We start from the raw sequence: 57,671 nt of genomic DNA, 5'->3' as shown, positions 1-57,671 counted from the left end.
TGTGATTGCTACCGAAAAATCGAACGACAAAGGAATCGTAAGTTACAAAGTGGATTGCAACAAATCGTATGCGATTATGGCAGCCAAAGACGGTTTTGAAAGCAATACGTTTGAAGTTGCGAAAAGCAAAGGTGGAACGAGCAGCATCACAGCCGCATTACAACCAATAGATGTAATTGTTACGGAAACCGAAATCATCCTGAACCCGATTTATTTTGAATACAACAAAAGCAACATCACTCAGGAAGGCGCTAATGAATTGGATAAATTGGTGCAGGTTTTAAAGAGCAATCAGAAACTGGTTATCTTGGCAAAATCGCATACCGATAACCGTGGAAGCGATGCCTACAATCTGAGTTTATCCGACCGAAGAGCCAAAGCTACAGCGCAATACGTCATTTCCAAAGGTATTGCCGAATATAGGATTTCAGGAAAAGGAATGGGTGAAACCGAGCCTAAAATTGATTGTAAAGAAAACTGCACCGAAGAACAGCATGCGGCCAACCGACGTTCTGAGTTTTTGATTGTAAAATAAGATTCACTCCATAGCAATTACCCTACTACTAAATATCAATTCAGTAGTAGGGTTTTTCTTTGATATGCTGTTGCTTATTGTTTATTTGTTTATTATTACAATGATTTTCAAGGCATTCTATCAAAAGTTTAAAAAATATTATCTTTCCAAAATTTTGATATTGAGTTAATTAATCTATTTTTACTTCCAATAAAATGAACTAACATCATGAAAAATACATTACTCCTATTTTTTGTTTTTATTTTTTTTAACAGTTTTGGACAAAATGCTTTATGGAATAAGGTTTCTGAAGAAGCCACAAAATCATTAACTAAAATGGATCGTGCTTCGATGCCATCTAAGTATGAATTGTATTCTTTAAATTTAGATTTGCTTAAATCGCGTTTATTGCAAGCCCCTTTAGATACTAGTGCTACTAATTCAAATGTGATCATTGCTTTTCCAAATCCGAAAGGAGCATTGGAAGATTATAAAATTTATGAAGCTCCTATTATGGAGAAAGGATTAGCAGATAAATTTCCAAATTTAAAGACATACATAGGAAAAAACACCAAAAATTCTGCTGAAACCATACGGTTTAGTATTACTGTTTTTGGTTTACATGTCATGTCATTATCGGGTGAAAACGGAACTTTTTATATTGATACCTATACCAAAGATCTAAGCAAATATATTGTATACAAAAGACAAGATATCACTCCAACAAAATCTTTTCATTGTGATGTTATCGACTCCTCTTCCAAAGAGGTTAAATCGATTGAAGGTGCGATTCAAAACAGAGCAAGTGATAGCTTTTTTAGAACCTATCGTTTAGCCATGGCTTGTACTGTTGAATATGCAGCTTTTCATATCACAGCGGCGGGATTAACAGGCGGAACTTTAGCGCAAAAAAAAGCGGCAGTTTTATCGGCTATGATCATTACGATGGCACGTGTTAATGGTGTGTTTGAAAATGATATGTCGTTAAGAATGAATTTAGTAGCCAACAATGATTTGATTATTTTTGTTGATGCAGATAGTTTCGATAATTCGAATTCAACCACATTGATTGATCAAAGTCAATCTGTAATTGACGCGACTATCGGTTCTGCAAATTATGATATTGGTCATACTGTTAGTACTGGAGGCGGAGGTCTTGCTCAGTTGAACGCTCCTTGCGGAAGTGGTAAAGCAAGAGGAATTACAGGGCAAGGTTCGCCCGTTGGAGATCCTTTTGATATTGATTATGTAGCACACGAAATGGGTCACCAGTGGGGCGGAAATCATACACAAAACAATGCGTGTAATCGAAATGCGACTACCGCAGTAGAACCAGGAAGTGCTTCAACCATAATGGGTTATGCAGGAATTTGTGCGCCCAATGTTCAAAGCAATTCAGATGTTTATTTTCATACTGTAAGTATTACCGAAATGTCTGCATTTATTGCCGGAACTGGAGGAACTTGTGCGGTTGCAACTGCTAATGGTAATGCTGCTCCACTCGCAAATGCAGGAATTGATTATACCATACCAAAAGGAACGGCTTTTATTTTAAAGGGAACTGGTTCTGATCCCAACGGAGATGCTTTAACTTATTGTTGGGAGCAAACAAACAATCAAACGAGTACGCAACCACCCACGCAAACGGCCACAACGGGTCCAAATTTTAGATCTATTGCACCATCAACTTCACCAAACAGATACATGCCACCTTTGGCAAGTGTGGTTGCAAATGTTTTAAATCCAACTTGGGAAGTAGTACCAACAGTTGCTCGAACCATGAATTTTGCTTTAACAGTGAGAGACAACAGAACGCCAAATGGTGGTCAAACTAAAAGAGACGATATGCTGCTTACTGTTGCTAATGTGGGCCCTTTTTTAGTGACTAGCCCAAATACCGCAGTGTCTTATATTGGAAATGTGTCGCAAACAATCACATGGGATGTGGCCGGAACTACTGCAAACGGAATTAATTGCGCCAATGTAGACATCCTTTTATCAACCAATGGTGGACTTACTTTTCCTATAACTTTAGTTGCAGGAACTCCGAATGATGGTAGTCAATCGGTTACTATTCCTAATGCTCCGGGCACTACCAATCGTATTATGATTGCGGGTTCTAATCATATTTTTTATGATGTATCTAATACTAACTTTACCATTACCGCCGGAACTGCAGACACTACCGCTCCGACACCTCCTACTCTTGTCGCTTCTAACACTACTTCAAGTTCAACGGTACTGAGTTGGTCTGGAGCAACAGATAACATTGCAATCACCAGTTATTCCATTTTTAGAAATGCCGTACTCATAGGCACGACAACCAGTAATACTTTTACCGTAACTGGCTTGAGTGTCGCAACTGCTTACTCTTTTACAGTGAAAGCAAGTGACGCCGATGGAAATCTTTCTATTAATAGCAATTCCGTGAGCGTGACCACCCTTTCGGTCGACACCACGCCGCCTTCAGCACCTGTCTTGAGCAACAGTTTGACAGGTATTAATTCTACTTTTCTTTCTTGGACAGCCGCTACAGATAATGTTGCAGTTGTGAGTTATGACGTGTACAAAAACGGAGTGTTTTTAGCCAATACAACCACAACATCTTATTTGGTGAATGGATTGTCTGCCGCAACATCATACACTTTTTATGTAAGAGCAAAAGATGCCGCTGGAAATGCCTCTTCGAACAGCAATGTTGTAAATGTTACCACACAAGCGCCTGATGTGACGCCCCCAACACCACCGACATTAACTGCATCTTCAACCGCGTCTACGTCAACCGTGCTTTCGTGGTCTGGTGCTACAGACAATATTGGTGTTTCTGCTTACGATGTATATCGCGGTGCTACACTAATCGGTACCACTGCAGCTACAACATTTAATGTGACGGGATTAACACCACTAACTCCGTATTCCTTTTCAGTAAAAGCAAAAGACGCCTCTGGAAATGTTTCCGTTTCAAGTAATGTAGTTTCCATTACAACAGGCGAATTTACTTATTGTACTTCTCAAGGAAATAGTGTCACCGATGAATTAATCGGGAATGTAACATTAGGAACGATCAACAATACATCCACTGGAGGTTCGGGATATACAGATTTTACCAACATCTCTACAAGTTTAGTCGTAGGAACTGCACAGACTATTACGATCACACCAACATGGACAGGTACTGTTTATCCTGAAGGTTATGCCGTATTTATAGACTACAATCGAGATGGAGATTTTATTGATAGTGGGGAAACAATTTTCACCAGAGCAGCCACAACTTCAACACCAATTAGTGGCACCTTTACAATTCCATCAACGGCGACCATTGGAACAACAAGAATGCGTGTATCCTTAAAATACAATGGTATTCCTACTGCATGTGAAACTTATTCTTACGGACAAGTAGAGGATTACACCGTGGTTCTGGTTGCACCATCAACGGAAACAACATTGAATCTTAAATTATTCATCGAGGGTTTTTATGACAATTCCGTTCATGCCATGAGACCGGTCAAGATGAATCAGGGAATCGGAGCAAACGCTACCGACGTTGACACTATTAGCGTGGAATTGAGAAATGCGGTGACTTATGCATTGGTAGCCACAGCAAACGCCACTTTGCATACCGATGGAACTGTAGTCTGTTCGTTTCCTACTTCCCCTTCCGGATCATTTTATATTGCTGTGAAACACCGAAGTGCCATACAAACCTGGAGCAATGCTCCTGTGACTTTGGGTGCCGTTGCGGCAAGTTACGATTTCACCAATGTTTCGTCCAAAGCTTATGCTTCCAACATGCGTCAGCTGGAGCCAAACGTCTGGGGATTTTACAACGGCGATATTAATCAGGATGAAGTTGTCGATAATTCTGATTCTACGGATTTATTTATCGACATTGAGAATTCTTCCTTTGGATACTTGACCACAGATCTCAACGGAGACGGCGCTATAGACAATTCCGACACGGACGACTTTTTCATCAATATCGAAAATTCTGTGTATTCCAACCATCCATAATCTAGGGTTAGGAAAAGGAATGATTCGTTGTTTTATAATCTTATGTTAATTCTTCTCGAATTGCACCTTGCCTATTTGTTGCCTAAAAAGAGATAGTATACATTTGAGGTCAAATACAAAATTATGGCGCGATTCAAGGAAAACGATTTGCCTAAAGCAAAAATCACAGCGACTTCACTACAAAAAGCAACCCTGATTTTTCAGTTTGCCGGCAATCATCGTTGGAAATTCTATGTCGGTTTGGTGTTTCTTTTGCTGACTGGCGGAACGGCTTTGGCTTTTCCGAAACTCATGGGAATGCTCGTCGATTGTGTCAAAAACAAAGACACGATAATGGCCAATAACATCGCGCTAGGCTTGGTAGCCATTTTATTTTTGCAATCCTTTTTCTCTTTTTTCAGGTTGTCGTTGTTCGTCAATTTCACCGAAAACACTTTAGCAAATCTGCGTCTGAAATTATACAGCAACTTGGTCAAATTACCGATGTCATTCTTTTCTCAAAAACGCGTCGGAGAACTCAACAGCCGCATCAGTTCTGACATTACACAAATTCAGGATACGCTGACTTCAACCATCGCGGAATTTTTAAGGCAATTCATCTTAATCATCGGCGGTGTAATTTTACTCGCAAGTGAAAGTTTCAAACTAACATTATTAATGCTTTCCGTAGTGCCTTTGGTTGCAGTTGCTGCTGTGGTATTTGGACGGTTCATTCGCCGTTATTCCAAAAAAGTACAGGATCAGGTCGCCGAAAGCCAAGTGATTGTAGAGGAAACCATGCAAGGCATCAGTATCGTGAAAGCTTTTGCGAATGAATGGTACGAAATCGCACGCTACAACGGTAAAATCAAAGACGTCGTGAAACTCGCGATCAAAGGCGGACAATACCGTGGCTATTTTGCTTCTTTCATTATTTTCTGCTTGTTCGGATCGATTGTTTCTGTGGTTTGGTATGGCGTGAAACTCAGCATCACGGGCGAAATGAGCGTCGGGCAACTGATTTCCTTTGTCTTGTATTCCACTTTTGTAGGCGCTTCTTTTGGTGGTATTGCCGAATTGTATGCGCAAATCCAGAAAGCGATTGGCGCCACGGAACGCGTTTTTGAATTGCTCGAGGAAACACCCGAAAAAATCAACAGCGAAGAAGCCTTGGTGCATGAAAAAATAAAAGGCAACGTGACGTTCCAAAATGTAGCCTTCAGTTATCCGACAAGAAAAGAAATCAAAGTATTGAAAGACGTAACGTTCACCGCCAGTTTCGGACAAAAAATAGCGATTGTCGGGCCAAGCGGCGTTGGGAAATCGACCATAGCTTCACTTCTGCTTCGCTTTTATGACATCGAAGGTGGAAGCATCGAAATCGACGGAAAAAACATCTACGACTACAATCTCGAAACCTTACGGGGCAATATGAGTATCGTGCCGCAGGATGTGATTCTTTTTGGAGGCACGATCAAGGAAAACATCGCTTACGGAAAACCCGATGCGACCGATGCGGAAATCATGACTGCTGCCAGACAAGCCAATGCGCTCAATTTCATCGAAGGATTTCCCGAAAAAATGGAAACGGTGGTCGGCGAACGCGGCATCAAACTTTCGGGCGGACAACGCCAACGTATTGCTATTGCTCGGGCTTTGTTGAAAAACCCAAGTATTCTGATTCTCGACGAAGCCACTTCTTCACTCGACAGCGAAAGCGAAAAACTCGTGCAGGAAGCTTTAGAAATCTTAATGGAAGGAAGAACGAGCATCATCATCGCCCACCGTTTGTCTACGATCAGAACCGCCGATCAGATTCTAGTACTCGATGATGGAAAAATCACCGAACAAGGCACGCATCAGGAATTACTCGCATTGGAAAACGGTTTGTATAAAAACCTCAGCAATTTGCAGTTTAGCAATTCTTAAGGATTTTTTAAGTCAAAGTCTAGCGTTTTAAACTGAAGTGTGAGCGGAATTGTTTCATTTGGTTTTTCTCAAAATAATCGATCGTAAACCAATAATCTGTTGAGGGTAAGCGGTTTTCGTTGTAAGTTCCGTCCCAACCTGTTCCTAAGGTGCTGATTTGTTTGATCAATTTCCCATAACGGTCATAAATGTAAATCACACCCGGATGATCTTCTGGCAAACCGTCGATATTCCAAGTATCATGATAGCCGTCGTCGTTCGGGGTAAAATAATGCGGATAGCCAATCACATTGACAATTTCAATCAAATTCGTACAACCATCGGGATCGGTAACGGTAACGGTATGTTCGCCTAAACTGACATCATAAAATACGTTCGAAGACTGAACTGGCCCGCGATCTAATTGATAAAGATAATCGCCCGAACCAAAAACAGTCACCACGACCATTGGTGTTTCCGTGAAAGCTTCATAGCCTGAAGTCACCATCGCCTGCGCCGCTAAAGTAGCGGTAACCTGAGCAGAAACCGGAAATGAAACGCAACCCGTGCTGATATTGGTAGCGACCACTTCATAAGTACCAATCTGATCCGCATCATAAAAAGGAGCGTCAGCAGTCGGAAGTAGTGTATTATCTAACGTCCAGACAAAGGAATAACTTGCGTCCAAGCCAGTGTCTAATCTGTAAAGTCTTGACACCAGGTTGGTATTCTGGTTGATGCAAATCACCCCATCATAAAGCTCCGGAACTGGCAAAGGATTGACTTTTACAAGTATGTTTATTGGATTTCCGATACAACTATTGGCTGTCGGTGTTACGGTATACATGCCGTTTCCAACGCGATGTCCTGCAGTGGTTAAGGTCTGTGCAATCGTATTTCCTGTTCCGTCTTGTATGCCTACTACATTCACTTGCGCTGCTGTCCATGAAAAGGTTGTACCCGCAACCGAACTGTTTAAAGTGATGGCTGTCGTATCTCCTGAACACAATACTACGCTTGTATTAGAAGCCGTAACTACAGGTGTCGGTTTAATCGTCACTGGTGTTAAAGTTGTCGTTGAAGCACAACCGCCGCCCGCCGGAATCGTATAAGTGACCGAATAAGTTGCTGCCACGCTATTACTCGGAATGATGGCACCTGTGGTCGAATTGATTGAAAGCCCTGATGGTAAAGCACTAAATAAACCTCCAGTATAAGCATTTGTTCCTGACAGATTCACAATCTGTGCTGATGTTAAGGTGGCACAAAAAGGATCACCAGTATAGCTGATTGCTGCTGTAGGAATTGCGGTGATTTTTACTGTCGTATTGGTCGGTACCGTCGAACAACCTGCACTCGCCGGAACGAGATAAGTAACGGTATAAGTTCCTGCTACACTGGTATCGGGTATTATGGCTCCCGTATTCACATTGATTGAAAGTCCAGTAGGCTCGGCGCTGTAGATTCCTCCGGTATAAGCACTTGTTCCTGTCAAAGTCACCGATTGACCTGTAGTAAGTGATTTACAAAATGGCGTGCCTGCATAACTGATGGAAGCTGTTGGGACTGCAGTAATGATTACTGTATTGGTAACCGGAATTGCAGCACATCCGCCACTTGCCGGGATCAAATAAGTAGCCGTGTAAGTTCCTGCTATACTCGCACTTGGATTGATTGCTCCATTGGTAGCATTTATAGAAAGTCCTGCAGGCGTGGCGCTGAAAACACCTCCGACGTAAGCATTGGTTCCTGTCAAAGCAACCGATTGTCCTGTCGTTAGTGATTTACAAAATGGCGTACCTGAATAACTGATTGAAGCCGTTGGAACTGCTGTAATGATTACCGTAGTCGATGTTGAAACTGTCGCACATCCACCGCTGGCCGGAACGAGATAAGTGATCGTATAAGTTCCTGCTGTACTCGTATCAGGAATAATGGCTCCCGTATTCACATTGATTGAAAGTCCTGTTGGTGTGGCGCTGTAGGTTCCTCCTGTGTAAGCACTGGTTCCTGTTAAAGTCACTGGTTGAGCGGTAGTTAGTGATTTACAAAATGGTGTTCCTGCATAACTGATTGAAGCAGTCGGAACATTCGTTATGATAATAGTTGTGCTGACTTGTCCGCCTGAGCAACCTCCAAGTGCAGGGAAAGTATAAGCAACGTTATAAACACCGCCAAGACTTCCGCTCGGCACAATAACACCAGTACCCGAATTGATGGAAAGTCCACCCGGAGTCGCGCTGAAAGAACCTCCTGTGTAGGCATTCGTCCCTGTTAAAGTAACGGATTGTGCAGTCGTTAAAGATTTACAAAATGGAGTGCCGGAATAACTGATGGCAGCGGTAGGTAAATCTGCAACTCTCACCGTTGTGGTGGCTGGAACTGACGGACATCCACCATTAGAAGGAGCCAGATAAGTAACGGTATAGTTTCCGGCCAAACTTCCGCTCGGAACGATGTTTCCGGTTGAAGCACTAATCGAAAGCCCCGCGGGTGTTGCACTAAAAGCACCTCCGGTATAAGCATTGGTTCCCGTCAAAGTAACAGCTTGTGACGATGTTAAAGTAGAACAGAAAGGCGTTCCTGCATAACTGATCGTTGCCGTTGGAAGGGTCGTAATCGTTACATTGGTAGATGTTGAAAATGTTGAACAGCCAGCGCTGGCAGCAACTAAATAAGTAACGGTGTAAGTTCCTGCTACACTCAAACTTGGTACAATCGCACCCGAAGAAGCATTGATCGAAAGGCCCGCCGGAGTCGCACTAAAAATACCGCCTGTGTAAGCGTTGGTTCCTGTTAAAGCAACAATTTGTGACGATGTTAATGTTGAACAAAAAGGCGTACCCGCATAACTAATCGTAGCCGTTGGAACAGCAGTAATAACCACCGTAGCAGTAGCTGAAACCGTCGAACAGCCACTGCTGGCCGGAACCAGATAAGTGACGGCGTAAGTTCCTGCTGTACTTGCGCTGGGATTAATTGCTCCACTACTTGCGTTTATGGAAAGTCCTGTTGGCAAAGCGCTGAAAGTTCCGCCTGTATATGCATTCGTTCCTGTTAAAGTAACTGATTGGGCTGTAGTTAAGGATTTACAAAATGGTGTTCCTACATAACTGATCGAAGCAGTAGGAAGATTGGTAATCGTAACGGATGTCGTAGCCTGATTCCCTGCACATCCACCAATCGCTGGAAATGTGTAAGTAACTGTATATGTTCCTGCTAAACTTCCACTTGGAACAATCGCTCCGGTTCCCGAATTGATCGAAAGTCCTGCTGGAGTTGCGCTAAAAACACCGCCTGTGTAAGCGTTGGTTCCTGTTAAAGCAACAGTTTGTGACGATGTTAATGTTGAACAAAAAGGCGTACCCGCATAACTAATCGCGGCCGTTGGAACAGCAGTAATCACCACCGTAGCAGTAGCTGAAACCGTCGAACAGCCACCAGTGGCCGGAACCAGATAAGTGACGGCGTACGTTCCAGCTGTGCTCGCGCTAGGATTAATTACTCCACTACTTGCGTTTATAGAAAGTCCTGCCGGCAAAGCACTGAAAGTTCCTCCGGTGTAGGCATTCGTTCCTATTAAAGTAACTGATTGGGCTGCAGTCAAAGATTTACAAAATGGCGTGCCTGAATAACTAATGTTTGCGGTAGGAAGATTAGTAATCATAACTGATGTAGTTGCCTGATTGCCTGCGCATCCACCGACGGCTGGAAATGTATAGGTGACTGTATACGTGCCTGCTAAACTTCCACTGGGCACAATCGCTCCGGTACCCGAATTGATCGAAAGCCCTGCCGGAGTCGCACTAAAAACACCACCTGTATAAGCGTTAGTTCCTGTTAAAGCAACAGTTTGTGACGATGTTAATGTTGAACAAAATGGCGTACCCGCATAACTAATCGTAGCCGTCGGAACAGCAGTAATAACCACCGTAGCAGTAGCTGAAACCGTCGAACAGCCACCAGTGGCCGGAACCAGATAAGTTACTGTGTACGTTCCAGCTGTGCTCGCGCTAGGATTAATTACTCCACTACTTGCGTTTATAGAAAGTCCTGCTGGCAAAGCACTGAAAGTTCCTCCGGTGTAGGCATTCGTTCCTATTAAAGTAACTGATTGGGCTGCAGTCAAAGATTTACAAAATGGCGTCCCTGCATAACTGATTGAAGCGGTAGGAACATTAGTAATCGTAACTGATGTAGTTGCCTGATTGCCCGGACATCCGCCAACCGCTGGAAATGTGTAAGTAACTGTATACGTACCTGCTAGAGTTCCGCTAGGTACAATCGCTCCGGTGCCTGAATTGATTGAAAGCCCACCCGGTGAAGCACTGAAAGAACCTCCGGTATAAGCATTGTTTCCTGTTAAAGTAACTGGTTGTGCTGTGGTTGAGGATTTACAAAAAGGCGATCCTGTATAACTGATAGAAGCTGTAGGAACACTTGTAATTTTTAAGTTGGTTGTTACGGGAACAGCCGCACATCCGCTACTGGCCGGAACCAGATAAGTTACTGTGTACGTTCCAGCTGTGCTCGCGCTAGGATTAATTACTCCACTACTTGCGTTTATAGAAAGTCCTGCCGGCAAAGCACTGAAAGTTCCTCCGGTGTATGCATCGGTTCCTGTCAAAGCCACTGATTGAGATGTAGCAATGGATTTACAAAATGGTGTACCTGCATAACTAATCGACGCAGTAGGAAGCGCAGTAATTTTCACAGTAGTCGTTGTGGTAACCGTTGAGCATCCGCTACTGGCCGGCACTAAATATGAAATCGTGTAGGTTCCTGCCAAACTTCCGCTTGGTACAAACGCTCCTGTTAAGGAATTAATTGAAAGTCCTGCCGGTGTAGCGCTGAATGAACCTCCTGTATAAGCGTTAGTTCCTGTTAGAGTAACATTTTGCGGCGCTGTTAATGTAGTACAAAAAGGCGATCCTGTATAACTGATGATTGCTGTCGGAACGGCAGTGATTACTACCGTAGTAGTAGCTGTAACTGTAGTACATCCTCCGCTGGCCGGAACCAGATAAGTGACCGTATAAGTTCCTGCTGTACTTGCGCTTGGGTTGATGTTTCCACTAATGGCGCTTATGGAAAGTCCTGCTGGCAAAGCACTGAAAGTTCCGCCGGTGTATGCATTGGTTCCTGTTAATGTAACCGATTGCAAAGTATTTAAAGATCTACAAAAAGGTGTTCCTGCATAACTAATCGTGGCCGTTGGCAATAAAGTAACTTTGAGCACTCCGGATAAAGTGACTGCTGGCGTACAACCTCCAACGGTCGAAACAGTATAATTGAAAGTACCGCCTTGTGTCGGCGTTCCGCTTAAAGTATAAGCTCCCGCATTGAATGTTCCCGAAACACCAGTCGGCAAACCTGTTACACTGGCATTAGTGGCATTGGCTACCGTGTAAGCAATGGGCGTTATCACGGAATTGATACACAAAGTCTGATTGGTGTTTGCGACTGGAGAATTGAGCGTTATCGACGGCAATGGAGTAACGACAACCGTTTCAATGTCAGACAATGCCGTATTGCAACCGGACAAGCTAATTACTGTGGTAGTTAGTGTAGTATCAACGGTAATGGCATTGACGGTAACAGTGGCACTGCCCGTAGCGTTTAGCATCACCGTTTGATTTGCGCCACTATTGATATGGTAAGTTACTACGGCATTTGGGGTTCCTGTAATCGTATAAACGGCATTACTGCCATAACAAATAGGCGTTGTAGCCGTGATTCCGGTAAGCACAGGTGGCGTTGCAGAAGTCAAAACCACATTGGATGGTGTGGTGGTGCAACCTGTATAATTCGTCAAGATATTGGTATAATTTCCTGCGTCAAGTCCGGTGATGATGATCTGGCCCGCCGCATTACTTGTTGCAGGCGACGCTACAGGTACACCATCATCAGCATAGGAAACCTGATACAAAGTCAAAGGAGTAAGACCTGAAATGGTAATCTTCCCATTATTCGAGCTGCCGCAAGTAGGATTAGTTCCGGCACCCACCGGACAAACAATAGAACAATCGGTAGCACCAGCTCCGGGTAACCCTGCATTGGTTTGAGTCATCGAAATAAAACCTGCATCACCGTCATAGTTAGTGATTAATACCATATAAATTTCACCTACTAATGCATTAGGTATTACAGCGTATTCAATGGGATCAATTTTATAACTACAATCGATAACATTTCCACTACAATCGTGATCGTCGATGCAATCGCCCAACGTAAAATTAGCACAAGCCGAACTTTGGTTGGGGAAAGGACCCCAAATGGCAAAATCAACATCGAGCCCAGCTCCGGTCCCCCCTGCACCGGTTGTCTGCGAAATTTCTAATTCCAATCTTCCGGGAATAGCAACAGATAAATAATACCAAGCCGGATTGGGTGCGGTATCTAAACAAGTGTTATTGGTAATAACTGTAGGAGCATCGGGCACATTATCGCAACTGCTGAGATTCGGAAATTCTATCGAACCGCCAGCATCGGCGCAAAAAGGTTTGGCTCCCGGACATACTGCATTGGTTGGTGCTAGAATCGTATTAGGGGTAGGACTGCATGAAATGGTAGCTGCCCATCCGGTGTCTTGTACGCTACCGTCAGATACAAAAGTAATCGTGATGCAACCCGACGGATCGCTGGATAAAATCCCGTCTGAACAACCTACCGGAGAAAAATCTCCATAAGTTCCCAACAGCGGACCTGTGGTTCCTGTGCCGCTGTAGATTTTTAAAAAATCGCGGGGTTCGCCTTCCACATTGAAGGAGGTAAATTGAAGTTGTATGTAAGTTCCCGGCGTTGCAGGACAAAAAGTAATTTGGTAATTTTCGTTAGGTCCATAATTAGCTGCCGTACCACCAGAATCATAGAATGTTCCCGTACAAGTCGAAAAAATACCATTCTGCATCGTATAAGTCTGCGAATATGCCGTAAGAGAAACAAAAAATAAAAGCAGTAAAAATAATTTTCCCCTCATTTTTTTACTTAATTGGAAGTGCTATGGCACAGGCTGAATAGCTATAACATATTCAGAGCCATCTACCCTAACTAAAATTTTTGATTTTGCAGTCATTGTAAAATTGTACTTCAACGGATTGAACGATTTCGGATCAAAAACAACATCTCTTTTGAGGTTGGGATTGTATTTATTGATCAATTTCAAGCTAGAAAGCAATGGAATATCTTTTTTGCCATACTTGGAACCCTTGACATATTCAATTCTGTTAAGAAAATCGGTGACCATTTCCAACCGACCGGACTTCGAATTAAAAAACATAGCATCAGCCTGGTCTTGATATACTTCGCGAATGAAAGCATCAATTTGAGCTTTGGAATAATGTGGTTGTTGTAGTTGTAAAGCCATGGAAGCATTTTCTTGTAATCCAAAAGAACTGAATCCACAGAAAAGCAATAAGATTGTCACAATACAAATAATATTTTTCATTTTTACATTTTATTTTGAGACAAATATAAATATTTAACAAAAAATCTGACAAAATAATGTGATGTAAAATGTTAAATTAAGATATATTAAAAAACGGTAAGTACTGGAAAGCAAAGAATTCCAGAAAAATTAGTAATTTTCACATCGCAATTGGTAATAAAACTAAAATGAAAACCATCCTATTATTCCTACTGATGACTCCCGGCTTTGTTTTTTCACAAACCAAAAAAAGAATTGAAAAAACGACAGCAAAACCTTTCGAATTAGGCGTTATTGAAGAATTACAATCCAATATACTTTCTGAAAAAAGAATCCTGAACATCTATCTTCCTGAAGGTTACAATCAAAATGACACTATAAAATATCCTGTGATTTATTTGCTAGATGGCGGTGCTGACGAAGATTTCATCCATACGGTTGGATTGGTGCAATACAATACTTTTTCGTGGATCAACCGCATTCCAAAATCGATTGTCGTGGGAATTGCCAATACCGATCGCCGGCGGGATTTCACGTTTCCGACTTCGATTGAGGAAGATAAAAAACGACACCCAACGGTTGGCGGCTCGCAAAAATTCATCGATTTCATGGCTCAGGAATTACAGCCTTTCATACAAAAAAATTATAAAGCCAATCATTCAAAAATGATCATCGGGCAATCTTTAGGCGGTTTGCTCGCAACAGAAATTTTGTTTGAAAAACCAACATTGTTTGACACTTACATCATCATCAGCCCAAGTTTGTGGTGGAATGACGGCTCGATTCTAAAGCAAAATCCTGAAATTCTAAATGAAAATTTCAAACAAAAAACAGCAATCTATATTGGTGTAGGAAAAGAAGGTCTGGCACCTGCAAAAAATCCGCATGTGATGGAAATCGAAGCCAACATTTTAGCCGACAAACTCAAACAATCCAAAAACAAAAACGTCAAAGTCTATTTTGATTATATGCCTGAGGAAGACCACGCGACTTCATCGCATCCGGCGCTTTTCAATGCATTCAGGTTGTTGTATCCGAAGAAAAATTAACTCGGATTTCACCTATTCAATCCGTGAAAACCCGATAAATTCGTGGAATCTACGTTCGATTACTTTCCTTTTCTTCTGTCGCGTTCCGTTTTGATCAAAGTCAATTCGCGGCTGGTTTGTCCGGCAACCGAAGTGTTCTCTTCAGCGCGTCGGATTAAGTAAGGCATAACATCGCGCACCGGCCCAAACGGCAAATATTTCGCCACGTTATAACCATTCGAAGCCAGATTATAGCTGATGTTATCGCTCATACCGTACAATTGGCCGAACCAAACGCGCGGATCATTTTTCTGAATGCCTTTTTGATGCATCAGTTCCATGAGTTTATAGGAACTTTCTTCGTTATGTGTTCCGGCAAAAATCGCCATCGAATCTAAATGTTCGATCATATAATGCACCGAAGCGTCGTAGTTGATGTCGGTCGCTTCCTTCGAAACGCAAATCGGTGACGGATAACCTTTTTCTTCAGCGCGCGTATTTTCTTTTTCCATGTAGGCGCCTCGCACGAGTTTCATACCGATGTAAAAACCTTCCGCTTTGGCTTGTTCGTGTAGTTTTTCAAGGTAATCCAAACGATCCCAACGGTACATTTGCAAAGTGTTGAACACAATCGCTTTTTCTTTGTTGTATTTACGCATCATTTCTGTCACCAAATCATCGGCGGCATCCTGCATCCAGCTTTCTTCAGCATCAATTAATAACGCTACATCTTTCTGGTGCGCTTCTTTGCAAACGGTATCAAAACGCTCGACGACTTTATCCCATTCGCTTTGTTCACTGGCCGTCAACGGTTCTTTGGCACCCAGTTTTTCATACAAATCCAGACGTCCGAAACCTGTAGGTTTGAATACGGCAAATGGAATCGCTTTTTTTTCTTTGGCGAATTCGATTGTTTTCAACGTCATTTCCAACGCAGCATCGAATTGGGCTTCCTCTTCTTTGCCTTCGACTGAATAATCCAAAACGGACGAAACGCCTTTGGTAAACATTTTATCAACGACCGACAAACAGTCATTTTCATTGACTCCGCCACAGAAATGATCGAAAACCGTAGCGCGGATTAAACCTTCAACGGGCAAATGCGCTTTGATGGCGAAATTCGTAACGGCAGTCCCAATGCGGACTAACGGCTGACTATCGATCAATTTGAACAGGAAATAAGCGCGGTCTAATTCGGTATCACTTTTTAAAGAAAAGGCGACTTGCGTATCGTTGAAAATTTTTTCCATGGGAGTAGTTTGATGAACAAATATAACGAGTTTCGAAAAAATAATATTTAAAAAATCTATAGTTTTTTTGCGATATTGTGATTTTTAAACCCTTAAACAAGGTTTTTATTTATAATCCATTAGAAATGAATGCTTCCGAACGGGTTTGGGCAATATTTTTAATCATTCCGTTGAAAATAAAAAAATGAAACGGTAACATACTGTACCAATACAACCTGCCGAAAATGCCTCGGGGCCTGAATGTTGCTATCTGGTGTAAAACATCGTCTTCATCGATTCGAAATTCTAACCAAGCTTCGCCGGGAACCCGCATTTCGGCAAAAAGCAGCAAACGCCTGTTTTCTTTATCGGCCAAAAGGACACGCCAAAAATCTAACGCATCACCATTATCGAGATGATCCGGACTCGTTCTTCCCCTTCGCAGGCCAACACCGCCAAAGAGTTTGTCTATGAAGCCGCGCAATTGCCACATCCAGTTGCCGTAATACCAGCCTCGGTCGCCGCCAATCGCCCAGATATTCTCCAGCACCTGATTGACATTGTCGATTTTTATTTTTTTACTGTCTTTCAAACATCCAAAATTGGGCACCTGAATATAATGCGATAGATTTTTCTTAATCCTGCTGCTGACCAAACTATCTTTCCAACTCGAAATCACGAGGTTTTGCTCGATTTTTTCGAAAGCCAAAGTAATCGCATCAACATACGAAATCGGTTTAATGCCCAACATTTTCTGGAGGCGATTGTCTTTGCATACGACTTCTACTTTCATACTATCGACCAAATTCATCGCTAGTTTATAGGAAGTTGATGTCACGAAATAGAGCCAATACGAAGACAATTTCGGCGTCATAATCGGAACGGTAAGAATGGCCAATTTGATGCCGCGTGTCTTGGCATACAACTGCATCATTTGCTTGTAAGTGATGATGTTCGGCCCTCCGATATCAAACGATTCATTGAAGCAATCTGCTCTGTTTTGCACGCCTATCAAATACTGAATTACGTCTCGAATGGCAATCGGCTGTGTTTTGGTGAGCACCCATTTCGGGGTAACCATCACCGGAAGTTTTTCGCATAAATCCCTGATGATTTCAAACGAAGAACTTCCCGAACCTACAATAATTCCGGCCTTTAAAACCGTGAGATTGGGTTGACCAGCATACAGTATCTTCTCGACATTGTTTCTCGATAACATGTGCTTGGAAAGCTTCGGATCATTGACGATACCGCTCAAATAAATGACTTGCCTGATCTTCATATAAGCGGAATAGCGATTAAAATTCAGCGCTGTTTGGGTTTCCATAGTATCAAAATCACTAGTGGAACTCGACATCGAATGGATTAAAAAATAAGCTATATCAATATCTTTTGGGCAATGTTCAAACCGAACATCATCGAGAAAATCAACTTCCCAAATCGAGACTAAGCCCAACTTGTAAGCATCCAACCCCAACCTTCCGGCATCGCGCACGCAACAAACCACCTCGTGACCTTGCGCCAACAATTCGGGCAATAATCTTCGTCCTACATAACCGTTGGCTCCTGTGAGTAGTACTTTCATAATATTTCATTTAAGTCAACCACAAATTTCTATAAGCTTTATTTTTATCGTAATCCTGCGCCTGCTTTTCAATATTGAAATAGCGGTTTTCACGCGGATCATTGCCCACGCCTGCGATGTAAGCCCAATTGCCCCAATTGCTGCAAACATCGTAATCGATTAGTTGTTGCTCAAAATAAGCAGCGCCATAACGCCAGTCGAGTTTGAGATCGTTGCATAAATAACTGGCTACATTCTGACGGCCGCGATTGCTAATAAAACCCGTGAGTTTAAGTTCGCGCATGTTGGCATCGACAAAATCAATTCCTGTAGTACCGTTGACCCAATCCTGCAATAATTTTTCACTGATTGATTTCGACAACTTTTTTGCGTTAGTAATGCCTGAAGGCTGGAACAGTTTCGTCTGGTGTTTCTTGAACATGAACCTGAAAAAGTCGCGCCACAACAATTCAAAAACCAACCAATACGTTGATTCGTTGGCGCCAAATTGCGATTCGTATTGTTTCAATTCATGATAAATATACCGTGGTGAAATACAGCCCAAAGCGAGCCAGGCCGAAAATTTAGAAGAATAATCTGCTCCTATCAATCCGTTTCTGGTTTCCTTATATTTTGAAATCGATTGGGTTTCATAGAAGTAATATTGCAACCGTTTTAAGGCTTCCGTCGCACCACCTTTGAAAGCAATGGCTGCGCGGTTGTCGATAGTTTGCGGAATCAATCCCAAATCTGATAAATCAGGTAATTGCAATACCGGAATTTCAGGCGAATTGATGCGTAACGGTTTAGGGAAAACATCCCGTACTCCGGCGTCTTTCTCGGTTTTCTTTCTGAACGTCGTAAACACATCAGGAATGTCTTTGATCGAAAAAGGCAAATCTTCGGCATGGTATAAAGTACTCGTGCTGAAAGTTTCGAACTCGCACCGCAATTTAAAAAGTTCCTGCTGCACGAGTTGTTCCGTCTTTTTTTCCTCGATGGCCACTTCGCGTTTGGCGAACACTTTCTGGACTTTATACTGTTTTACGATTTTCGGGATTTCGATTTCGGGTTTGCCTTTCACTACAATCAAACCGGAACCCAACAATCTGAGACTTTCATCGAGATCGCGCAATGATTCCATAATAAATTGTGTCCTGAAACTACCGGTTTTCTGAAATCCGAAATGCGTGGTTTCAAAATGGGAATCATCAAAACAATACACCGGAACCAACTGGCTGCTTTGCGAAAGCGCTTTGACCAGGGTTTCATTATCTTCTAATCGCAAATCGGTTTTAAACCAAACTAAAGCTGTTTTCATGGGTTGCTATTTATTATTGGATATGCTGAATCTATTATTCTATTTCTTTACAAACCGCAATTTCAAAGCGTATTGATGTTCTTTAGATAAAAATCCGCTTGTTCTAACAAAGCCGCTTTATCTTCAGCTTTCATGCGCCTCCAGACGTTATACATCATTCCGATTCTTGGATTTTGGGACAGTTTCGCTTCATGTCGGTCGTAGAAATTCCAGTACAAACTATTGAAAGGACAGGCTTTATCTCCTGTTTTAATGTTTTTTTTGTAAAAGCAACTGCCGCAATAATGGCTCATTTTATCAATGTAAGCCGCAGAACTCACATACGGTTTCGTGCCTACAATACCGCCATCGGCAAATTGGCTCATGCCGCGCGTGTTCGTGATTTCGACCCATTGGATCGCATCGATGTAAATGCCCAAATACCAAGCATCAACTTCATCAGGATCGATACCCGCCAAAAGCGCAAAATTTCCTGTGACCATCAACCGCTGAATGTGGTGCGCATAGGCAAACTGCAACGATTGCCCAATGGCATCTTTGAGACAATTCATTTTGGTATTTCCGGTCCAGTACCAATCGGGTAACGTTTCGCTATGTCCGAAAAAATTAAGTGTTTCGTACTCCGGCATTTTCATCCAGTAAATCCCGCGCATGTATTCCCGCCAGCCGATGATTTGCCGCACAAAACCCTCGAGTTGGTGAAATCCGATTTTATCGGGCTGCTTTTCCCACTGCTGAACCGCCGCATCGATGACTTCCTGTGGCGCTATCATTTTAAGATTCATCGCAAACGAAAGCCGCGAATGATACAGCGACCATTCGTTGGGCGTCATCGCATCCTGATAGGAGCCAAACAAAGGCAGGCATTCGGCGAGGAAAAAATCGAGTAAGGCCAATGATTGTGACCTGTTGATGGGCCAAACAAATTGTTGTGCATTGAGGGTTCCGATGGTTTTGATATCGGTTTTTGAAATTTCATCATAAACTTCCCTGACATCATTATCAAATACTAACGGCGCAATAGGTTTATGGTTTTTGGGTAATTTTTTTCGGTTGTCTTGATCGAAATTCCATTGTCCTTGTAGTGGTAAGTCTCCGTCCATGAGCACGTGGTGTTTTTTGCGCATCGCCCGGTAAAAGCTTTCCATGAGGAACGTTTTTTTGCCATGAAAAAAATTAGCAAGTTCGTTTCTTGTCGTATAAAAATGCTCCGAATCTACTGCCGCGTTTGAAATAGCTAGTGTTGCGCTAAATTGCTTCAACAACTGATCTAACCGATATTCATCTGGAAATTGATATTCAAAATGGCTGATATTGTACTGATTGATGATCACTCGCAGATTTTTGTCAAACGATTGCAGGTTGCCTTCATCGGATAATTTCAAATAAACGACCTGATGCCCTTGCGAAGATAAAGTGGCGGCGAAAGCCCGCATTGAAGCAAAAAAACCAACGACTTTCTGAATGTGGTGCGTGGCGTAATCGGTTTCAGAGCGGATTTCCATAAGCACATAGACGACATTGACGTCAACCGTTTGAAACCAAGAATGCTTGCTGTTGAGCTGATCGCCGAGAATTAATCTTAAAGTTTTAGCCATTTTTTGTTTTGTTTGCTCTGCATTTGTCACTGCAATATTGCACGTCATTCCAGACTTTCTCCCATTTTTTTCTCCACGAAAACGGGCGTTCGCAGACCTTGCAAATTTTTGAAGGCAAGTGTTGTTTTTTAATGCCTTTCATGGGTGAAGTCTAATCGGGTTCGCTTCCACTCTACTTCGACTGACGATCCTTCCGCGACAAAAATCGCCGTCGGTTTGGTATGGTTCAAAACTGAAAAAGCTTCCCCATACATCGCTGAAAAATCGCAACGGATATCTTCATTTAAAACCTCGTAAACTTTCCAGCTCGGATGACGAAGTTGGTATTCTTCAGTAGTTTGGTCGTCTATTTTGGTGTAACCGTAATAATGTTCGTAGATGAATTCCTCGAAAGAAGCCGCTGGCATGGTATTACTTTCCGCACTGGTTTCTACTAAAATCCGGTTCCATTTCTGGTGCAGCAACCATTCAAATCTGATCTGACGTTTTCCTTCGAGTTCTCCAATAAAGTGTTTGGTGGGAACGACTGTGTAATGCTCTTTGTATAACTTGTTCGCCATCCAGGCAACGATGCGGTATGGAATCGTTTCATTGATAAACACCACGCCGCGTTTGATCGTATCGCCTTCTTTGCGTTGCACATAAAAACGAAGGTTGATTTCTTCAAAAGTGCCCAAGATTGGAATCGGAATCGAGAATATTTTCGTTTTCCTGAACATAAAACCAACGAGACTGACATAAGCTTTGCCTTGATACAAATCAAGCGTCACGCCTTTGGGAAGGAATGGCAGCAAAATTTCAGGGTCAATTTCGTAATTGGCCATGATGATGTGTTCCCAGTTTGCTTTTAAAAAAGTAGCCATTATTGCGTTTTGTTTTTTGTTTTTTTTATCCTTTTCGGCGCACTTACATGCTTGTTTAAAATGCGTTTTCCTTCTTCTTTGACCGCGTCGTTTTTCCTAAAACCCCAAACGATATCGCTCGCATACTTTCGGGTTGCTTCAATATTGACGATAGGTTCGGGATAATCTTTGCCGATTTCGCAATGGTAAAATTGCTGTTCGATAGGATTCAGTTTCCAGGGTTCGTGGATGAATGATATAGGAACTTCGGCCAATTCCGGAAGCCATTGTTTGATGAAAATTCCTTCGGGATCGTGTTCTTCTGAATTCTTAATAGGATTGTAAATGCGAATCGTATTGATTCCGGTGGTTCCCGACTGCATCTGCAATTGCGGATAATGAATACCGGGTTCGTAATCTAAAAACTGTCGCGCCAAAAAATGCAGCTCGCGCCAATCCTGCCACAAATTGAACGTGAAAAACGAAACCACCATCGCTCGCATTCTAAAATTGAGATAACCCGTAGCTACAACGCATCGCATGCAGGCATCGATAATGGGAACACCGGTTTTTCCTTCCTGCCAGGCTTTGATGTAAACTTCATTTTTAGGTTTGATCAAAGCGTCGTAAGCTCGGTTGACGTTTTCAAATTCCATGCGGCATTCGTCTTCGAACTTTTGCATAAAATGACAATGCCAATGCAGTCTTGACACAAAATTGAGCAGCGCACGTTTGTTCGTAGCGCTTTCATAATGCTGATTCGTATATTGATAAACCATGCGCATACTGATGTTGCCGTAAGCCAAATAGGGCGACAACCGACTACAGCCTTTCCGGCTCAAACCAGGTTTTGAAATGTGTTTGCTGTAATTCGCATAACGTTCTTTAACGAAACTGTCTAAATACCGCCAAGCCCAATATTCGCCGCCCTTCTGAAAGTTTTTGTTCGGCGTTGTGATTTCCTCATACAACGCTTCACCTTTTAGATTATCGTAAATTTCAGCTTCCAGATTTTCGATTTTCAACGTATTAAGGTCAATCATTTTGGGAATATCGCGCATGACTTTTTCCCAGCGTTTGTCCCAGTCTTTTCTTGATTTCAACTTGCGGATGACGCCGTGCATTTGGGATTCTTTCCACAAAATCGAATGCTCAGAAAAATATTTTTGCATCGCAATATCGCGGTCGAAAGTAATTTTATTGCCAATTTCCTGATGGGAGAAATCGGTTTTTACATCGTAAATGGCAGTAATGGTTTCAAAAACGGTCTGCACTTCGTTGTGAAAAAAATGCAACTTTCCTCCTATCGTATTCAATTTTGGCTGCATTTCGAGCACGGATTCATAAACAAATCGCCAATGACGCACATCGGAATCCTCATAAGCCATCACCGAAGGTTCAAAAAAGTAAAGCAAAAGGGTTGGGATATTTTCGTGCTGCGCCATCCATAAAGGCTCGTGATCTGTGAAACGCAAATCACGCTTGAACCAAACAATATTGATGGCTTTTTTACTCAATTTTGAAGCAATGAAATTAAATCCTTATCAGGTTTGGCGTAACTTAATCGGTCGAGTTGAACGGTTTTGTGGTAACTGTCTAATCCGGAACAAGTGATTGTGTTGGCTTTTTCGAGGTCGAGAAAACCATCTTCACCCAAACAATTTTCGGGATAGTAGACATGATTAATTTCACCAATAACCATTGTCGTATTGTTGATTGCAATGTCGATTTTTTCCTTGAATTCAATGCCGAGCTGGACATTGCTTTTCAAAACAAACGGTGCGAAAAAACCGTCTTTGTATTCGCTTTTCAAATCCGTAACATCAAATTCTGAAACTGCGGCATCATATCGTGCAGAAGTCTGATGCGCTTGCTTAAAAATTTTTTCGTTGATGTGATTGATCGTATAAAAGCCTGTTTCTAAAATGTTTCTCAAAGTGTCACGTTCCGGTGGGCTTGGTCGAAACAACAGCGCGATTAAAGGCGGATTGGCTCCGATGTGAATGATCGAACTGAAAATGCCAAGGTTTTCATTGCCCGATTGATCGACGGTACCGACTAATGAAACGCTTTTGAAACCGCCTAAACTGTTTATGAAGTGCACACGTCTTTGTTTTTCCATGGCCAGAATCGTTTCTAAAGATATATGTTGCTGCATGATTGCAAACTTAAAAATTTGGCGTAAAAAAATCTTTTGGCTGAAGCAAAACCCATTTCTTATCGCTGTTGAGTTTGAAAGTTCCGACGTGTTCTTTGTTCCATTCGTTTGGCGCAATCAGCGATAAAAAATGAATGCCATCGTCACCAATATATAGGTGATAAATCTCACCAATCACAGGTTCGAACGAGAATTTGGCGTTGTAGACGAGTTCGTTCCACTCGTATTCCTGCATCAGGTTTTGGTATTGCGTTTTGAGTTCGTTGAACTTATTTTCAAATTCCTTATTGACGTTGTGGATGCCGCGGCTTTTCCAAGCGACCACATCATCAACCTTAATTACCGGCGCACCAACGTTTGAAGCGTAAGGCAACAAACTCGCATTGTACCCATTTTCGTCTGAGAAAACTACGTTGTCTGGTTTTTCTTTTTCCATGTTCTTATTGTTATCGCTTAGAAATTTTGTTGTTTGAAATCGCGCGTTGCAATTTGCATTTAAACCGGTCAATACCCGAAACGCGTTTGGCGAGATGCTTGGTTTTGCAATTTTCGACGCGTTTTCTCCAGAGTTTATAGCTGCTGAACCGGAGTTCTCTTTTCATCAAGGCTTTCACATCGGCTTCTTCAAGTTTGAATTGGAAGCGGATCGCTTCAAACGGCGTGCGGTCTTCCCAAGCCATTTCTATAATGCGGTCGATTTCAATCTCCGTAAATACATGATTAGGCATTATTATATTTTTGTTTAAAGTTTTTAAAAAAATATTAAACAAATATACATGCAATTTTATCATTTAAAGAATAAAATGCCGTTAAAATTTCACGCAAAATCTTATAGGCTTTATTCGAAAAAAAATACCGTATTTTGCAGCACTAATTTTACCTTTCTTATGTCCCGTATTCAAGCCAATGGCTATCCGATTTACTTCAACGAGCCAGGATATGAAGCCTTAAACCAGCTGCTATCCGAAGCAAAGTATTCGTCTATATTCGTACTTGTTGACAGTCAGTCGGATGAATATTGTCTGCCGAATTTTCTACCTTATATAGCAACCGAAATTCCTATTGAAATCGTAGCATTCGAATCCGGCGAAAGCTCGAAAAACATCGAAACCTGCGTACAAATCTGGAACGTACTCACCGAATTAGGCGCCGACCGAAAAAGCGTCATCATCAATTTGGGTGGCGGCGTGGTGACGGATTTAGGTGGATTTGTGGCGTCAACGTTCAAACGCGGCATTGATTTCATTCATGTTCCAACGACTTTACTCGCGATGGTCGATGCGTCGGTTGGCGGGAAAAACGGTGTCGATTTAGGCAGTTTAAAAAATCAGATCGGTGTGATCAATGTCCCGAAAATGGTGGTTGTTGATTCGGCTTACCTCGAAACTTTACCGCAAAACGAAATGCGCTCCGGCTTAGCCGAAATGCTCAAACACGGATTGATTTTCGATAAAAACTACTGGGAACAATTCCTCGATTTAAAACAATTGAATACAGACGATTTAGATGCGCTGATTTTCAGATCGATCGAAATCAAGAACGAAATCGTCATGCAGGATCCTACCGAAAACGGCATCCGGAAAGCACTCAATTTCGGGCATACTTTAGGACACGCGATTGAGAGTTACTTCCTCGAAAGCGAACACAAAAAAACCTTGCTGCACGGCGAAGCGATTGCCGTCGGGATGATTCTTGAAAGTTATCTTTCATGGCACAAAGGATGGATTTCCGAAGCTGATTTCACTCAAATCAAAAACACCATTTCAGGCATCTTCGACAATGTGATTTTTGAAGACCGGGATATTGATCCGATTCTCAATTTACTCATACATGACAAGAAAAACGAGTACGGAACGATTCAATTTGCGCTGATTGAAGCTATCGGTAAAATAAAAATCAACCAAACCGCTGAAAAAGAAATGATTATGGATGCTTTTTCTTTTTACAGAAGTTAATGTTTTTTTAATCGAAACGATTGCATCACAATTATTTTATTTTTTACATTTGCGCTGATGAATATGAACCCTAATACCGACCAGTCCTTTTTTACAGGATCCGAAAACCTGAAATCTTTCTTCCGAATTTTGAAGAATGCTTTTGCTGTAAACGGTATTACACCTTTCGACATCTTCCAATATTCCAATCAGTATCACGAAAAATTACCCATCATTTTCGCGAATATTCGGGTTTGAACAGCAGATAAAAATTGATTTTTCCTCTTTTTTCATCTCCTTAAAATCCAACAATGAATACAAAATATTTCGACCTGATCAACCAAACCTACTATTTCCCACAAGAAGAGTTTACGCTTAACAAAGATAATCTGCAGTTTCACAACATCGATTTGATGAAACTCGTCGAACAATACGGAACGCCGTTAAAATTCACGTACCTGCCGCAAATTTCCAACAACATCAAACGCGCCAAAAACTGGTTCCGAAATGCGATGGAAAAAAACAAATACGAAGGCAAGTATTATTATTGCTATTGCACAAAAAGCTCGCATTTTGAATACATCATGAACGAGGCTTTCAAGAACAACATCCACATTGAAACGTCTTCGGCCTTCGACATCAACATCGTTGAAAATTTGCTTGAAAAGGGAAAAATCAACAAAAGCACGTATATCATCTGCAACGGTTTCAAACGCGACCAATACATTTCGAACATTGCAAGACTGATTAACAACGGCCATAAAAACGCCATTCCGATCATCGACAATTACGAAGAACTAGATTTGTTGCAAGCCGAAATCAAAGGGAAATTCAAAATCGGAATCCGTATCGCGGCCGAAGAAGAACCAAAATTCGAGTTCTATACTTCGCGTTTAGGAATCGGTTATAAAAACATCGTAGCGTTCTACAAAAAACAGATTCAGGAAAACAAGCATTTGGAACTCAAAATGCTGCACTTTTTCATCAATACCGGAATCAACGACAACGCTTATTACTGGAACGAATTGGTGAAATGTATCAAAGTATACATCCAGCTTAAAAAAGAATGCCCGACGCTCGACGGCCTTAACATCGGCGGCGGTTTCCCAATCAAAAATTCTTTGGCGTTCGAATACGATTATCAATACATGATTGACGAAATCATCAATCAAATCAAAATCGCCTGCGAAGAAGCTGAAGTTGATGTCCCTAATATTTTTACCGAATTCGGATCATTCACTGTAGGCGAAAGCGGCGGCGCGATCTACCAGATTCTCTATCAAAAACAGCAAAACGACCGTGAAAAATGGAACATGATCGACTCGTCTTTCATCACCACTTTGCCAGATACCTGGGCGATCAACAAGCGTTTCATCATGCTCGCGGTCAACCGATGGAATGAGACTTACGAACGCGTGTTGCTCGGTGGCATGACTTGCGACAGCGATGATTATTACAACTCCGAACAGAATATGAACGCGATTTATTTGCCGAAATACAGCAAGGAAAAACCGTTGTATATTGGGTTCTTCAACACAGGCGCTTACCAAGAAACCATCGGCGGTTACGGAGGCTTGCACCACTGCCTGATTCCGCAACCGAAACACATCCTGATTGACCGTGACGAAAACGGTATTCTGGCCACGGAAGTGTTCTCCGAGCAACAAACTTCAGAAGAAGTGCTCAACATATTAGGATATAATAAAAAATAAATTATTTTTGAAAATGATTTAGGAGCTCATTCCTGCTGTACGCTACTATCTTTCGCGCCGAACGCCGGCACAAAAGGATAACCGCTGCCATCAGGGCTAGGCCCCGGAATCAAAAACAACAACATTATGAGTAAAGGACCTATCAGTCAGTTTATCGAAAAACACTATCTGCATTTCAACTCCGCCGCCTTGGTAGACGCTGCCAAAGCCTACGAGCAACAATTGGCAAACGGTGCGAAAATGATGGTCACTTTAGCCGGTGCGATGAGTACGGCTGAAATCGGAAAAATTTTCGCAGAATTCATCCGCCAAGACAAAGTACAAATCATCTCGTGCACGGGCGCGAACCTCGAAGAAGATATCATGAACCTCGTAGCGCATTCGCATTACGAAAGAGTGCCGCATTACCGCGACTTGACACCGCAGGAAGAATGGGATTTGTTGGAGCGTGGCTTAAACCGTGTGACCGATACCTGTATTCCCGAGCATGAAGCGTTCCGCCGTTTGCAAAAACACATCTACCAAATCTGGAAAGACGCCGATGACAAAGGAGAACGTTACCTTCCGCATGAATTCATGTATAAAATGTTGCTTTCAGGCGTACTCGAAGAATACTACGAAATCGACTTGAAAGACAGCTGGATGTATGCCGCAGCTGAGAAAAATTTACCAATTATTGTTCCGGGCTGGGAAGACAGCACGATGGGTAATATCTTCGCGTCGTACGTGATTAAAGGCGAATTGAAAGCCTCAACCATGAAATCCGGTATCGAATACATGACTTTCTTAGCCGACTGGTATACCAAAAACAGCGGTTCCGGCGTTGGATTTTTCCAAATCGGAGGTGGAATTGCCGGAGATTTCCCAATCTGCGTAGTGCCGATGCTTTATCAGGATATGGAAATGCACGACGTGCCGTTCTGGAGTTATTTCTGCCAGATTTCCGATTCCACGACGAGCTACGGTTCTTATTCGGGTGCCGTTCCCAACGAAAAGATTACTTGGGGAAAACTTGACATTAAAACACCTAAATTTATCATCGAATCGGATGCTACGATTGTAGCCCCATTAATTTTTGCTTACCTACTTGATTTATAATAAACTATGAGAAGAATTATTGTTGATTACTCTAAACTGACGAACGAAATTCTCACCTTACTGGTGGAACGGTTTCCTGACGGCTATGATGATTCCAACATCATCCGTTTCAGAAATGCACACAACGAATTGATCGAAGCTGTTGAAGTACGAACAGAAGACACCATCTATCTGGTGAAAGTGAGTACCAAACTGGCAAGCCGATTGGAAAAATTTGACGAAGAAGACGATATTGACGATATCGTAGAACCGATCGATGTGATCAAAGGCATCGACCTCGATGAAGACGCACCTTCCGAAGATGACGACGAAGAAGAAGTTGACATTACTAAGGATCCGGGCGGTTCTGACGATGGCGACGATTCGGACGACGATGATGATGATGACGAAGATGACATCGCAGACGAGGATGATGACGAAGATGACGAATAAAAATACTAAAGGAACTTTCGGGTTCCTTTTTTTATAACCCAATATATGATTGCCTCCTTTCCTCCTTTTGTTGACGACGCTACTGAAACCCTGATTCTCGGTACCATGCCCGGCGTCATGTCATTGCAGAAACAGGAATATTACGCGCACAAACAAAACCAGTTTTGGAAAATCATGTTCACGATTTATGCTGAAGGAATCGTCCCGGAAGTTTTTAAGGAAAAAGTCGCGTTGCTGCAGCAAAACAAAATCGGGCTTTGGGATGTGTTGGCCAATTGCGAGCGTAAAGGCAGCCTAGACATTCATATTAAAAACCACACGGAAAATGAGATTCCGCAGTTGCTTCAACAATTTCCAAAAATCAAAAAGATTCTATTCAACGGAAAGGAAAGCCACCGGTATTTCATGAAGAAATTCGGAAATATTGACAGTATAGAATTTCATGTGATGCCATCTACAAGTCCGGCGAATACCGTGAAATTCCAACTCAAGCTTGACGAGTGGCAGAAAGCTTTACTAGATTGACTAAAGATACCTTTCCTCAAAAATTTTTTGATGGTGGTTCTGATGCCCAATAATTACAAAACCTAATGCTCGAACCGACATCGGATTGTTGGATGCGATTCCATTTTGCAGCAAATCCTCTTCAGAAAAAGTTTTGAATAACGATAACGTAGCTTGGCGCACCACCGCAAGTTCCGAAAGCAAATCCTGAAGGCTTCTTTGGTTGGCGCGCGCAACATCAACGTAAGTATTTTCGTCAAAACTGGCTAACGGCGTCGTGTCTTTTCTGGCGAAACGCAAAGCGCGATAAGCAAAAATGCGTTCAGCGTCTATAAGATGTTGCAGAATATCTTTGATCGTCCATTTGCCTTCGGCGTAACGGTAATCGAATTTATCCATTGGGATGTTCTGCACGAATTTGATCAGCCGGTGAACTGAAATTTCTAATTCTTCTACTAAGTTGTATTCATCAGAAACAGCCTTGATATAGCCCGCATAAAAAGAAGCGTATTCGGTATTTTGCAATTGGTTGACTTTCATAAAATAAAAATTTAAGCGGAATTTCTACTCGCGTTAGTATTCCCAAACAGCGATCTCGTTACAATTTTCTGATACATTTTGATCAATTCGGTATCAGGATTTTCATTTTGCTGCAATTGGTTGATTCTCGAAAGCGCATACTGCTGAATCGTCAGCAGCGGTTTCACGATATTCTCGCGCATCGCAATCGAAGCTTTTCCGTCAGGATAATTTTCCATCAATTCTTGGTGGCCGGCTATTTTGAGCAACAAACGTTTGGTTTCGAGAAATTCATCGTAAATGATTTGCCAGAAATCGCCGAATTCCGGATCATCCTTCATATAGGCCGTCAGTGGAAAAAATGATTTGGCGAGCGACATCATGCTGTTTTCGAGCAAAGTTTTGAAGAACAAAGAACTGTCATACAAATCCTGAACTTTCTCCCATTGACCGGTTTCCTCAAAATGTTTCAAAGCACTTCCCACGCCAAAAAATCCGGGAACGTTTTGCTTAAGCTGGCTCCACGAACCTACAAACGGAATTGCTCGCAACTCAGAAAAATCAAGCTTATCCGAGTTTTTTCTTTTCGACGGACGGCTGCCAATATTAGTTTTCGCGTAATAATTCAGCGTACTCATCTGCTCAAGGTACGGAATGAATTTAGGGTGGTTTTTGAAATCCGAATATTTGGTGTAACCGATGGAGGCGATTTCGTCGAGCAGTGCTTTTTGAGTTTCGGTCAAAGTAGCCTGCGTTTCGGCAAAAACCTGATTCGTTGCGCCAGCCGTCAATAGATTTTCGAGATTGTAACGGCAAGAGTCAAGCGTCCCGAAATTGGAACTGATGGTTTGGCCTTGCACCGTAACTTGAATCTGTTGATGTTCAATGGTAGAACCCAACGAAGCGTAAAACTTATGTGTTTTTCCGCCTCCACGAGCTGGTGGACCACCGCGTCCGTCAAAGAAAAGCACTTTAATGCCATATTTCCTTGAGATTGAAGTGATGTTTTCTTTGGCTTTGTAAATGCTCCAATTCGCCATCAGGTAACCGCCATCTTTGGTGCCGTCAGAAAACCCTAACATCACAGTTTGCTGGTTGCCACGGTGCTCGAGGTGTTTTTTATAGATAGCATTCGAATACAATTGCTCCATGATTTGTGGCGCGTTTTGCAAATCATCGATGACTTCAAACAACGGAACAATATCAACCGTCGGATGTTCCCAATCGCATTGGCGCACTAAAGCAAAAGTCTGCATGATATGCAAAGCGCTTTCACAATTGCTGATGATATAGCGATTACAGCCCAATTCACCGTTGTTTTGCTGAATGGTTTTCATCGCATAGACTGATCCGATGGTAGATTGCGTCATTTCGTCGGTGAAATCCTTTGGATCTAAATTGCCTTGCATCTGCGACAAATCTTCTAATTTTTCTGTAATTGGTTTTGATTCGTAGCCTGACGTATATTTAAAAATATCGTCAAAAACGGCATCGTGTATTTTGCTGTTTTGGCGGATATCAAGCGATGCAAAATAAAATCCGAACAGCGTCACTTTATTGATCAATTCATTCACTTCATCAAGATACAAAGACTGGTGTTCGTTGATGATGATCGTTTTGATGTCTTGCAATCGAGCCTTGAATTCCTCGAGCGTGATGTAGATTTCACCTTGGGAATAAAAAACGGAACGGTAAATTTTCGACTCCAATTCTGCAATCAGGTTGTCCACTTGGTAAAAAGTGAGCTTGCGTTTGAGCTTGCGAATGTCTTTATAATAACTTTTCAGAATCGAAGTGCGCAAACGGTCTGCGACTTTAAGTGTGATTTCAGTCGTGACAAACGGGTTTCCATCTCGATCGCCACCGGGCCAAAAGCCAAGGTTGAAGATCGGATTTTCAAGATTGCCGCCATCAAAAACATTCTTTTGGATGTAAGACAACATGGCACCGCTGGTTTCATAAAACACATTCTCAAGATACCAGACCAAACTCACGGCCTCATCAAATGGCGTGGGTTTTTGCTTTTTAATGAACGGTGTTTTGCCGAGTTGCGACAACAGTTCCTTGATTTCGACCAAATCATCTTCACGGATCGCATCAGTCAAATCGGTAATGATTCCAAGCACGGAACCCGGATAAAATTGTGTCGGGTGTGCGGTCAACACGGTTCTGACATTGAAGTCTTTTAAAAACTGGCGGAAGATTTCAATCATGCCTTTCGCTTCGGCGGTGTCTTTGATATCGCGCAACGAACCTTTCCCTTCGAGGTTGTTGACGATTGGAAAAGCGGCGTCTTCAATCGCGTCGAATAGTACGATTTGCCTTTCGATATATTGAATGAAACGGAACAACAAACCAATTCTGTCCCATTCCGGCGCGTCGTCGAGGTATTTTTTGTTGAAGAAATCTACGATCTGTATCGGCGTTTCGTGCTTTTGGAATCCTTTTTCACACACTTCCGAAAACAACGGCAACATCACGCCGGTATTTCCGACGGAATCAAATGGCAAAGTCAGGAAAACACTGTTGTAGACGTGGTATTTCGAAAGTACGTTTTGGTTGAAGCGTTCTATTTTGGTCAGTGTGTACATGATGGAAAACCGTTTTAAAATTCTATTAAAAAACAAAAAACCCCAAGCGTTAACTTGAGGTTCTATCATTATAGTACGTTCAAGTGGCTTACATATTTTTGAAAATAGTATGCATCAAACGTTTCTTATCATTGATACTTTCCTCGAGGGAAATCATCGTTTCGGTTCTGTAAACCCCTTCGATGTCATCAATCATGAAGATCACTTCTTTCGCGTGCTTGGTATCTTTCGCTCTGATTTTACAGAAAATGTTGAACTTCCCTGTCGTTACAGAAGCTACCGTGATGTATGGAATTTCGTTGATTCTTTCCAAAACGAATTTGGTCTGCGACGTATTGTTCAAAAACACTCCGATATAGGCAATGAAAGAATAACCCAATTTGTCATAATCAAGCACCAATGACGAACCCATGATGATTCCGGCATCTTCCATTTTCTTTACCCGCACATGAACTGTTCCGGCTGAGATTAATAATTTTTTGGCAATGTCAGTAAAAGGTATTCTGGTATTGTCAATCAACATATCCAAAATCTGGTGATCTACTTCATCTAATCGAAACTTGCTCATAAAAATATTGTTATTGTTTGTTTTGCCTAAATGTAAAAAGAACAATTGAATTTTTCGTTATAAAAATTAAAAACTATTAACAATTTATCCGTCCGTTAACAATTTCTATAGTTTTATCTAACCAAAAATCGGCTTTTGTTTCTAATTTCGGAATATTATCGACTGAATCAGAGTAAAGTGCGCCTTCGGCATCGTATTCAAAATGTCCGAAAGCAGCTTCGAGATTTCCTATCTGGGCGAAATATCCATTAAAACAAAGTTGACCGTCTTGCAACTCTTCCTTATAATGAACTGCGAAATTCGTATTTTTTTCAATACCATCATAATTTATTTTGACATTTTTATAAACAATATCGAAAAAAACGGCTTTATTTTGAGGAATATTCAAGTAATCGGTAGTTTTATTGTCAACTACAACGTTTTCGTAAATAAACTGCAATCCGGAAACTAAGGCCATAAAAATGAATTTTCTGGTTTGTTCCCGCTGATAATCCTTTTGAAAATGTCCGGCTTCGAATAATATGGTCGGCACCTCGAGCGACTGAAAAGTATCGCCCACGCAATTCAGATTGAACGCATCATCAAAACGACCGACTTGGTTCGGAATAATCTTTTGTAAAGTCTCATTCATCGCCACAATAATCCCGATGGCTTTTTCGCGTACGGTGTTCATATCGCGCGAAGCATTGTAGGCCGGAGCCAGAAAAGAAACTGTGGCAGGTTTGTTAGTATCGCCAACCGCATAAATCGTACGCTGGTCATGAAGATTGAAACAATACTGCGGTTGAAATTCATTAAAGCAATTTCTAAGAATTTTACTTTCAGGTTGCGATAAATCCTGAGCATCGCGGTTGAGATCAATGCCGTTTGCGTTTTCACGCGTGTACACTTTAGCGCCATCAGGATTCAGCATTGGTAAAATCATAAACGTAAAATGCGACAACCACGATTTGGCTATTTCATTATCGCTGTGAAGAAAACGCAGCAAATCAAAAACTGCTTTCGTAGTCGTGCTTTCGTTGCCGTGCATTTGCGACCACATCAAAACGCGCGTCGTTCCGTGTCCTAATATATAGGTATAAATCGGCTGTTGCAAAACGGACTGTCCGGCTACTTTCAATTGGTTGTCGGTATTCCATTGATTCAGTAAAGGCTCAATGTCTTCTAAAGTGATGTAACGGCCTGACAAAACAGGTTCTTTGTACGTGTCAGCAAGTTGTTCAAAATTCATGGGAAAGTAAATTAAATGGAATCAGGGTTAAAATCAAAACCATTTTCGGGAATCTTACCGATGACGCCTGAAAAATGCGGCATGATGATTTTCATGTCTTGCTGGAAATCACCGGTTGGATTAAACGGCGCGCCAAATCGGACTTCTTTTTTTCCAAAATCAAAAGCTACAGGAATGATCGGAACGCCGGCTTTGAAGGCTATATAATAAAAACCTGTTTTGAGTTCCGTGACTTTTTTTCGCGTGCCTTCAGGTGAAATTCCCATTCTGAAGACTTCTTTGTTGTTGAAAATTTCGGCAATCGTATCTACTTTGTTTAAGCCACCAGAACGGTCTAACGGTGTGCCACCCATCCAACGGAAATACCAGCCGAACGGAAATCGGAACAACTCTTTTTTTGCTACGAAATGCATGTCCAAACCAATAATGCCTCTCGAAAAAAGCCCGAGATAGAAGTCGTGCCAACTCGTGTGCGGCATCACCATGAAGATGCATTTTTTGATTTTCGGATCGACGGTACCGATGATTTTCCAACCCATGAGATAATAGAAAATAAAACGGTAAATACTTTTTTTCATGCGAAACTATTTCTGTAAAATTAGCATTAATCTCTTATTTTTGAGGAAAAATTATTTCAAATGCTGCGAAGAATGCTGAGCTATCTGATTCCGATCCGGGTCTACCACAAAAAATCTGCGGTCAGCAAGTCGATTGAAATCAACTGGAACAATGGCCAGCTCGTACTCGATTCCCAAAATACCAACTACTCTTATGGCAGTTTACAGCGCGTTTTGAGATTGGGCTTGAAAAAGATAGGATTTGACAAAATCAGATCGATGGAAAGCCTTTTGATTCTTGGTGTTGCGGGCGGAAGCGTCATCAAAACGCTAGTTGATGAAATCCATTACAAAGGCAAAATGACCGGCGTAGAAATCGATCCGGAAGTGATTCAATTGGCGAATGAATATTTCCAACTTGACAAAATTGCGAACCTCAACCTTGTGATTGACGATGCTTTCGAATTCGTATTGAAAACCAAAGCCACTTACGATTTGATCATCATCGATGTGTTTCAGGATACGCACATGCCCAACTTTTTGTTCGAGAAATTCTTCATCCACCGGCTTGGGAATATTCTGAATGCCGGCGGATATATTTTATTCAACACGATGACGCTCGACGAAAAACAAAACCAACGCAATAAACAATACCTTTCCGAGTTCCATACTTTACCTTTTACTGTTTTCACGATTCCGAGAATCGAAAACCATAACGAATTGATTGTGATCCAAAAAACACTCAATTAAAAAACCTACGATGCGAAAAAAATCCATATTCTTATTTTCCTGGCTGTTGCTTTTTATAGTAGCGTTCATTCCGTTGAAAGAAAGCAAGACCACGCAGGCCGGAATCAAAATGCAGAATTTCGTCATCGATATTTCGAAATACGCCAAAAGCATCGACTCGACTTTCATCATCATTCCACAAAACGGACCCGAACTCGCGTTTGAAAAAATGAACCCGAATGGGAATTTGAGAAATGCTTACGTGGATGCCATCGACGGCATTGCAGTCGAAGATTTATTCTACGACCAAAAACCAAAAACAGACACTTATCGCCTCAACATGTTGCGCAAATTGAAAGGCAAAAAGCAGATCATGTTTTCTGATTTCATTTTGGAATCCACTGCCATCGAATCGGTAAAATCGCAAAGTGATCAGGAAGGTTTTTTATTATATCCTCGGGTGAAAACGAATGAACATTACCGTGAAATTCCGACCAACATTCCGAACGAAAACGCCAACGATATTCTGAAACTAAGCGATGCGAAGAATTATTTGTATTTGATTAATCCGATTAATTTGGAAACCAAACATCTTTTCCTGAGTGCCATCGCCGAAACGAATTACGACATGGTCGCTATCGATTTGTTTTACAACAACAAACCGCTATCGGCTAAAGAAATAGAAAAACTCAAAACAAAAGCCAATGGCGGCAAAAGACTGATTGTCGCTTACGTCAATATCGGTGCGGCGGAAAACTGGCGCTATTACTGGAAACGCCACTGGAAAATCAACAATCCGGTTTGGATCAAAAAGAAATATGCGGGTTATAATGATGAATTTTACGTGCAGTTCTGGCACGACGACTGGGAAAAAATCATCTACGGCAATGACGAATCTTATCTCAAAAAAATCATCGATGCCGGATTTAATGGCGCTTTTTTAGACAACGTTGAAGGTTATTATTTTCTTTATAATAAGTGATGGCACGCGGATGATACGGATGACACAGATTTACGCGGATTTCTAAAAATATCCAATGTGTTATTAAAAAAACTTTATTGACATGCAGATGACGCGATTGACGCAGATTTTCATTGATTCTAAAAATTTTAATCCGCGTGAATCCGATAAATCCGTGTGATCCGCGTTCCATTTTCATTCCTTAATGCTATAACAAAAAAAGAGGACAATCCCTTGCCCTCTTTTTAAACCAATTCTCATAACAAAATTTCCCTAAATCTATTTTTTATTTTGGCGTCACCACATTATCAATCACGTGAATCACACCGTTGGATTGGTTCACATCCGCAATCGTCACTTTAGCTGATTTGCCATTCTCGTCCGTAATGTATAAATCTTTTCCTTTCATCCAGGCGGTCAGCGTTCCACCGCTTACCGTTTTCAAAGTAGCTTTGCCTTTTCCGGCTTTAATCGCTTTAGCAATATCGCCCGAATTCATTTTTCCGGCGACCACGTGGTAAGTCAAAATCGTTTGCAATGTTTTGATGTTTTCGGGTTTCAATAAGGTTTCAACAGTTCCTTTTGGCAATTTATCGAACGCTGCATTGGTTGGGGCAAAAACGGTGAACGGGCCTTTTCCTTGTAAGGTTTCGACCAAACCAGCAGCTTTTACGGCAGCGACCAAAGTCGTGTGGTCTTTGGAATTGACGGCATTCTCAATAATGTTTTTACTTGGATACATCGCAGCGCCGCCTACCATGACGGTTTTCTGACCGAAGACTACGCTTACTAAAAGTAAGGTCAATGCGAAAATCGAGTTCGAGATTAATTTCTGTGCTTTCATAGTTTTTATTTTAAAAGTTATAAGGGCATGTACGGTGAGATTTTAATTCCGGTTTTAAAAAATTTCAAACATTAGAAAAAAAACGAAAAAGAAGTCATGTATTTTCTGTTAGGGAACCCACGGAAACGCCTATTAATTCGTAACTTAGCTAAGTCAAACCCTGACTTGATATGCTTAGAAAACCGCATGAAATCGTAAGGAAATTATTACTCGGAAATGTGTCCCGGCTTCCAAAAACGAAGTACAATCCGATTCAGAAAAGAATACGCAACATCCAGGCGATCTGGAACAACGACCATCAGGACGACAACGGCATCGAGAAAATTGTGCGGCTGTTCCTCTCGTTTTCGCAACTGCTATTTCCGGGCGTTTACATTAAATATCTTGCGGCCAAAAAAGGCGAAGAATACCAGGATTTGGCTATGGATGCCTATATTTTGATGAAAGTCATTTTTCCGATTGTAATCCTTTGGAACCATTGGCAAGATCACCGTTGGGTCGTCATGATTATGATTTACGTATTGCTCGAAACGGTGTTGTATATCCCGACTTTGATTTTTGCGTCAGATATGATCTCACGTCCGCGTTCCTACAAAAGATCGATTCTGATGCTGTTCCTCAATTATCTCGAAATCATTTTTGCGTACGCTGTATTTTATTCTTGCGGCAATTACCTCAACAAACCTTTCGTGAGCCACTTCGACGCGATTTATTTCAGCATCATCACGTCATCATCTATCGGTTATGGCGATTTGCATCCGGTTACGACCATTGGAAAAATCCTGGTTTCGACACAAGCATTGCTGTTCTTGTTCTTTGTGGTTTTGTTTTTGAATTTCTTCACGACACAGATCAAAAGCAAAGGTTACTTCGATCATGAGAATAAGGAATAATTTTATGGTACACTGATAACGCTGATAGCACTGATTTACACGGATTTTATACTTTAAATCTGCGGCAATCCGTTAAATCCGCCCAATCTGCGTGCCATCCATTAAAGCAACTTTCTAGCACGTTCCAAATCTTCAGGCGTATCAATGCCAATGCTCACATGCGAAGTTTCGACCATTCGGATGCGCTTGCCGAATTCGAGATAACGCAACTGCTCCAGTTTTTCGGAAGCTTCGAGCGATTTCATCGGCAAATGGTAGAAATCCAAAAGCGCCTGTTTTCTGAACGCATAAATCCCGATATGCTGGAAATAACGCACACCGACATTGTTATCGCGCGGATAAGGAATCACCGAACGCGAAAAATACAACGCCATGCCAAACTGATCGACGACCACTTTCACATTGTTCGGATTGTTGATTTCATGCTCGTCTTTGATTTCGCGCATCAACGAAGCCAAGTCAATCTTCTTGTCTAAATCATTCCTGAAAACTTCGATGACTTTCTCCAGCGAATCCTTATCAATAAAAGGCTCGTCGCCCTGCACATTCACCACAATATCCACTTCAAGGTTTTCCACGGCTTCAGCAATACGGTCGCTGCCGGATTCGTGTTCCTTTTGGCTCATGATGGCTTTTCCGCCGTGCGAGACAATTTCGTCAAAAATGACATCCGAATCGGTCACGACAAAAACATCGTCAAACAAATTCGTATTGACAGCGGCTTCATAAGTTCTCGTAATGACGGTCTTGCCTCCCAAATCCTGCATCAGTTTTGCGGGAAATCTGGTTGAGGCGTAGCGTGCGGGAATGACGGCGATAATCTTCATGAGTTGCTGAGTTTCTGAGTGGCTAAGATACTGCGTTTTTTTCTTTTTGAGAAGCTGAAACCTGCTATACGCTTTATCTTTTGCGCCGAACCCCGGCACAAAAGGATGTTCGCTCCTATCAGGGCTAGGGTTTTTCGTAAATCAAGACAAACGCTATTCCTCCAAAAAACTCTCGTCCTTAAATCCAATCAAATACAACTTGTCTTTGGCACGCGTCACGGCGGTATACAACCAACGAATATACTCGCGGTCAATGTTGCCGTCAGGCAAATAAGGCTGTTCAATGAACACCGTTTTCCATTGGCCGCCCTGCGATTTGTGACAAGTAATGGCATAAGAGAATTTCACCTGAAGCGCATTGAAATACTCGTTCTCTTTCACTTTCTGGAAGCGTTTGTATTTCGTGGTTTCGTTTTCGTAATCTTCCATCACGGCTTCATACAACCGGTTCGATTCTTCGTAAGTCAATGAAGGCGATTCGCTCGTGATCGTATCAAGAAGTAAAACGGTTTCAAAAGGTTTCTGATCGGGATAATCGACCATGCGGATTTTGACATTCGCGAATTTGAATCCGTACAATTCCTTGATGTTGAACACTTGCATCACTTCAATGATATCGCCGTTGGCTATAAAACCGGCTTCGTCGTTCTCCTTAAGCCAATAGTAATTGTTCTTGACAACCATCAAATAATCACCCGTAGAAAGTTCGCTTTCCTTATCGAGAATTCTCGTTCTGATTTGCTGGTTGTAGGCATTGGCCCGCTTGTTCGAGCGCACGATGAAAGCCGTTTCCTCAATGCTATAATTGCTGTACGCGGAATGAATCGCATCCTGAATATCGTAACCATCAGTCAATCGCACGATATCCTGAAAACCATGAAGCTGAAATTTGAACGTATCGAAAAGTTCGTCCTTGAGCACTTCGCGCAATTCGGTCGCATTGAACAAAATCCCGGAATTTTCTTCCTGACGCATGACTTCATCAAGCTCGATATGAAAGATTTCTTTCTGGTAATGCAATCCCAAACCATCAATATCAAGTGCGGGCGAAAGCGCCAGATTCACTGGTGGCAACTGCGCGGTATCGCCGAGCAGAATCATTTTACAGTTGCTTCCTGCATAAATAAACGAAATCAGGTCGTCGAGCAACGAACCGTTTTCGTAGAGTTTGGTGTCCTGATTCACATCCGAAATCATCGAAGCTTCATCGACAATAAAAATCGTGTCTTTGTGCTGGTTCGGTTTCATCGTAAAACTCATGCCACCGCCCGAATTCTTCTTCGGAAAATAAATTTTCTTGTGTATCGTAAAAGCCGATTTGTGCGAGTAATTCGCAATGACTTTTGCCGCGCGTCCTGTGGGTGCGAGCAAAACGTATTTCTTCCTGATTTCCGCGAGATGGTTGACGATTGTGGCGATTACGGTAGTCTTTCCTGTTCCAGCGTAACCTTTTAGTACGAAAATTTCGTGCTTGTTGTTATTGGTGATGAATTCCGCAATCATCTGGAAGAAAATATCCTGTTTCGTGGTCGGCTGGAACGGAAAATTTCTTTTGAGAATGCTGTAGAAGTTACTGGAATTCATGGTGGATTTTTGTCACCGCAAAGTACGGAAAGTTTGGCTCGCAAAGACCCAAAGGCGTAAAGAAAATTATTGTTTGATGATTTTTTGGGTATGCAAAACCTGATTTTCAGCATCGATAATTTTTACGATATACAAACCCGGACTAAAATCTTTAAGACTGAAGCTTTTGAAATCTCCGTCAAGTATTTCGTGAGCGATTAGAACTTTCCCTGAAACATCGCAAACTGTTACAAAATGAACTTTAAAAGCCATGTCATTTTGGTGAATCGTAACGGCATCGGTTGTGGGGTTCGGATACATTGAAAAAGCCTTACTTTGATTTTGGGAAACGCCTAAATTGGTAGTGTCTTTATAAAAATAAATCTGTGGATTGTCAAAACTTCCGGCAAGAATCACCTGAAAGTTGTGGGAATCGATCCATATGTATGCAGTAGCGTTTTCGCTTTCGAGTTTTTGCCTGATGACATCGGGGAAAGTTCCAAAAGGTGTGATTAACGTGCCATAAGCATCATAAGTTCTGGTATAGGACTGCGGAGTCGCTCCGGGCATATCAGCCAAACGCGTATCGTTGATTACTGTATTAAAGGTATATGGAAATTGAAATACCACGCTCGTATCGCTATAACGAACAATTAGATTACCATCAACATAACCCATAGATTCGAATGTATTGCTGTTCAGATTGATTGCGCTGTATGATATATAGCCATTGTCATCCTTTGTTTCGCAATAATTGGCACCGGGGAACTGTTCATAAAATGGCATTTCCGTTATAGGAATTCGGGTGATTGTATAGTTGGTTTCGACTATATTGATCGCAGAATAATCCCAAACCTGATTGGCTCCTGCCGATCCGTTCGTAAATCCGGCGGTATTTGCCCTGTATGCTCTGAACGAATATGCTGTCGGGAAATCAGCAGCATTCAAAACAGGCTGCGCTTGTGATGTGAACACCAAAAGCAATAATACTATTGTAATTCTTTTCATGAGGAGCTGATTTTAAAACAAATCTAAAATAATATTCCGGTTGGAATTAGAAAATCGATCATTAAATTGAAACCAATAACCCTAGCCCTGATGGCAGTGGTTATCCTTTTGTGCCGGCGTTCGGCGCAAAAGATAGGAACGAACAGCAGGATTAAGCTCCTAAAAAAATAGCAAAATCAATCAAAAAAATTGTAAGTTTGTCCAGTTCGATTTAAAAAGCGGACGAAAGCTTATGTTAGTGAATGCAGCCAACATCACGGAAAAAAAATACAAAAAACTGACCGTTCAGGTTTCGGCCAGCGGTATGGTTTTTAGCAGTTTCGACACGCTGAACCACAAAATCCTTTCGGTCGACGAAGTGGCTTTTGAAGGCAATCAGGTGGAAGAAGCCGTGAAAACAACGCTGCATGAAAACCCGGCTTTTCAGGAAGCTTACGATGAAGTGGTCGTGTTGCATGAGAACAATCTGGCGACTTTTGTTCCGGAAGCGTTGTTCGATGAGCAGTATCTTGGCAGTTATATGCAGTATAATACGAAAGTTTTTGAGACGGATTTTTTTGCCTTTGATACTTTGTCGACTTACTCAATGAATACGGTGTATGTTCCTTACACAACCATCAACGAAATTTTTGAAAACCATTTCGGAAGCTTGGCTTATAAACATGTGCATACGATTTTAGTGTCAAGACTACTTGATCTTTCTAAGAATGTCGATGACAAACGCATGTTCGTGCATATGGCCAAAAACCATTTTGAGATTATCATCGTGCAGAACCAACATCTGATGCTGTTCAATTCTTTCGATTACAAAACGCCGGAAGATCTGATTTACTATTTGCTTTTTACGGCAGAACAGCTCAATATGAATCCTGAAAGTTTCAGGCTTGAATTTATAGGCGACATTAATGAGGACGATGCTTACTTTAAAATAGCTTACAAATACATCCGCAATGTTTCGATTTTTGATATCGCGGATTTGCAAGCCAACAATACTTTTTCTACGGCTGAGAATCTGAAGCATTTTATCCTGTTCCAATCGTGAGAATCATATCCGGGAAATTCAAAGGCCGACGCATTTCAGCACCCAAAAACCTTCCGGTTCGCCCAACGACCGACATGAGCAAAGAGGCGTTGTTCAACGTGCTCAACAACCATTTCAATTTTGATGAACTCAAAGTGCTCGACCTTTTCTCGGGAACGGGCAACATCAGTTATGAGTTTGCTTCGCGCGGCAGCCAGAACATCACGAGTGTCGATGCGGATTTCGGTTGCGTGAAATTCATCAAGCAAACTGCTGCGGAATTCGACTTCAATATTGCCGCAATCAAAAGCGATGTGCTGCAATATATCGGTAGATGCAATTCAGTTTACGACATTATCTTCGCCGATCCGCCTTACGGTTTCGACCAGAAAACTTTTGAGAGTATTGTGGTTGCGGTATTCCAGAATAATTTATTGGATGCAGAAGGCATGATGATTATCGAACATTCGAAATACACGAAGCTCGACCATCTGGAACATTTTTCGTTTAAGAAAAGTTATGGCGGTTCGATTTTTAGTTTTTTTGAAATCAATCCTGCAGAAGAAGAATAGACAATAAGATTAGAAGATTGTATTGTTTGGAATCCAGACGCTAGCCCTGATCGCAGCGGCTATCCTTTTGTGGCGGCGTTCGCCATAAAAGATAAAAGCGAAGAGCAGGTTCCCGGCTCCTAAAAAAACTTAGAACCTTAAAAGAAAAAAAAGCAGACCTGTAAGCCGGATTCTGTACTCCGCAAGCGAAGCCCTTATCATTTATCTAGGCGCAAAATTACTCATACGCTCTATCTTTCTACCCTTCGGCAACGGGCGAGAAACCCTTAAATGCCGATATACTTGAAATTTCACCGCATAGAGTTTACCTGGTTTCACTACAGCCGAACTGTACATACTTTCTGTTGCACTGGTCCTCATCTCGCGACGGACGGGCGTTACCCGCTATGCTTCTCTATGGTGTCCGGACTTTCCTCTCTTCATTGCTGAACAGCGATAAGGCGGTCTGCGGCGCAAACTTACGACATTTTACCGGTTCCTAGCTGGCTAATCTTGCAACATTCCGTGCAAATTCTGTAAACGCGCACTGCGCTTTAAGAAGTAATTTTAAAACATATTAAATAACCACCAAAAATATAAATCATGGACACGCAAATGTATCACTACGCCACCGCTACCAAAGCGCTTGAAGAACTCAATGAAAAAGGTTTCACTGTGGATTTTAACCTCCTTGAAAGCCGCATCATCAACAATCCGGATGAATTCGAAATCGTGCATGTGTATCGTTATGAAGGCGATAGCGATCCCGGCGATGAAGTGACGGTGTTTGGAATCAAATCGACCACAACAGGAGAAAAAGGCGTTTTCGTTGCAGGTTTATCGGCTTTTACGGACAACAGCGCGGCGATGGCGCTCAACGAACTCAGCATCAAAGGCAGAGCAGAAAAAAACATTGAACCAAATTGAGTGAATGAAGTTCTTGTGGAAAACTTTTCCCGAAAACCCCAAATAACCAAATCACAAAACCAACAAAAAAACTATATTTGTGCTCCAATAAAAAACTATGGAACAATTTGTAGTATCGGCGCGCAAATACCGACCGCAAACATTTAAAGATGTTGTCGGGCAGCAAGCCATTACGAACACTTTGCTCAATGCCATAGAAACCAACCACCTTGCTTCTGCCCTATTGTTTACAGGCCCAAGAGGTGTTGGAAAAACCACCTGTGCGAGAATCCTTGCGCGCAAAATTAACCAGCCGGGTTATGATGATCCGAATGAAGATTTTGCTTTTAATGTGTTTGAACTTGATGCTGCTTCGAACAACTCTGTGGATGATATCCGAAATCTAATAGACCAAGTTCGAATCCCACCGCAAACCGGACAATATAAAGTATACATTATCGACGAGGTGCATATGTTGTCTTCAGCCGCTTTCAACGCTTTCCTGAAAACGCTTGAAGAACCGCCGAAACACGCGATTTTCATTCTCGCCACTACCGAAAAACACAAAATCATTCCGACGATTTTATCGCGTTGCCAGATTTTCGATTTCAAACGCATCACGGTGAAGGACGCCAAAGAACATCTTGCCGAAGTGGCCCAAAGTCAAGGTGTAAGCTTCGAAGACGATGCGCTGCATATCATTGCGCAGAAAGCCGACGGTGCGATGCGCGACGCCTTATCGATTTTTGACCGCGTGGTTTCTTATTGCGGCAACAACCTGACGAGACAAGCAGTTACGGAAAATTTGAGCGTACTTGATTACGAAACTTACATTACGATGACTGATTTGATCATCGAAAATAAGATTCCCGATGTGCTGATGGCATACAACGAAATCCTATCAAAAGGTTTTGACGGACATCATTTTATTGCCGGACTCGCTTCGCATTTCAGGGATTTACTCGTCAGCAAAACGCCATCGACTTTGTCTTTGCTTGAAGTTGGGGAACATGTCCAGAAATTATACGCAGTTCAATCTCAGAAAACCTCACAGGAATTTTTGTTAGAGGGCATCGAGCTTGCGAATGATTGTGATTTGAAATTCAAAACCTCGCAAAACCAGCGTTTGCTTGTAGAACTTTGCCTCATGCAATTGGCCTCTATCACTTATGATGGAGAAAAAAAAAAGTTGACGGCTATATAATCCCGCCCAAATATTTTTACGGACGTGTTTTAGAATTGGCTGTCGAAGCTCCCGAAGTTATTGAGGTTACGCCAGTACCAACACCCGAATCCAAACCGGAAACTGTTGCAGAAATTACAGTTGTTGCAGCTCCAAACATTCCAAAACCTGATACCGACAGTGCGCCTAAGGTTTCGGCACTTTCACTGTCGAGCATTCGTGCGAAAAGAGAATTGCAGGAATCTACAAAATCCGTTATAAAGGAAACTGTGCACTTGCCTACTGAAGCGTTCAACGAAACCGACATGCTTTTGCATTGGAACAAATACGCTCAGAAATTGGGTGACAAAGGTTCGAAGATTATGGAATCGTTGTTACTGATTAATGATCCTGTTTTGAATGGAACAGCGATTACTTTAGAGTTGCCTAACGAAGGTTCCAAAATTGATTTCGAGACCGAAAAATTAGGATTGCTTGGTTATCTCAAAGGGCATTTGCACAACCACGACATTACGATTGAAGTCATCGTTAATGAAAAAATGGAAACTAAAAAAAGCTACAACAACCAAGATCGCTATAACAGATTGCACGAAATCAATCCGGCGATTGAAGTGCTCAGAAATACTTTCGGCTTGGACATCAGTTAATATTATTCGATGACTCTTTCGATTCTTTTGTCGGGAACCAACCACATCAGGGCCACAAAAATATACACAGCGCCAGCCAACCATTCACTATAAAAAGAAAAGGCGATTCCAATAACATATAAGATGGGTGAAGCATTTCCTTTAATATCTTTTCCGATCGCTTTTTTAAGTAACGAATTTTCTCCTTGACTTTTGATGATGATGCCCTGCAAAATATAATATGCAACGCCTGCCATCAAAAGCATAAAACCGTAAAGCGCCATCGGTATTTTTGCGAAATGGGTTTCCCCGATCCAACCTGTAGCGACTGGAACCAGCGATAACCAAAACAACAAATGCAGGTTCGCCCAAAGAATTTTCCCATTGACTTTGGTCATGCTGTGCAGCATATGGTGGTGGTTGTTCCAGTAAATTCCGATGTAGATGAAACTCAGGATGTAACTCAGAAAAATCGGAAACACTTTTTGCAGCGTCGCGAAATCATGACCTTCAGGAACTTTAATTTCAAGCACCATAATGGTCAGGATGATGGCCATCACGCCATCACTGAAGGCTTCGAGACGGTTTTTATTCATGTTTATATTTTTCCGTAATACATCGCTTTGATGATTCCATCAGACAATCCGATTTTTGGGACGAAGATTTTTTTGGCACCGCTCCATTTCATCGCATTGAGATAGATTTTGGTCGCGAGCACAATAACGTCGGCACGGTCAGGGTTCAATCCGAGTTCTGAAACGCGCTGTTCGTAAGTCATCGAATTTAAGAAATTATACCGTTTAGTGACATATTGATAAGACAGCGGTTTGTCCTGCTGCTTGCCCGACATCTTGAACAATTTATTGATGTTTCCGCCCGAACCGATTAAGATGACATCATGGAAATCACGCGTGTGGGTTTTGATCCATTTTTCGATTTCTTCCCAAACGATATCGTTGACCATTTCATTAAGCAAACGAACGGTACCGATTTTGAACGATTTGGAAGCGACCATTGTAGCATTTGAAAACAAAGAAAATTCGGTACTTCCACCGCCGACATCTACATATAAATAAGTTTGTTCAGTTTCCAAAAGATGATGCAGATCGGTGGACGCAATGATTGCCGCTTCGGTTTTTCCGTCGATGATATCAATTTTTATGTCGGCTTGTTCCTGAATGATACGAATCACGTCATCGCGGTTTTCAGCTTCACGCATTGCTGAAGTAGCCAAGGCTGCATACCTTTCGACCTTGTGAATTTTCATCAACAGTTTATAAGCTTTCATAGCATCGACCATACGCCCGATATTCTCTTCCGAAATTTCCCCCATCGTAAAAGCATCCTGACCCAAACGAATCGGAAGCCGCACCAAGGCACTTTTGCTGAAATGCGTCGGTTGGCCTTTTTCTTCGACAACATTGGTAACAAGCAATCGCATGGCATTGGAACCAATATCGATTGCTGCATATTTTCTTATGGTAATCATGAATGGGTTTTAGGTTTAGGATTTTAGATTGAGGGCAGGAACTTCCGCATTGGAGTTCGTATTAAGCTGTTTGTAATAATTATAAGTTTCGAGTTGTGCGCGGAACACCGGATTTTGACCGCGGACACGGTATTTGTTGTCAAGGTTTTCGGAATGGTAACGCGCTTTCACATTTCCTTTCCAACCGATATTGAAGACGTCGATGAGTTCCTTTTTGATGTTGGCGTCATAGATCGGACAAGTCACTTCAACGCGGCCATCGAGGTTTCGCGTCATGAAATCGGCTGAGGAAATGTAAACATCCGGTTCGCCTTTGTTGGCAAAAATAAACACACGCGCGTGTTCGAGATAATTGTCGACAATGCTGATCGCTTCGATGTTTTCGCTCATGCCTTTGACTCCGGGAATTAACGAACAAATGCCTCGCACCTGCAACTGGATTTTGACACCGGCGCGACTGGCTTCGTATAATTTATCAATCATATCGAAATCCGAAAGGCTGTTCATTTTAAGTTTGATGTAGGCCTCGCTTCCGATTTTGGCGTGCAGAATTTCACGGTCGATGAGTTTGTAAAAACGGCTTCTCGTATAATGCGGCGAGACAATTAAGTGCTTGTAACGATAAACGCGGAAATTGACATCAAAGAAATCGAAGACCTTATTAATATCTTTCAAAATTTGGTCATGACTGGTGAATAAAGTAACGTCGGTGTAGACTTTTGCAGTCGTTTCGTTGAAATTTCCAGTTGAAACCAATCCGTAACGTTTGAGTTTTCCGTCTTGAATTCTTTCAATAACACATATCTTGCTGTGCACTTTCAAGCCTTTGATTCCGAAAATCAGGTTGATGCCTTCAGTCTGCATTTGCTCGGCGTAATAGATGTTGCTCGCTTCGTCAAAACGCGCCTGAAGTTCAATCTGAACGGTTACTTTTTTCCCGTTTTTCGCAGCATTGATGAGCGAACTGATGATCTGTGAATTCTTCGCCAAGCGGTATAAAGTGATTTTGATTGTCGTTACTTTCGGATCGAGCGCGGCTTCCCTGAGGAATTTAATCAAGTAAGAAAACGATTGGTACGGCGCATTAATGAGGTAATCTTTTTTGCTGATTCTCTCGAGCATGCTGCCTTCAAGGCTCAGATCGCAAACCGGTAAAGGTTCGTTGGTTTTGTATAAAAGATCGAATCTTCCGAGGTTTGGAAAATTCATATAATCGCGTCTGTTGTGGTATCTTCCACCCGGAATGATACTATCGGTTTGGTGGATGTGCATTTTATTGAGGAAAAACTTCAGCGTGTCTTTGCCGATTTGCTGGTCGTAAACGAAACGTACGGGCTCGCCGATTCTGCGGTCTTTGACACTCGTGGCGATTTTTTCCATCATACTTTTACTAAGATCACTGTCGATCTCGAGCTGGGCGTCGCGCGTGATTTTGATCATGTGTGCCGAAACGCTTTCGTAGTCGAAAATATTAAAAATGCTACTGAGATTGTGGCGGATCACATCATCGATGAAAATAATGTAATTCTTGTCGTCTTTTGGTGGCAACACTACAAAACGGTTGAGCGTTTTCGGGATTTCGATGACCGCATAAGTCACTTGCTTTTTATTTTTTACAATATCAAGCAAGGATTTTTTTGGTGGATTCATCACCAATTTGACGGCCAGATATCCGGAAGTGTCTTTCAACAGAGGGAATTCCGCGAGGTCGTTCAGGATAATGGTCACCAAAGCGGGACTTACTTTCTGAATGAAGAAATCTTTAATGAAGTTTTCGTGTTCGCCTACAATTTCATTTTCATTGAGCATGAAAATATTCTCGGCTTCAAGTTTCTTCTCGATAATGCTCAAAATGCGCAAACTTTCCGATTGCTGTTGGATTACAATCTGAGTAATTTCCTTGAGCAATTGTTCGGCACTGACACCGCCTAAAACCTTTTCACCCGAAATTCCGGACAAGCTCAAACGGCGGATTGCGGCAAAACGCACCCTAAAAAATTCATCTAAATTATTGGAAAAAATTCCTAAAAAACGAAGTCTGTCTAATAACGGTACGGCATCATCTCCGGCTTCTTGTAATACTCTTGCATTGAATGCTAACCAACTTTTTTCTCGATCAATATATCTATTCTCTGACATAAATCTATTTTAAATCTTTTGGGAAAAGGACTTTCAGTGTTTTACCGCTTTGAATGTCTTGCCAGTCATCGGTTTTGAATTGAAGAAAAACCAACCCGGATGTGGCCACGTTGTCGATAAAAACGTCCCCAAATTTATTAACAAAATTTGTAATAGCCTCGTTATGTCCGAAAAGAATAACATTATCATAATTATTGTCGAACGCTCTGATAATTTTCTCCAAACGGCTTTCATCGAAAGTGTAAAGCTCTGGTTTGAAAACAATATTGCCGACCGGATACGAAAAAGATTGCGCAAAAATCATCGCGGTTTCCGAAGCGCGTTTGGCATTGCTGCTGAAAATCATGAACTTATCGGGAATGAACTCGAGACTTTTGCTGGCTACGAGATGCGCGTCTTTGATGCCCCGTTGTTCGAGTGGGCGGTCGATATCAAGCAGTGGTGCGTTCCAGCTCGATTTGGCGTGACGAATGATGATCAGATTTTTCATAGCGGTATATTTTAAAGGTACAATTTACAGATTTTAAATGTTCTTTTGATGGAATTGTGCATTAAAAAAAATGCTTATGCTTACTTCATAACCCATTGTTATAATTGATATTTATGTAATACAATTCTTTATTTTAAATACTATTAATGCTTTTAATCGATGTTTTAAGCATTTAATCGATGTTTTTCTTGCTTTCTACTGATAGAAATAATAGTTTTGAAATGTTAAAAACAAGACATTGGACAACAAAACCAATACATACAAGATCAAAAAATGCATCTTAGGGTTCGCTATGGGCTTTATCATGCTGTGTATTGGGATGCCCGAAAGCTGGGCACAGGTGCGTGTTCCATACAAAGTCAGGACTTCGCAATATTCCCCTTCGAGGAAAGTTTACAGTCTCAATGGCGATTTTACTTTCATCGGAAACACCAACCTAACATTGCTCAATTACGAAATTGGCGCCAACAACAATAACAATCTTATGCGTTATGTGGATGTCGATAACGATCCTGCAACCTGGAATTCATCGTCTGCCGAATTAGCTTTCACATCCGAAAACGGAGCATCACCAACTTGCACAAACATTGTTTTTGCTGGTCTATACTGGACAGGAAAAAGCGCCGCAGACAACAGCAACAACAGCAGCAATAATTTTTCCGTCACTAAAATAATCAACGGGCAGACCGTGACTAAAGACTTCAGTAAAAGAAAGATTTTATTGAAAGGCCCGAACGCCAGTTCCTATTCAGAATTCATTGCTAACGAAGACGCGATTTATTACCCGAACAACTCGGATGCTTTTATATATTCCGCTTATACCGAAGTCACCGATTATGTTCGCCAGCATGGCATTGGAAGTTATTTTGCAGCCGATATGGCACTCGTGGAAGGCAACGGCGGCGGCACCGGATATTCCGGCGGTTGGGGTTTGGTTGTGGTGTATGAAAATGCCGTGATGAAACACCGTGACATTTCTTTGTTCGACGGGCATGCGTTTGTACTGAATTCCAACAATAATGGTTATAATCTTGAAGTTTCAGGTTTTCACACCGTGCAGACAGGAAACGTCGGCGTCAAATTAGGTTTTATGGCCAGCGAAGGCGATGTCGGGCTTGATGGCGATTATTTCGAGATCCAGAAAAACAGCGACCTGGGTTTTATGAAACTACAGCATGCGCAAAATTCGGCGGATAATTTTTTCAATTCGACGATTACCAATGGAAATCTCAATCGAAATCCTAATCTAGCCAATAATACAGGGATTGATATCGCGTTGTTCGACATTCCCAATGAGAATAATACTGTGATTGGAAATAACCAGTCGAATACTAATTTCCGATACGGAACCAATTCCGATACCTATGCTATTTTTGCGATTGCACTTGCTGTTGATTCGTATGTTCCTGAAGTGGAAAACATCATTACGGCTACTGAAATCAATCATGTTCCGGCTACTGCCCCATTCACTTCATTGCCCGGTCAGGAAATAAAGTTGAAAGTATCAGTCAAAAATACTGAGAACGAGGCCATCAACGGATTTAAGATTACAGTACCTATTCCTTACAACGCGACTTATATTGAAGGAAGCGCTTCAGGAAATCTGACTTATCAAACGCAAAACCCACTTTCGAATGCTGTTCATTTTGACGCAACGTTAGGGCCAAAAGGTTCCCTCATTTGGGATTATGGAACGCTGCCATTACCCGCAAATCCTGATACTATTTTAGCCAACCTGATTTTCAAGGTCCGAACGACTGACGATTGTGCATTATTGAAACAAAGTACTTGTGCTCTTAAAATAACAATCGATGGCTTTTCTGAAGGTATCGGTGCTGTAAGCGGTGTGGCCATGCGCAACAATCCTTTCATTCTCGGAACTTCGGTTTCAGGAAATTGTTCAGGAAATCCGATAAAAGGCCCGCTTACCATTGCCATTGATGCCTTGAATTATGTAGGTATTCATTGCCTGAATAGCAGTTCAATTCGGAATTTTACATTTTGCAATACGGACAACTTGGTAAACATAAATGAAGTGGCTTCAAATTTTCCTGCGGGCTGTTTGTTTTACAACGCTTTCCCAATGGCTGAAAACACGATACAATATTCAATTAACCAACCGTTTACATTGATTCCGGGGGAACGTTCCAATTATTTTGCGGTCAGCCAAAATCCTGACGGGGCTTGTGTGATTCCTTTTACCTTATCAAAATGTATAGAAATTACCGCCAATACCGATCATGGGAATACGATCAACGGAAACTCAGGCGGCATTACTCTGGAAAATGTGCTCAGCAATGATTTCCTCAACGGTCATATGGCAACGGCCTCTGAAGTTCAGCTGAGTTTTGTAAGCGCATCGAATCCGGGAATTTCGCTTGTTGGAAATAACGTTACTGTGGCGGCCGGAACGCCTGCGGGAACTTATACGCTTACCTATCAAATTTGCGACATAACTGATTCGACGAAATGCGATCAAGCGGTCGTTACTGTTAGCGTGACTTCCAATCAAATTATTGCTGAGAATGACACTTATGAATACCAGTGTTCGACTAGTGGTTTCTTGGGCAACATTCTGAATAATGATACCCTCAACGGAAATATATTTCAAGCCCATGAAGTAATTATCAGCATCGAAAATACTTCCAGTCCTAAAATCGTGATCGATACTGCAACGGGGAAAATATCCATTGCTGAAGGATTGACAGCCGGGCGTTATAATCTACAATACAAAATCAGCCAGATCGGAAATCCTCAGAGTTTTGATATCGCAAGCATCAGCATCCATATCACAGATACTACTGCGCCTGAGTTACCCGAATTGCATGATATCGTGAAATATTGCGAGGCTGAAGTTTTAGTTCCAACCACGACCGATAATTGTTCGGGGCTGGTCTGCGGTTCGACAAGTGACGCCCTACATTATGACACGCCCGGAAATTATCGTGTGCATTGGACCTTCACTGATGAAAGTGGCAACCAGACACCGGCGGTTCAAAACGTAGAAATCAAATCCGCTGAAGGTATCGAACCTGGTTATGGCTATGCCGATTGCAATCTCGATAATGACAACAGCCTCAATATTGACCTTAATACTTACCTTCCAGAAGGCATGAGTGCTGACGGAATCTGGACTTCAGAAGTATCGATCCCGAATCTCAACGGATCGGTTTTCAGTCCATATCAAGCGCCGACCGGCAGCTACAATTTTAAGTACATCCATTCCGAAGAACACTGTTCGCAAACTTTGGAAGTGTTCATCGATGTGGCCAATGACTGTTTCGTTGCACCTGCTTGCAGCCTTACCATCCACAATGCTTTTTCACCCAACAATGATGGCGTGAACGAGGTTTTTGTGATTGAAAACATCGACCAGATTTTTTGCTTCCCAACCAATAGTGTGGAAATCTTCAACCGTTGGGGCGTTTTGGTTTATAAGACCAAACAATACGATAACAAAACAAGGGTTTTCAAAGGAATTTCTGAAGCGCGTGCTACCCTCAACGAATCAGACGAATTGCCTACAGGCACTTATTTTTATGTGATTAATTACACCGATGATAAAGGCAATGCCTTAGAGCAGTCCGGTTATTTATACCTTTCCAGATAAAGCGATTCAACGGTCAACGACCAAGGCGGCTAGAAATTTTAACATTTCAACTTCCTAAACAGTTTATAATCAATGTTAAAAAAGATACATATTATGCAAAATTGACACGCATTTTTTCAAAAAAATGTCATTTTAACGAGTTTTCAGGTTATTGGTAGAAAAAATGTCTGAAAAAATATTTATGTAAGTAATTTAGCCTAGAATATTTTAAGTGGCTTCCCCAATCTACCTAGAAATTTAAAACTGAACCTACAATAATAATGTATTAACTCTTAATGTTATGGAAAGAACCGTCCCTAATCAATTCATCAACCCTTCAAGCAACGCCCTGTTGTTTGGGAAACTCCAAATTTTATTTATGAAAAGACTACTACTATTATTAGTACTGGCGTTCTATTGCGTTGGTGCTAGTGCTCAAGACTCGCGTATGAGTGATGCAACTCCGTCCTTAATGGAGCAGAAATCATATGTAAACGCTTTGAAAACTGCAGAACAAACCAATCGTTCTACTTACTCAAGAGCTGAAAATGTTGAGAATTTGTTGTACAAACTTCAATCCTCAATTTACTACTACTCAGGTGTCGTAAAAACTTATGGCGAAAAGCCTAAATGTCTTTTTACAGATGTTCGTTCTTTGAATGCGTTAAAGAATGCCGATATGTTGAAAAACAATATCGAAATCGTAACCATCAAAATCGACACGCCAAGCGATTTGAATTTACCGATAGACATGGCTGTTTTTTCAAGTTTTAAAAATTTGAAATACATCAAGATTCTATCTTATGTAAATGCAACAGAGCAAAACATTAAAACTATGATTCGCAACAGCAATGATAGATATAGTGTTTTCTATAAAATTGACCAAGGAGAAAATAGTAAATAATTGCAAATACGAATCATTATGAAAAATATATACTTCAAAACGATGTCATTTAAGTTGCAGTTATTAGTGCTGCTTGCCCTTTCTTTAGGAAATGTAAGTACCTCTACTGCACAGGTTAAAGTAAACTTTACCCAAAGAACCTCACAATATACACCTACCAAAAAGATTTATAATGTGAAAGGTGATTTTACCATGTTTGGTAACACAAACCTAACGCCACAGAATTACGGAAATACACAAAACAACAACGGACAGTTCATGCAGTACGTAGATACTGATAACGATCCAACAACTTTAAATTCATCGTCGGCAACTTTAGCGTTGTCCACTGAAAACGGAGCGGTACCTTCTTGTTCTAATATTGTGTATGCCGGATTGTATTGGACAGGAAAATCTTCTTCAAGCAATGACGCCTTTACGGTGAATAAACTGGTTACTACAGGAAGCGGAACGCAAACTATCAATAACAACTTGACATTAGTTCACGATCAAAACATTGATGTAACCAACTACGCTTTTGATGTTAACAGAGGTGGATCTAACAACACCAACAGATATCCGATTTATCGATTTACCGGAAACGGAAACGACTATACTTTCAATTATACTAATAGTACCGGAAGCAATAGAGTTACTTTATCGATTAATGGTGCAAGCGCTATTAATATTCCTGTTACCGTGAGTACATCAGGTTCAGTAGCAACCGCTACATTAACCACGCCATATACCATTACTGATGGAACTGCTATTATCAAAATCAACAAATTGGTTAGAAGTACCAGTGTTAGTTTATCATTGGATAATACCAGAACGACATCAAGTGCTTTGGTGAATGTTTCCGGAACAGTTCCAAATTTTGTGACAACTTCTAAAACTTTAGACAAAAGAGTCATTTCACTAAAAGGACCTGCTTCTTCAAGCTATACTCAGTTTATCGCTGCTGCAACTGATATTTATTATCCGACTTCCAGCGATGATGCGATTTATACCGCTTACAAAGAAATCACAGATTATGTAAGAACCAACGGAATCGGTCAGTATTTCGCAGCCGATATGGCCTTGCTTGAAGGAACTTCTGATGGTACCGGTTATTCTGGTGGTTGGGGTATTATCGTGGTTTATGAAAACTCAAAAATGAAATACCGCGACGTTACTATTTTCGATGGTTATGCCTATGTAAGCTCAGGAACTAGTAATGGCTTTGATTTACCGGTTTCAGGATTTAATACCGTTCAATCCGGTAATGTTGGTGTAAAATTAGGAATGATTGCCAGTGAAGGTGACGTTGATTTTACAGGTGACTATTTTAAAATTCAAAAATTAAACACTACCAACTACCTGGATTTAAGTCACTCCGGAAACACTACAGACAATTTCTTCAATTCATCGATTAATGCCGGTGGAACAAGAAATTTAAATTTACAAAACAACACAGGTATTGATATTGCGATGTTTAATGTAGCCAATAGCAACAATTCCGTTATTGGAAACAATCAAACCGCAACCAATTTCAGATACGGAACCAATAATGATACCTATTCTATTTTCGCAATTGCTATGGCCGTTGATGCCTACATTCCGGAAGTAGAAAATGTGATATCGGCAACAACGATCAACAACGTACCTGTTGTTGCTGAACCCTATACTTCTTTACCTGGTCAAGATGTCGGATTCAATATCGATATTAAAAATATTGGAACCGAAGCCATCAACAACTACAAAGTGATTGTTCCGATTCCTTATAACGCATCATACGTACCTGGAAGTGCGGTTGGCACAGTATTATTCACACCACTTCCAACACCAAATACCGTAACGTTTGACCCAACTTTGGGAGCAACCGGATCGATTGTTTGGAATATGGGTACATTACCTCTACCGGCAAATCCTAATACCCTTTTGGCTAAATTGAGTTTTAAATTAAAAACCACAACCGATTGTTCTATTTTGTTAAACGCCACTTGTGGTAGTCCGATTTTCGTGAATGCCAATTCAGGCGGAACCGGAGCCATTACTGGAATTGCTTTTTCAGGAACAAGAGCCATTAAAGGATACACCCAAAACGGATCCTGTGTTGGTCAACCATTACCTGGAGCAGTAGAAATTAAAATTAATGGCGCTGCTTATGTTGCTGCGAATTGTCAAAACACACCATTGATTCGTAATTTCGGATTCTGTAATACAGGTTCAACTATTGGAACTTCTGAAATTGCTTCTAATTTCCCTCCAGGATCTTCGTTTTATAATGAATTCCCTGTAACGATCAATTCCATTCAATATTCTGATACGAATCAAATTCCATTAGTAGCCGGATCTACGATTACTTATTATGCAATTCCACCTAATACAACTGGATGCTTTTTCCCTTTTACAATTTCAAAATGTAAAGTGATTAATGCGGAAAACGATGCTATTGGGCCAATCAACGGAACAACAGGAAGCACAAATGCCGGAAACATATTCAGTAATAACGGAAGCGGCATCGATACATTAGGTGGTGTTCAGGTAGCTATTGCTCAGGTAAACCTAACGGTTACAACACCGGCAACACCAATCAACGGCGGATCTGTTCCTTCAATTGATTTGACCAACGGCAACATCGTGGTTCCTGCGGGAACTCCAGCCGGAACTTATACTATTGTTTACCAAATTTGTGAAAAAGCTACTCCATCAAATTGTGATTCAGCAACGGTTACCATCTGCGTAGGAGCTGCTCCTATTTCTGGTGGAGATCAAACAGTATGTAAAACGACTCCAATACAAACCTTAACAGCTACTGCAACTGCACCAGGGCAAACCATCGTTTGGTATACTGCCGCAACTGGCGGAAGCATCGTGGCCAACCCTACGCTTAGCGCCGTTGGAACAGTTACTTATTATGCTCAGGCTAATGTTGGAAGTTGTTCGTTCCCAACGAGAACTGCGGTTACTTTAACTATTAAAGATACGCCTAACGTTCCTGTATTAGCTAATGTTACACAACCAACTTGTACTGTAGCAACAGGAAGTTTTACAATTTCTAATTATAATGCTGCAAACTTATATAATGTAACGCCTTCAACGGGTGTGACGATTTCTGCTTCTGGAGTTGTAACGGCGCCTGCGGGAACTTACACCATCACAGCTTCAGCGAACGGTTGTACTTCTGCAGCTTCGGCTTCGGTGACTATCAACGCGCAACCTGTTACACCATCGGTACCTGTTATCGCTGGTAATGTAACGCA

44 protein-coding genes, 1 other RNA gene and 1 pseudogene (1 of these 46 running past the window's edge) are annotated in these 57,671 nt (G+C 41.6%); 20 read left to right on the top strand and 26 right to left on the bottom strand.

Translation table 11 applies throughout. The features are described 5' to 3' along the window. From Q0058_RS13545 to Q0058_RS13535, 3 genes are all read left to right on the top strand, one after another. Positions 1-535, top strand: the final stretch of a protein-coding gene (locus Q0058_RS13545) for an OmpA family protein (protein ID WP_298224839.1). The gene continues 1,331 nt to the left of window position 1, outside the view; only the last 535 of its 1,866 coding nucleotides appear in the window; its start codon lies off the left edge, out of view; the stop codon is at positions 533-535. A gap of 207 nt (positions 536-742) precedes the next feature. Further along, positions 743-4,525 carry a reprolysin-like metallopeptidase gene (locus tag Q0058_RS13540; RefSeq protein WP_298224837.1) on the top strand — a complete coding sequence of 1,261 codons (3,783 nt, stop codon included), beginning with the start codon at positions 743-745 and terminating at the stop codon, positions 4,523-4,525. Positions 4,526-4,648: 123 nt separating this feature from the next. Continuing rightward, positions 4,649-6,433: an ABC transporter transmembrane domain-containing protein gene (locus Q0058_RS13535; protein WP_298224835.1), complete on the top strand. Its 1,785-nt coding sequence runs from the start codon at positions 4,649-4,651 to the stop codon at positions 6,431-6,433. 19 nt (positions 6,434-6,452) lie between these two features. Here Q0058_RS13535 and Q0058_RS13530 read toward each other — a convergent pair whose 3' ends face one another. Together Q0058_RS13530 and Q0058_RS13525 are read right to left on the bottom strand one after the other, a co-directional pair. Continuing rightward, complete coding sequence (locus Q0058_RS13530; protein WP_298224833.1) at positions 6,453-13,391, bottom strand: T9SS type B sorting domain-containing protein; 6,939 nt, start codon at positions 13,389-13,391, stop codon at positions 6,453-6,455. A 21-nt stretch (positions 13,392-13,412) separates the two neighbouring features. Then, on the bottom strand, positions 13,413-13,859 hold the full coding sequence (locus Q0058_RS13525) for a hypothetical protein (protein ID WP_298224831.1): 447 nt from the start codon (positions 13,857-13,859) through the stop codon (positions 13,413-13,415). A gap of 167 nt (positions 13,860-14,026) precedes the next feature. On the opposite strand from Q0058_RS13525, the gene Q0058_RS13520 reads away from it, so the two are divergent. Continuing rightward, positions 14,027-14,887 carry an alpha/beta hydrolase-fold protein gene (locus Q0058_RS13520; protein ID WP_298224829.1) on the top strand — a complete coding sequence of 287 codons (861 nt, stop codon included), beginning with the start codon at positions 14,027-14,029 and terminating at the stop codon, positions 14,885-14,887. A gap of 59 nt (positions 14,888-14,946) precedes the next feature. On the opposite strand, the gene Q0058_RS13515 is transcribed toward Q0058_RS13520, so the two are convergent. The 10 genes from Q0058_RS13515 to Q0058_RS13470 form a co-directional block, all read right to left on the bottom strand. Beyond that, positions 14,947-16,116, bottom strand: a complete 1,170-nt coding sequence (locus Q0058_RS13515; protein ID WP_298224827.1) for a proline dehydrogenase family protein — start codon at positions 16,114-16,116, stop codon at positions 14,947-14,949. Positions 16,117-16,225: 109 nt separating this feature from the next. Then, the gene (locus Q0058_RS13510; RefSeq protein ID WP_298224825.1) at positions 16,226-17,680 is read right to left on the bottom strand and encodes an SDR family oxidoreductase; all 1,455 of its coding nucleotides are present in this window, start codon (positions 17,678-17,680) and stop codon (positions 16,226-16,228) included. 10 nt (positions 17,681-17,690) lie between these two features. Next, entirely contained in the window at positions 17,691-18,980 is a 1,290-nt protein-coding gene (locus tag Q0058_RS13505; protein ID WP_298224823.1) for a DASH family cryptochrome, read from the bottom strand. Between the two features lie 62 nt (positions 18,981-19,042). Further along, positions 19,043-20,578, bottom strand: coding sequence for a cryptochrome/photolyase family protein (locus Q0058_RS13500; protein ID WP_298224821.1), 1,536 nt, complete (start codon positions 20,576-20,578; stop codon positions 19,043-19,045). Then, entirely contained in the window at positions 20,571-20,711 is a 141-nt protein-coding gene (locus Q0058_RS13495) for a DUF2256 domain-containing protein (RefSeq protein ID WP_298224843.1), read from the bottom strand. The genes Q0058_RS13500 and Q0058_RS13495 overlap by 8 nt, the downstream gene beginning before the upstream one ends. Then, complete coding sequence (locus Q0058_RS13490) at positions 20,707-21,441, bottom strand: DUF2071 domain-containing protein (protein WP_298224819.1); 735 nt, start codon at positions 21,439-21,441, stop codon at positions 20,707-20,709. Before Q0058_RS13490 ends, Q0058_RS13495 begins: the two co-directional genes overlap by 5 nt. Then, positions 21,441-22,937 (bottom strand): deoxyribodipyrimidine photo-lyase, encoded by a 1,497-nt coding sequence (locus Q0058_RS13485; protein ID WP_298224817.1) that lies wholly within the window; start codon positions 22,935-22,937, stop codon positions 21,441-21,443. The genes Q0058_RS13490 and Q0058_RS13485 overlap by 1 nt, the downstream gene beginning before the upstream one ends. Then, the gene (locus Q0058_RS13480) at positions 22,934-23,578 is read right to left on the bottom strand and encodes a flavin reductase (protein ID WP_298224815.1); all 645 of its coding nucleotides are present in this window, start codon (positions 23,576-23,578) and stop codon (positions 22,934-22,936) included. The genes Q0058_RS13485 and Q0058_RS13480 overlap by 4 nt, the downstream gene beginning before the upstream one ends. A gap of 10 nt (positions 23,579-23,588) precedes the next feature. Further along, positions 23,589-24,014 carry a DUF2452 domain-containing protein gene (locus tag Q0058_RS13475; RefSeq protein ID WP_298224813.1) on the bottom strand — a complete coding sequence of 142 codons (426 nt, stop codon included), beginning with the start codon at positions 24,012-24,014 and terminating at the stop codon, positions 23,589-23,591. 10 nt (positions 24,015-24,024) lie between these two features. After that, positions 24,025-24,306: a TIGR03643 family protein gene (locus Q0058_RS13470; RefSeq protein ID WP_298224811.1), complete on the bottom strand. Its 282-nt coding sequence runs from the start codon at positions 24,304-24,306 to the stop codon at positions 24,025-24,027. Positions 24,307-24,465: 159 nt separating this feature from the next. Here Q0058_RS13470 and aroB point away from each other — a divergent pair, with 159 nt between their 5' ends. The 5 genes from aroB (at position 24,466) to Q0058_RS13445 (ending at position 29,279) form a co-directional block, all read left to right on the top strand. After that, positions 24,466-25,533 (top strand): 3-dehydroquinate synthase, encoded by a 1,068-nt coding sequence (aroB, locus tag Q0058_RS13465; protein WP_298224809.1) that lies wholly within the window; start codon positions 24,466-24,468, stop codon positions 25,531-25,533. 290 nt (positions 25,534-25,823) lie between these two features. Continuing rightward, positions 25,824-27,224 (top strand): arginine decarboxylase, encoded by a 1,401-nt coding sequence (locus tag Q0058_RS13460; protein ID WP_298224807.1) that lies wholly within the window; start codon positions 25,824-25,826, stop codon positions 27,222-27,224. A gap of 126 nt (positions 27,225-27,350) precedes the next feature. Then, a complete protein-coding gene (locus Q0058_RS13455) occupies positions 27,351-28,322 on the top strand; it encodes a deoxyhypusine synthase family protein (RefSeq protein ID WP_298224805.1) in 972 nt (323 codons plus the stop codon). A gap of 6 nt (positions 28,323-28,328) precedes the next feature. After that, positions 28,329-28,754 carry a DNA primase gene (locus Q0058_RS13450; RefSeq protein WP_298224803.1) on the top strand — a complete coding sequence of 142 codons (426 nt, stop codon included), beginning with the start codon at positions 28,329-28,331 and terminating at the stop codon, positions 28,752-28,754. Positions 28,755-28,799: 45 nt separating this feature from the next. After that, complete coding sequence (locus Q0058_RS13445; protein ID WP_298224801.1) at positions 28,800-29,279, top strand: DNA-deoxyinosine glycosylase; 480 nt, start codon at positions 28,800-28,802, stop codon at positions 29,277-29,279. Here the strand turns inward: Q0058_RS13445 and Q0058_RS13440 are convergent, their stop codons facing one another. The 5 genes from Q0058_RS13440 to Q0058_RS13420 all read right to left on the bottom strand — a co-directional run bounded on the left by Q0058_RS13440 (position 29,280) and on the right by Q0058_RS13420 (position 34,745). Then, entirely contained in the window at positions 29,280-29,798 is a 519-nt protein-coding gene (locus Q0058_RS13440) for a DinB family protein (protein ID WP_298224800.1), read from the bottom strand. A gap of 11 nt (positions 29,799-29,809) precedes the next feature. Next, the gene (locus Q0058_RS13435; protein WP_298224798.1) at positions 29,810-32,368 is read right to left on the bottom strand and encodes a phosphoenolpyruvate carboxylase; all 2,559 of its coding nucleotides are present in this window, start codon (positions 32,366-32,368) and stop codon (positions 29,810-29,812) included. Between the two features lie 88 nt (positions 32,369-32,456). After that, complete coding sequence (locus tag Q0058_RS13430; RefSeq protein ID WP_166337030.1) at positions 32,457-32,936, bottom strand: winged helix-turn-helix transcriptional regulator; 480 nt, start codon at positions 32,934-32,936, stop codon at positions 32,457-32,459. A 76-nt stretch (positions 32,937-33,012) separates the two neighbouring features. After that, positions 33,013-34,167, bottom strand: coding sequence for a M14 metallopeptidase family protein (locus Q0058_RS13425; protein WP_298224793.1), 1,155 nt, complete (start codon positions 34,165-34,167; stop codon positions 33,013-33,015). A gap of 11 nt (positions 34,168-34,178) precedes the next feature. Then, positions 34,179-34,745 carry a 1-acyl-sn-glycerol-3-phosphate acyltransferase gene (locus tag Q0058_RS13420; protein ID WP_298224791.1) on the bottom strand — a complete coding sequence of 189 codons (567 nt, stop codon included), beginning with the start codon at positions 34,743-34,745 and terminating at the stop codon, positions 34,179-34,181. 60 nt (positions 34,746-34,805) lie between these two features. Between Q0058_RS13420 and Q0058_RS13415 the strand changes: the two genes are divergently transcribed. After that, a complete protein-coding gene (locus Q0058_RS13415) occupies positions 34,806-35,474 on the top strand; it encodes a spermidine synthase (RefSeq protein WP_298224789.1) in 669 nt (222 codons plus the stop codon). A gap of 10 nt (positions 35,475-35,484) precedes the next feature. Further along, positions 35,485-36,435, top strand: a complete 951-nt coding sequence (locus tag Q0058_RS13410; protein WP_298224787.1) for an endo alpha-1,4 polygalactosaminidase — start codon at positions 35,485-35,487, stop codon at positions 36,433-36,435. A gap of 265 nt (positions 36,436-36,700) precedes the next feature. Here the strand turns inward: Q0058_RS13410 and Q0058_RS13405 are convergent, their stop codons facing one another. After that, positions 36,701-37,258, bottom strand: coding sequence for a fasciclin domain-containing protein (locus Q0058_RS13405; RefSeq protein ID WP_298224785.1), 558 nt, complete (start codon positions 37,256-37,258; stop codon positions 36,701-36,703). A gap of 170 nt (positions 37,259-37,428) precedes the next feature. Here Q0058_RS13405 and Q0058_RS13400 point away from each other — a divergent pair, with 170 nt between their 5' ends. Continuing rightward, positions 37,429-38,151, top strand: coding sequence for a potassium channel family protein (locus Q0058_RS13400; RefSeq protein WP_298224783.1), 723 nt, complete (start codon positions 37,429-37,431; stop codon positions 38,149-38,151). 101 nt (positions 38,152-38,252) lie between these two features. Here the strand turns inward: Q0058_RS13400 and kdsB are convergent, their stop codons facing one another. From kdsB to Q0058_RS13385, 3 genes are all read right to left on the bottom strand, one after another. Continuing rightward, positions 38,253-38,978 carry a 3-deoxy-manno-octulosonate cytidylyltransferase gene (gene kdsB / locus Q0058_RS13395; RefSeq protein WP_298224781.1) on the bottom strand — a complete coding sequence of 242 codons (726 nt, stop codon included), beginning with the start codon at positions 38,976-38,978 and terminating at the stop codon, positions 38,253-38,255. Between the two features lie 153 nt (positions 38,979-39,131). After that, complete coding sequence (locus Q0058_RS13390) at positions 39,132-40,562, bottom strand: AAA family ATPase (RefSeq protein WP_298224779.1); 1,431 nt, start codon at positions 40,560-40,562, stop codon at positions 39,132-39,134. A gap of 66 nt (positions 40,563-40,628) precedes the next feature. Further along, positions 40,629-41,549 carry a T9SS type A sorting domain-containing protein gene (locus tag Q0058_RS13385; protein WP_298224777.1) on the bottom strand — a complete coding sequence of 307 codons (921 nt, stop codon included), beginning with the start codon at positions 41,547-41,549 and terminating at the stop codon, positions 40,629-40,631. 232 nt (positions 41,550-41,781) lie between these two features. Here Q0058_RS13385 and Q0058_RS13380 point away from each other — a divergent pair, with 232 nt between their 5' ends. Both Q0058_RS13380 and Q0058_RS13375 read left to right on the top strand, forming a co-directional pair. Beyond that, complete coding sequence (locus Q0058_RS13380; protein WP_298224775.1) at positions 41,782-42,591, top strand: DUF3822 family protein; 810 nt, start codon at positions 41,782-41,784, stop codon at positions 42,589-42,591. Then, positions 42,588-43,142, top strand: a complete 555-nt coding sequence (locus tag Q0058_RS13375) for an RsmD family RNA methyltransferase (RefSeq protein WP_298224773.1) — start codon at positions 42,588-42,590, stop codon at positions 43,140-43,142. The genes Q0058_RS13380 and Q0058_RS13375 overlap by 4 nt, the downstream gene beginning before the upstream one ends. Before the next feature lie 145 nt (positions 43,143-43,287). Here the strand turns inward: Q0058_RS13375 and rnpB are convergent. Next, an RNA gene (rnpB, locus tag Q0058_RS13370) (RNase P RNA component class A) lies at positions 43,288-43,594 on the bottom strand. A gap of 130 nt (positions 43,595-43,724) precedes the next feature. Between rnpB and Q0058_RS13365 the strand changes: the two genes are divergently transcribed. The 3 genes from Q0058_RS13365 (at position 43,725) to Q0058_RS13355 (ending at position 45,857) form a co-directional block, all read left to right on the top strand. Beyond that, on the top strand, positions 43,725-44,048 hold the full coding sequence (locus Q0058_RS13365; RefSeq protein ID WP_298224771.1) for a hypothetical protein: 324 nt from the start codon (positions 43,725-43,727) through the stop codon (positions 44,046-44,048). Positions 44,049-44,145: 97 nt separating this feature from the next. Continuing rightward, the gene (gene dnaX, locus Q0058_RS13360; protein WP_298224769.1) at positions 44,146-45,231 is read left to right on the top strand and encodes a DNA polymerase III subunit gamma/tau; all 1,086 of its coding nucleotides are present in this window, start codon (positions 44,146-44,148) and stop codon (positions 45,229-45,231) included. Between the two features lie 35 nt (positions 45,232-45,266). Further along, a complete protein-coding gene (locus Q0058_RS13355) occupies positions 45,267-45,857 on the top strand; it encodes a DNA polymerase III subunit gamma/tau (RefSeq protein WP_298224767.1) in 591 nt (196 codons plus the stop codon). Positions 45,858-45,859: 2 nt separating this feature from the next. Here the strand turns inward: Q0058_RS13355 and Q0058_RS13350 are convergent, their stop codons facing one another. From Q0058_RS13350 to Q0058_RS13335, 4 genes are read right to left on the bottom strand one after another with little or no spacing between them, the layout of a single operon-like run. Then, on the bottom strand, positions 45,860-46,432 hold the full coding sequence (locus Q0058_RS13350) for a TMEM175 family protein (RefSeq protein WP_298224765.1): 573 nt from the start codon (positions 46,430-46,432) through the stop codon (positions 45,860-45,862). Between the two features lie 2 nt (positions 46,433-46,434). Next, complete coding sequence (locus tag Q0058_RS13345) at positions 46,435-47,325, bottom strand: Ppx/GppA phosphatase family protein (protein ID WP_298224763.1); 891 nt, start codon at positions 47,323-47,325, stop codon at positions 46,435-46,437. Positions 47,326-47,340: 15 nt separating this feature from the next. Next, the gene (gene ppk1, locus Q0058_RS13340) at positions 47,341-49,464 is read right to left on the bottom strand and encodes a polyphosphate kinase 1 (protein WP_298224761.1); all 2,124 of its coding nucleotides are present in this window, start codon (positions 49,462-49,464) and stop codon (positions 47,341-47,343) included. Between the two features lie 4 nt (positions 49,465-49,468). Beyond that, positions 49,469-49,954: a histidine phosphatase family protein gene (locus Q0058_RS13335; protein WP_298224759.1), complete on the bottom strand. Its 486-nt coding sequence runs from the start codon at positions 49,952-49,954 to the stop codon at positions 49,469-49,471. Between the two features lie 238 nt (positions 49,955-50,192). On the opposite strand from Q0058_RS13335, the gene Q0058_RS13330 reads away from it, so the two are divergent. The 3 genes and pseudogenes from Q0058_RS13330 to Q0058_RS13320 all read left to right on the top strand — a co-directional run. Continuing rightward, on the top strand, positions 50,193-53,564 hold the full coding sequence (locus Q0058_RS13330; protein ID WP_298224757.1) for a gliding motility-associated C-terminal domain-containing protein: 3,372 nt from the start codon (positions 50,193-50,195) through the stop codon (positions 53,562-53,564). A gap of 358 nt (positions 53,565-53,922) precedes the next feature. Then, positions 53,923-54,447 (top strand): hypothetical protein, encoded by a 525-nt coding sequence (locus Q0058_RS13325; protein WP_298224755.1) that lies wholly within the window; start codon positions 53,923-53,925, stop codon positions 54,445-54,447. Between the two features lie 18 nt (positions 54,448-54,465). Continuing rightward, positions 54,466-57,671, top strand: a pseudogene (locus Q0058_RS13320) (hypothetical protein); the annotation flags it as partial.

It is taken from the genome of Flavobacterium sp., from assembly GCF_027484705.1.
Taxonomy (GTDB): domain Bacteria; phylum Bacteroidota; class Bacteroidia; order Flavobacteriales; family Flavobacteriaceae; genus Flavobacterium.
Note: the sequence above shows the minus strand (reverse complement) of the source record. Positions and strands in the feature narration are given on the sequence as shown.

Excerpts from the sequence above, each read along its gene's own strand:
- Q0058_RS13540 (WP_298224837.1), top strand. The coding sequence starts at position 743 with ATGAAAAATACATTACTCCTATTTTTTGTTTTTATTTTTTTTAACAGT.
- Q0058_RS13535 (WP_298224835.1), top strand. The coding sequence starts at position 4,649 with ATGGCGCGATTCAAGGAAAACGATTTGCCTAAAGCAAAAATCACAGCG.
- Q0058_RS13530 (WP_298224833.1), bottom strand. The coding sequence starts at position 13,391 with ATGAGGGGAAAATTATTTTTACTGCTTTTATTTTTTGTTTCTCTTACG.
- Q0058_RS13525 (WP_298224831.1), bottom strand. The coding sequence starts at position 13,859 with ATGAAAAATATTATTTGTATTGTGACAATCTTATTGCTTTTCTGTGGA.
- Q0058_RS13520 (WP_298224829.1), top strand. The coding sequence starts at position 14,027 with ATGAAAACCATCCTATTATTCCTACTGATGACTCCCGGCTTTGTTTTT.
- Q0058_RS13515 (WP_298224827.1), bottom strand. The coding sequence starts at position 16,116 with ATGGAAAAAATTTTCAACGATACGCAAGTCGCCTTTTCTTTAAAAAGT.
- Q0058_RS13510 (WP_298224825.1), bottom strand. The coding sequence starts at position 17,680 with ATGAAAGTACTACTCACAGGAGCCAACGGTTATGTAGGACGAAGATTA.
- Q0058_RS13505 (WP_298224823.1), bottom strand. The coding sequence starts at position 18,980 with ATGAAAACAGCTTTAGTTTGGTTTAAAACCGATTTGCGATTAGAAGAT.
- Q0058_RS13500 (WP_298224821.1), bottom strand. The coding sequence starts at position 20,578 with ATGGCTAAAACTTTAAGATTAATTCTCGGCGATCAGCTCAACAGCAAG.
- Q0058_RS13490 (WP_298224819.1), bottom strand. The coding sequence starts at position 21,441 with ATGGCTACTTTTTTAAAAGCAAACTGGGAACACATCATCATGGCCAAT.
- Q0058_RS13480 (WP_298224815.1), bottom strand. The coding sequence starts at position 23,578 with ATGCAGCAACATATATCTTTAGAAACGATTCTGGCCATGGAAAAACAA.
- Q0058_RS13475 (WP_298224813.1), bottom strand. The coding sequence starts at position 24,014 with ATGGAAAAAGAAAAACCAGACAACGTAGTTTTCTCAGACGAAAATGGG.
- Q0058_RS13470 (WP_298224811.1), bottom strand. The coding sequence starts at position 24,306 with ATGCCTAATCATGTATTTACGGAGATTGAAATCGACCGCATTATAGAA.
- aroB (WP_298224809.1), top strand. The coding sequence starts at position 24,466 with ATGTCCCGTATTCAAGCCAATGGCTATCCGATTTACTTCAACGAGCCA.
- Q0058_RS13460 (WP_298224807.1), top strand. The coding sequence starts at position 25,824 with ATGAATACAAAATATTTCGACCTGATCAACCAAACCTACTATTTCCCA.
- Q0058_RS13455 (WP_298224805.1), top strand. The coding sequence starts at position 27,351 with ATGAGTAAAGGACCTATCAGTCAGTTTATCGAAAAACACTATCTGCAT.
- Q0058_RS13450 (WP_298224803.1), top strand. The coding sequence starts at position 28,329 with ATGAGAAGAATTATTGTTGATTACTCTAAACTGACGAACGAAATTCTC.
- Q0058_RS13445 (WP_298224801.1), top strand. The coding sequence starts at position 28,800 with ATGATTGCCTCCTTTCCTCCTTTTGTTGACGACGCTACTGAAACCCTG.
- Q0058_RS13440 (WP_298224800.1), bottom strand. The coding sequence starts at position 29,798 with ATGAAAGTCAACCAATTGCAAAATACCGAATACGCTTCTTTTTATGCG.
- Q0058_RS13435 (WP_298224798.1), bottom strand. The coding sequence starts at position 32,368 with ATGTACACACTGACCAAAATAGAACGCTTCAACCAAAACGTACTTTCG.
- Q0058_RS13430 (WP_166337030.1), bottom strand. The coding sequence starts at position 32,936 with ATGAGCAAGTTTCGATTAGATGAAGTAGATCACCAGATTTTGGATATG.
- Q0058_RS13425 (WP_298224793.1), bottom strand. The coding sequence starts at position 34,167 with ATGAATTTTGAACAACTTGCTGACACGTACAAAGAACCTGTTTTGTCA.
- Q0058_RS13420 (WP_298224791.1), bottom strand. The coding sequence starts at position 34,745 with ATGAAAAAAAGTATTTACCGTTTTATTTTCTATTATCTCATGGGTTGG.
- Q0058_RS13415 (WP_298224789.1), top strand. The coding sequence starts at position 34,806 with ATGCTGCGAAGAATGCTGAGCTATCTGATTCCGATCCGGGTCTACCAC.
- Q0058_RS13410 (WP_298224787.1), top strand. The coding sequence starts at position 35,485 with ATGCGAAAAAAATCCATATTCTTATTTTCCTGGCTGTTGCTTTTTATA.
- Q0058_RS13405 (WP_298224785.1), bottom strand. The coding sequence starts at position 37,258 with ATGAAAGCACAGAAATTAATCTCGAACTCGATTTTCGCATTGACCTTA.
- Q0058_RS13400 (WP_298224783.1), top strand. The coding sequence starts at position 37,429 with ATGCTTAGAAAACCGCATGAAATCGTAAGGAAATTATTACTCGGAAAT.
- kdsB (WP_298224781.1), bottom strand. The coding sequence starts at position 38,978 with ATGAAGATTATCGCCGTCATTCCCGCACGCTACGCCTCAACCAGATTT.
- Q0058_RS13390 (WP_298224779.1), bottom strand. The coding sequence starts at position 40,562 with ATGAATTCCAGTAACTTCTACAGCATTCTCAAAAGAAATTTTCCGTTC.
- Q0058_RS13385 (WP_298224777.1), bottom strand. The coding sequence starts at position 41,549 with ATGAAAAGAATTACAATAGTATTATTGCTTTTGGTGTTCACATCACAA.
- Q0058_RS13380 (WP_298224775.1), top strand. The coding sequence starts at position 41,782 with ATGTTAGTGAATGCAGCCAACATCACGGAAAAAAAATACAAAAAACTG.
- Q0058_RS13365 (WP_298224771.1), top strand. The coding sequence starts at position 43,725 with ATGGACACGCAAATGTATCACTACGCCACCGCTACCAAAGCGCTTGAA.
- dnaX (WP_298224769.1), top strand. The coding sequence starts at position 44,146 with ATGGAACAATTTGTAGTATCGGCGCGCAAATACCGACCGCAAACATTT.
- Q0058_RS13350 (WP_298224765.1), bottom strand. The coding sequence starts at position 46,432 with ATGAATAAAAACCGTCTCGAAGCCTTCAGTGATGGCGTGATGGCCATC.
- Q0058_RS13345 (WP_298224763.1), bottom strand. The coding sequence starts at position 47,325 with ATGATTACCATAAGAAAATATGCAGCAATCGATATTGGTTCCAATGCC.
- ppk1 (WP_298224761.1), bottom strand. The coding sequence starts at position 49,464 with ATGTCAGAGAATAGATATATTGATCGAGAAAAAAGTTGGTTAGCATTC.
- Q0058_RS13335 (WP_298224759.1), bottom strand. The coding sequence starts at position 49,954 with ATGAAAAATCTGATCATCATTCGTCACGCCAAATCGAGCTGGAACGCA.
- Q0058_RS13325 (WP_298224755.1), top strand. The coding sequence starts at position 53,923 with ATGAAAAGACTACTACTATTATTAGTACTGGCGTTCTATTGCGTTGGT.